The sequence below is a fragment of the Nocardia altamirensis NBRC 108246 genome (assembly GCF_001612685.1).
GTDB lineage: Bacteria > Actinomycetota > Actinomycetes > Mycobacteriales > Mycobacteriaceae > Nocardia > Nocardia altamirensis.
In genome coordinates this window covers 1-57671 of sequence record NZ_BDAY01000074.1, presented here as the reverse complement: position 1 = coordinate 57671, position 57671 = coordinate 1, and the positions used below count along the sequence as shown (strand labels likewise).

The following is a 57671-nucleotide window of genomic DNA, read 5'->3' as shown; positions in this document are numbered from 1 at the left end:
CGCTGCTCTACGGCAGCACCCTGGTGGTCGTCGACTACTACACCTCGCGCACCCCGCAGGAGTTCCTGGAACTGCTGCGTCGTGAGCGGGTGACGGTGCTGAACCAGACGCCGTCGGCGTTCTATCAGCTGGTCGACGCCGATCGGATGGCAACGCCCGAGGACCCGGCCGCCGCGCCGGAGGCACTGGCGCTGCGATACGTCATCTTCGGCGGTGAAGCACTCGAACTGCGACGCCTGGCCGATTGGGTGGATCGGCACGGTGATCAGTCGCCACGACTGGTCAACATGTACGGCATCACCGAGACGACGGTGCACGTCTCGCACCGGGTCATCGACGCGGAAACCATCGCTGCCACTTCGGCTTCGGTGATCGGCGCCGCCATCGCCGGGCTGCGCGTATACGTGCTCGACGAGCGGCTGCACCCCGCACCGGTCGGCGTGGCAGGCGAAATGTACGTCGCGGGAACGCAGTTGGCGCGCGGCTATCTCGGTCGCGCGGATCTGTCGGCGGCCAGGTTCGTGGCGAGCCCGTTCGGGGCGGGGGAGCGGCTGTACCGCTCCGGCGACGTGGCGCGCTGGAACCGCGCAGGCGAACTGGAATACCTCGGCCGCGCCGATGATCAGGTGAAGGTGCGCGGCTTCCGGATCGAGCTCGGCGAGATCGAGGCCGCGCTCACCGCCGAAGACGCCATCGCACAGGCAGTGGTGCTCGTCCGCTCCGACGACCATCTCGGCGATCAGATCGTCGGTTATCTGATCGCGGCCGAGGGCCACGTCATCGATGTCGAGGCCGTGCGCAACGAGCTGACTCAGGCGTTGCCGGTGTACATGGTGCCGTCGGCGCTGGTTGTCCTCGACGCCTTCCCGCTCACCACCAACGGCAAGCTCGACCGTAAGGCGCTGCCCGCGCCGGTGTTCGAGGCCAAGACGTTCCGGGCGGCGACCACCCCGATCGAGGAGATCGTGGCAGGCACGTTCGCCGATGTGCTCGGGGTCGGCCGGGTCGGCCTCGACGACGACTTCTTCGCGCTCGGCGGCAACTCACTGGTGGCAACGCAGGTCACCGCGCGGCTGAGCGCCGCGCTCGACCGGCAGTTGTCGGTGCGTGATCTGTTCGAGGCCGCCACGGTGTCCGCGCTGTCGGCCAGGCTTGAACAGGGCGGAGCAGGACGGGCCAGGCCGCGGCTAGTGGCCGGGGAACGGCCGGAACGGATTCCGCTCTCGCCTGCCCAGCAGCGCTACTGGTTCCTCAACCAGTTCGACACGACCTACTCCGCGGTGGACAACATCCCGCTTGCGGTGCGGTTGTCGGGCACGCTGGACGTGGCCGCGCTGGAACGGGCGATCGGCGATCTGCTCGCTCGGCACGAGTCGCTGCGCACCATCTACCCGCAGACGGTGGACGGCGCGCACCAGGTGATCCTGCCGTTCGGCGGGAGCGCGTGGCGGTTGACGCCGGTGGCGGTGACCGAGGCCGAATTGGTCGGCAAGGTCATCGAATTCGCGTTGACCACCTTCGACGTCACCACCGAGGTGCCGTTGGCGATGGCGCTGTTCCAGCTGGTCGGCACGACCGACCATGTGCTGGCGTTCACCGTGCACCACATCTCGGCCGACGGTTTCTCGCTCGGCCCGCTGGCGCGCGACGTGATGGCCGCCTATGTGGCGCGGGTGGCAGGCGAGGCGCCGCAGTGGGCGGCGCTGCCGGTGCAGTACGCCGACTACGCGCTGTGGCAGCGTGCGGTGCTCGGTAGCGAGGACGATCCGGGTTCGCTTGCGACGCAGCAGGTTTCCTATTGGAAGCGGGCGCTGGCCGGTCTGCCCGATCAGCTGGAGCTGCCGACGGACCGTTCCAGGCCGCAGTCGCAGTCGTTCCGGGGCAAGTCGGTCCGATTCGAGATCGAACCGGAGCGGCACGCGCGCCTGCACGAGCTGGCGCGGGCACACAACGCGTCGCTGTTCATGGTGGTGCATGCGGCGTTGGCGATCCTGCTCGCGCGGTTGTCGGGTACCGAGGACATCGCGGTCGGCACGCCGATCGCTGGGCGCGGTGAGCGGGAACTCGACGACATGATCGGCATGTTCGTCAACACGCTGGTGTTCCGCACGCAGGTCGAGGGCGGCGCTTCCTTCGCCGAGTTGCTTGCCGACGTGCGAGATCGGGACCTCGAGGCGTTCGCCAACGCCGACGTGCCGTTCGAGCGCCTGGTCGAGGTGCTCAACCCGGTGCGGTCCACCGCGCGCAATCCGCTGTTCCAGGTGGGTCTTTCGTTCCAGAACCTGTCCGAGACGGCCTTCGAGCTGCCCGGGCTTGCGGTGAGCACGGTCAGCTTCGACACGCAGTTGGCCAAGACCGATCTGCAGGTGACGATCAGCGATCACTACGAGGACGACGGCACGCCCGCCGAGGTGGTCGCCGAATTCGGTTACGCCGTAGACCTGTTCGACGAGGTCACGGTGCAAGGGTTCGCGGACCGCTTCCTGCGGGTGCTCGACGCGGTGGTGGCCGACGGCTCGGTGCGGGTCAGCGATATCGACCTGCTCGACGCCGCCGAGCGCGACCAGATCCTGCGGGGCTGGAACGACACCGCGCACGCGGTGGACGGTACGGCGACGCTGGTGTCGCTGCTGGACGCGACGGTCGCGGCGAACCCGGACGCGGTCGCAATCGTGGCCGACCTGACCGACGAGACGGAAACCGGTGCAGAACAACAGGTTCTGACCTACGCCGAGCTCGACGTCAGGGTCAACCGCCTGGCCCGCTACCTGATCACCCGCGGCATCGGCGCGGAAGATCGAGTGGCCCTTGCCATCGGCCGCTCGGTGGATCTGGTGGTCGCCATGTACGCGGTGTCGCGCATCGGCGCGGCCTACGTGCCGCTGGATCCGACGCAACCGGCCGATCGCCTGGACTACATCCTCGCGACCGCCGCACCGTCGGTGGTGCTGACCACGACGGCGGTGCGCGAGTCGCAGCCGGACAACGAGTGGGTTGCCCTCGACGAACTCGACCTGTCCCGGGTGCGCGGCCACGCGCTCGCGCCGGCCGAGCTGGTCCGCGAGTTCGGTGCCGCCAACACCGCGTACGTGATCTTCACGTCCGGTTCGACGGGCCGTCCGAAGGGCGTTGCGCTGCCGCACGGCGCGGTGGTGAACCAGTTGCTGTGGAAGACAGCGGAATTCGGTCTCGGACCCGAGGACGCGGTGCTGCTCAAGACAGCAGCCACCTTCGACCTCTCGGTGTGGGAATTCTGGACCGCGGCCGTCAGTGGCGGCCGACTGGTGATCGCCGCGCCGGAGGGGCATCGCGATCCGGCGTACTTGAACGAGCTGATGGGTGCCACGGACGTGACCACGTTGCACGTGGTTCCGTCCATGCTCGACGCGCTGCTCATCGAGTCCGACGGCGTCCTCGGTTCCTCGCTGCGGCGGGTGCTCGCCATCGGTGAGGCGCTGCCCGCCGCGGTGGCGCAGCGGTTCCGTCGCGGCAACACCGCCGAGCTCTACAACCTGTACGGCCCGACCGAAGCGGCGGTGTCGATCACCAATCACCGGGTCACCGATGCCGATCAGGCGGCGGTGTCGATCGGTGCGCCGGAATGGAATTCGCGGGTCTACGTCCTCGACGCCAGGCTGCGGCCGGTGCCGGTCGGCGTGTCCGGCGAGCTCTATCTGGCGGGCGCCCAGCTGGCGCGCGGCTACTTCGGCAGCGCCGAGCTGACCGCGGACCGGTTCGTCGCCGATCCGTTCGGCACGGGCGAGCGCATCTATCGCACCGGCGACCTGGTGGCGTGGACCGGATCCGGCGAGCTGGAGTACCACGGCCGCACCGACTTCCAGGTGAAGATCCGCGGTTTCCGGATCGAGCTCGGCGAGATCGAGGCCGCGTTGCTCGCCCTTCCGGCGATCGCGCAGGTGGCGGTCCTCGCCATGGCGGACGAGCGGGCAGGCGATCGGCTGGTGGCCTACCTGGTGTCCGCCGCGGGCGAACTCGAGGTGGCACAGGCGAAGTCGGCGCTGGCCGAGACGCTGCCGTCGTACATGATCCCCGCCGCGTTCGTGGTGCTCGATGAGCTGCCGCGCAACGCGAACGGCAAGCTCGACCGCAAGGCGTTGCCCGCGCCGGAATTCGAGACGGCCGCCTACCGGGCGCCGGCGACACTGATCGAGCAGATCGTCGCCGAGGTCGTCGCCGAGGTGCTCGGCATCGAGCGGGTCAGCGCGGACGACGACTTCTTCGCTCTCGGCGGTGACTCGATCCAGACGATTCAGCTGGTGTCGCGGGCCAAGGAACGCGGTGTGCGGTTCACGCCACGTGATGTGTTCGGGCGGCGAAGTGTTGCCGCGCTGGCCGAGGTCGCCACGGTGATCGAGGCCGCCGAGCAGCACTGGCTGCCGGAACTGCCCGGCGGCGGTGTCGGCGAGATCCCGTTGTCGCCGTCGATGGCGGCGACGCTGGCAGGCGGCACCTCGGTGCCGCGGTTCGCGAGCTCGATGGCGCTGCGGCTGCCCGACAGCATCGACCGGCCGACCCTGGTCGGCATGATCGGCGCTGTCGTCGATCACCACGATGCGCTGCGGGCCAGGTTGCGGCACACCGACGACGCGGGCCTGGTCTTCGAGACCCGAGGGCGCGGTGCGGTCGATGTCGATGCCATCGTGCATCGGGTCGAGGTGCCCGGCGGCATCGGCGCCGCCGGGTTGTCGCAGCTGGCGCGGGCCGAGTACGACGCGGCGCTGGATCGTCTCGATCCGGCGAACGGGGTACTGACCCAGTTCATCTGGTTCGCGGCCGACGGTGCACAGCCGGACGTGCTGCTGGTGGTCGGCCACCAGTTCGTGGTCGACGACGCGTCGTGGCACATCGTGCTTGAGGACCTGACGGCGGCCTGGTCGTTGCTCGCGGTCGGGCGCCCCGTGGTCCTGTCCGCCACCGGCACCTCGATGCGGCGCTGGGCGCACGCATTGGCCGAGTCCGCGCACGCGCAGGCTCGCGTCGCCGAACTGCCGTTCTGGCAGCGGGTTTCGGCTACGCCGGATCCGCTGCTCGGCGCACGGGCGTTCGATCCGGTGCGCGACACCGTCGACACCGTCGAGCGGCTGGAGGTGAGCGTGCCCGCCGGCGTGACCGAGGCAGTGCTCACCGCGATCCCGGAGTTGTACCGGGGCGAGGCCACCGACAGCCTGCTGTCGGCACTCGCACTCGCGGTGTCGCGCTGGCGCGGCGACGCCGAGGGCGGCGCGGCGCTGGTCCGGTTCGCGAACACCGGCCGGGCGGCGAACAGCGTTGCCGGCGCCGATCTTTCGCGCACCGTCGGCTGGTTCGCCGGTGAGTCCCCGGTGCGGTTGGACCTGTCCGGCGCCGACCTCACCGAGGCGTTCACAGGCGGAAACGTGCTCGGCGGCATCGTGAAATCCATGAAGGAGCAGTTGCTCGCGGTGCCGGGCGCAGGCCTCGGCTACGGCCAGCTGCGCTACCTGAACGCGGACACCGCAGGCGAGCTCGGCGGCGTCGGATCCGGGGTCGTGGGTCAGATCAGGTTCTGCTACGCGGGTCACCTGCCCACCGACGCCTCGCTGACCGGCGACTTCTCCGGTCAGCCCGACGAGATGGGCTGGCTGCCGGTGGCCGAACTCGGGCTGCCCGGCACCGACCGGGACCCGAGCCTGCCCGCGGCCGCGACGGTCGACATCAACGCGAGCGTCACCGACGGGGCGGAGGGGCCGCGACTGCGCACCTCGTTCGCCTACCCGGCAGGCCTGCTCACCCGCGCGCGGGTGCAGGAGCTCGCCGAGCTGTGGGTGGCCGCGCTCACCGCGCTGGCTTCGCATGCGAACCAGCCGGGCGCGGGCGGCCGCACGCCGTCGGATCTGCCGCTGGTCTCGGTCGGGCAGTCCGATATCGAGGTGTGGGAACGCGAGTACCCGGGGCTGGATGAGGTGTGGCCGCTGTCGCCGCTGCAGTCCGGCCTGCTGTTCGACGCGATGAACAACCGTTCGGAGATCGACGGCTACACCTTGCATGCGGTCGTCGACCTCGACGGCGTGGTCGACGCCGCGCGGTTGCGGGTGGCGGCCCAGGGCATCCTGGACCGTTACGCGAACCTGCGGGCCGCCTTCGTCGCCGATTCGACCGGCCAACCGGTCCAGGTGATCCAGGCGCGGGCCGAAGTGGCTTGGCGCGAAGTCGATTTGACGACCCTGCCTGCGGACGAGCGGCCCGCCGAGTTGCAGCGTCTGGTGACAGCGGAGCGCGAAACCCGCTTCGACATGTCCGCGGCGCCGCTGATCCGGTTCACCCTGTACCGCGTCGACGCGGTCGAGGGCGCTGGCGCCTGGCAGCTGGCGGTGACGACCCACCACATCCTGCTCGACGGTTGGTCGATGCCGCTGCTGATGCGGGATCTGCTCGTGCTGTACGCGGTGCACGGCAACGTCGGTGCGCTGCCAGCGGTGACGCCGTACCGCGACTTCCTTTCCTGGATCGCCGGACGGGACCAGCAGGCGTCGTTGCAGGTCTGGCAGCAGGCCCTCGCCGGCGTCGAGGAGCCGACCCAGCTGGCGCGGCAGCAGCGCACGGCCGAGGGCGACGAGGTGGGCAAGCTGCTCACCGAGTTGGACGCCGAGGCGACCAGCAGGATCACCAAGCGTGCCGCCGCACTCGGCGTCACGGTGAACACGCTGTTCCAGGCGGCGTGGGGCCTCGTGCTCGGCCGCATGACCGGTCGTTCGGACGTGGTCTTCGGCGCAACGGTGTCCGGTCGCCCTGCCGAACTGGCCGGCGTGGAGTCCATGGTCGGTCTGTTCATCAACACGCTGCCGGTGCGCGTCCGCGTCGACGACAGCGGGACGGTCGGTGAGTACCTGCGCGGTCTGCAGGGCGAGCAGGCCGATCTGATGGAGCATCACTACGTCGGCTTGACCGATATTCAGCAGATCGCCGGTGCCGGAGCACAATTCGACACCCTGCTGGTTTTTGAGTCGTACCCGGTGGACAAGGCGGCGATCGCCGCGGCCAACGCGATCGACGGCATGTCGATCACCGGCATCGGCGTCGCCGACACCGCGACCAACTACCCGCTGGCGCTGGTGGTGAGTGCGGAGTCGACGACGGAATTGGCCTGGACCTACTGGAACAGCTGGTTCACCGCCGACGAGGTGGCGACACTGGCCGCGCGCATGCACCGGGTGCTGGAGACGCTGCTCGGTGACCCGGCGGCATCCGTCGCAGGCATCGATATTCTCGATGCTGGGGAGCGCGCCGCGCTGCTCACCGAATCCGGCTCCGCTGCAACCGAATCCGCGTTGCCTACCGGCTATGCGGCGGCGTCGTCCGATGCGGGCCCGCGTACAGTTGCCGACGTGCTCGATTCGGTCGCCGGGGCGGACCCCTTCGCCGCGGCATTGCTCGTCGGCGACAGCGAGGTGCTGTACTCCGAGTTGGATTCGCAGTCCTCGCAATTGGCGCGGGTGCTGATCGGCCGTGACGTCGGCCCAGGCGACACCGTCGCCGTGGCGCTGCCGCACTCGGTCGAGCAGGTTGTCGCGCTGTGGGCGGTGCAAAAGGCCGGTGCCGCAACGCTGTTCGCCGACGGACTGGCCGCAGGAGACATCCTTGCGGTCGGCGCCGAGGTGACCATCACGGCGGAGCCGACGGACGGATCGGGGCGCGAGATCGCGCTCGCGGAACCCGCGCTGCAGAAGGAGGTGGCCGCCGCGGCGGCCCATCCGGTGTCCGATGCCGAGCGGGTCCGCCCGCTGGACCAGGACCACCCGGCCTTCGTGCTCGTGACTGCCGACTCGTCGACGGTCCTCACCCAGACCCAAGCGCTCGACCGCGCGCGGGCGCTGTGTGCGGAGAACGCGATCGACTACGAGGCGGTGACCTACACCACGGCAGCAGCAGGGGCAGCGGCGTTCGCCGAATTCCTGGCGGCCGCCACCGTCGGCGCGCTCTCGGTGCTGCCGACCGGCGACAAGGCGGCTGATCTCGCTGGTGGCGAGGTCACCCACTGGTTCGTCACGGCGGGCGACGAGCACGAGGAGGAGGACGTCGATGACGCGGTGCGCATCGTCACCACCTAGTACGGTCACCCTCAGCGGTGACGAAATCACACCGGCCGGTCGCGGAAGCTGTAGCGAAGTTCGACGCTGGAGCGATGGACACGGCGGGCCGGACAAACGTGGGCGGGCCCGGCCGCAGCCAACTAAGGGAGTCGACTGTTCGATGAAGCGTTCCGTACTAAACAGGGTCAACCTGCGCCGCACCATGGTGGCCGCGCTTGCCGCGATGGTGTCCGTGACGGCGTTCGCTGGCACCGGCGTGGCGGAGCCAGAGAAGACGCCTGCCGTCACCTCCGTCGTCAAAGAGGGGCGCACCTGGCACCTGAAGGTGTACTCGGTGGCGATGGGCAGTGAGATCACCGTCGACGTGCAGCGTCCGGTCGACGAGTCCAAGCCTGCGCCGAACCTTTATCTGCTGAGCGGGCTCGATGCCGGTTTGAGTTCGGCAAGCTGGAAAGACCAGACCAGCGTGCTGCAGTGGCTGACCGACAAGCAGGTCAATGTCATCCAGCCGATCGGCGGTAAAGGCAGCTACTACACCGACTGGATCAAGCCGGATCCGAAGCTCGGTGTGAACAAGTGGAAGACCTTCTTCACCGAGGAACTGCCGCCGCTGCTTGACAAGACGCTGCAGTCCACCGGCCTCAACTCGCTGGCCGGGGTTTCGACCTCAGGCACCTCCGTGTTGCAGCTGGCCGAGGCCAAGCCCGGTCTGTGGAAGGGTGTTGCCGCCTACAGCGGTTGCGCGCAGATCGCCGACCCGGTCGGCAGGCAGTACCTCAAGCTGGCCACCGAAACGTGGGCAGGCGGAAATGTGGACAACATGTACGGCCCCGCCGACAGCCCGATGTGGGCGGCCAACGACCCGGTGATCAACGCGGAGAAGTTGCGCGGCACCGAACTCTTCATCTCCAGCGGTAGCGGCCTCCCTGTGCCTGCGGATTTGCAGTGGTACCAGGAGGACTCGCCCGGTTTCGACGGCTTGACCAATCTCGGCGTCGGCTCGGTGATCGAAGCGGCCGTCAACGCGTGCACGCACAATTTGAAGAACAAGCTCGATTCGCTCAATATCCCGGCCGCGTACGACTTCTACCCGATCGGGACGCACCGCTGGTCGTACTGGGACGACACCTTCCGTGGCTCCTGGCCGATGCTCGCGAAGAGCATGGGATTGCCGGCGAAATGACCCATCCACCCTGCGGCTTGCCGTACAGGATGGACTGATGGACTCGGGCGCGATGACTGTGGGCAGGCAGTCATCGCGCCTGTGCCGCTTAGGCGGCTGAACGAAACGAAAACGGGCTGCCACCCGTGCTGTGGATCGACCTGCGCCGCCGCGGTCGGTGCGGGTGCGTGGTGGCCGCTTCGGAGGTCCGGATGGATGCCGTCCGGACAGTGAGGATGTCGAATGAACGTGCGTCGGGAAGGGCGCTCCGGTCGTCGTCGGGCGTCGTCGGTTCCGCTGTTCGTGGATTTGCTGACGTCAGCGGTGAAGACGGCCGCGGATCGGGTGGCGATTCGGTTCGAAGATCGTGAGCTCACCTACCGGGAGTTCGACGAGCGTTCGGCACAGTTGGCACGGGAATTGATCGGTCGCGGTCTCGGTCCTGGGGATATCGTCGCGATCGCGATTGCGCGCAGCCTCGAGTCGGTGCTCGCGGTGTGGGCAGTCGCCAGGACCGGTGCGGCATTCGTTCCCGTCGATCCGTTGTATCCGAAGGACCGGATCGAGTTCATGCTCGCCGATTCCGGCTCGGTGCTCGGGCTGACCGTGTCGTCGCACCGTGCGGGGTTGGGCGAGGGCATCGAGTGGCTGGAATTGGACGATCCGGCTGTGCTGGCACGCGTGGCTGCTCAGCCGACGCACCCGTTCTGGTACGGCGATCGCGTCCGGCCGTTGACCGTGCAGCATCCGGCCTATTTCGTCTACACCTCGGGTTCCACCGGTCGGCCGAAGGCCGTGGTGAACAACAGCGAAGGTTTCGCCAGGGTGGTGGCGAGTGCCGCGCAGTGGGGGATGACTGCGGATTCTCGCGTGGCGCACCTGAGTTCGCCGAGTTTCGACTTTTCGATCATGGAGTTTCTGCCCGCCTTCGTTGCCGGTTCGACGGTAGTGGTGGTGCCGCCGACCGACTTCGGTGGTGAGGCGCTTGCGGCGTTGCTGAAGAAGGAGCGCGTGACCCACCTGTTGATCACGCCGGGCGCACTGGAGTCGGTGCCGGTGGGTGAGTATCCCGATCTGGCGGTTGTGGTCTGCGGTGCCGACACCTTGAACCCCAGGCTGGTGGATCGGTGGACCGCTGACCATCGCGTGGTGTTCAACGCCTACGGCCCCACCGAGACGACGGTCTTCCTCGCGACCGGGCCGATGACACCGGGCGAACCGGTGACCTTGGGCCGGGTCACCGAGGGATCTACTCCGCTCATCCTGGATTCGCGGCTGCGGATGGTGCCGCGCGGGGTGGCCGGTGAGTTGTATTTGGGCGGAGTCGGTCTGGCGCAAGGGTATTTGGGGCGTCCGGCATTGAGCGCAGGGCGTTTCGTGGCCAACCCGTTCGCCGCCGAGCTCGGACTGTCCGGCGTACGGATGTATCGCACCGGCGACCTGGTGCGCTGGAACGACGACGGTGAGCTGGAATTCCTCGGTCGTTCGGATTTCCAGGTGAAGATCCGTGGTCTGCGGATCGAGCTGGGTGAGATCGACACCGCGCTGTCCGCGCATCCGGACGTCGACTTCGCGGTCACCCTCGGCCGGGAGCTGTCGTCGGGCGCGACCGCGTTGGTGTCGTATGTGACGGCGCGCCCAGGAACCACCCTCGCGCCTGCGGAGCTGGCGACGTTCGTCTCGACCTCGTTGCCCGCCTACATGGTTCCTGCCGCGATCACGGTGCTCGACGAGATTCCGCTGACCCCGGTCGGCAAGCTGGACCGGGCGGCACTGCCCGAACCCGTCTTCGCCACCAGGGAGTTCCGGGCACCGGTGACCCAGGCCGAAAAGATTGTGGCTGAGGTCTTCGCTGGCGTGCTGCGGCCGGATGAGGACGAGCCGGTCGGCGCCGACGACGACTTCTTCGAGCTCGGCGGCAACTCGTTGCTCGCCACCCAGGTGGCAGCCCGTCTGGGTGCCGCGCTCGGTACCCGGGTTCCGCTGCATCTGGTGTTCGAGTCGAGCAGCGTGACCGCGTTGGCTGAGCAGGTGGACCAGCTGGGCGGGTCGGCAGGCGAGGACGAGGTCTTGGCGTTGCAGCCGATGCCGCGCCCGGAACGTATTCCGTTGTCCTATGCCCAGCAACGCATGTGGTTCCTGAACCAGTTCAACCCCGACAGTGTGGTGGACAACATCCCGATGGCGGTGCGGTTGACCGGTGAGCTGGATCTGGACGCCTTGCGTGCCGCCGTGCGTGACCTGGTCGAGCGGCACGAGGTGCTGCGCACCCTCTATCCCGCGGCCGACGGCGAGGGCTACCAGGTGGTGCTCCCGCTCGACGATCCGCGGGCGATACCTGAGTTCGCCACTGTGGCAGCCGATCCCGAGCGGATCCGCGAGTTGGTCATCGAGACCGTTGCCGTTGGCTTCGATGTCACCGCGGCGCCACCAGTTCGGTTGCGGGCCTTGCAGATCAGCGAGACCGACCACGTGCTGGTGTGCGTGGTGCACCACATCGCCGGTGACGGTTGGTCGCTCGGGCCCTTGGCCCGCGATCTGATGACCGCCTACGCCGTGCGCGCCGCAGGCGAGACCCCCGTCCTTGCGCCGCTGCCGGTCCAATACGCCGATTTCAGCATCTGGCAGCGCAGCGTGCTCGGCTCGGAAGACGATCCGCAGAGCCGTATCTCGGCCCAGGCGCAGTACTGGCGCGCGGCCTTGGCCGGCCTGCCGGATGAATTGCCGCTGCCGTTCGACCGGCCGCGCCCGGCCACCCGATCGTTTTCCGGTGCCCGCGTGGCGTTCTCGATCGGGGCCGAGCTGCACCAGCGGTTGCAGCAGGTGGCCAAGGAGCAGCAGGGCTCGCTGTTCATGGTGCTGCACACCGGATTGGCAGTGACGCTGGCCGGGCTGTCCGGCACCGATGACATCGCAATCGGCACCCCGGTGGCCGGGCGCGGTGAAGCCGCGCTCGACGATCTGATCGGCATGTTCGTCAATACGCTGGTGCTGCGCACCCGGATCCGCGCCGAACACACCGTCGCCGAGTTGTTGACGGCGACTCGTGACACCGACCTGCAGGCGTTCGCGCACGCCGATATTCCCTTCGAGCGACTGGTCGACCTGCTCGCCCCCGAGCGCACTGCCAGCCGCAATCCGTTGTTCCAGGTGTCGCTGTCGTTGCAGAACCTGGCCGAGACAACCCTGGAACTGCCGGGGTTGCAGGTCTCCGGCGTCGGACTCGACAACCCGACCGTGAAATTCGACCTGACGCTGACCATCGGCGAAGCAGGCACCGACGGTGAGCCTGCTGGCTTGCTTGCCGAATTCGGTTATGCCACTGACCTGTTCGACGAGGCGACGGTGTCGGGCTTCGTCGAACGCTACCTGCGGGTGCTGGAGTCGATCGCGGCGGATCCGCAGCGGCGGGTCGGCGACATCGATCTGCTCGACGACGCCGAGCGCGCGGTGGTGCTGCGGGACTGGAACCAGACCGCGCACGCGGTGCCTGCGCTGGTTTCGGTGCTGGAGCGGTTCGAGGACCAGGTGCGGTCGCGGCCGGACGCTGTTGCGCTGGTGTTCGATCCCGACGACGGTGCCGCGCCGCAGCCCGTCACCTATGCGGAGTTCTCCGCCCGGGTGCACCGGTTGGCCCGCGAACTGATCGAGATCGGTGTCGGCCCAGAGGTTTTGGTTGCGGTCGGTATCCGCCGTTCGGTCGACATGCTGGTCGCGATCTATGCGGTCCTGACCGCCGGTGGCGCGTATGTGCCGGTGGATCCGGATCATCCGGCCGAGCGGACCGACTACGTGCTGGCCGGTGCCGCGCCTGCGTGTGTGCTGACCACCCGCCGTGACGAAATAGCCTCCGGCGGAGCAGGTGTGGGATCAGCCGGCGCATTGCCGGTGCTGTACATCGACGAGCTGGACCTGGCACGGCATTCCGGCGCGCCGGTCGCGGTCGATGAACGGCGTGGGGTGCTGCGCGCGGGCAATACCGCCTACGTGCTCTACACCTCCGGTTCCACCGGCAAGCCGAAGGGCGTGGCTGTCACGCATGCTGCGCTGGTCAACCAGTTGAGCTGGCTGACCGACATCGTCGGACTCGACGAGACCTCCGTCGTGCTGCACAAGACCCCGTTCACCTTCGACCCGTCGGTCCGGGAGATCTTCGCCCCCTTGATGGTCGGCGCCCGCACGATCGTCGCCGCCCACGACGGCCATCGCGACCCGCAGTATCTCTCCGAGCTCATCCAGCGCCACGAGGTCACCGACACCTCGTTCGTGCCTTCCCTGCTCTCGGTCTTCACCACCACCGCCTCATATGAGGAAAACCGTTCCCTGCGAACGGTTTTCGCCGGTGGTGAGGTGTTGCCGCCCGCGACGGTCGCCGCGTTCCGGCAGATCTCGGATGCGGCGCTGTACAACTCGTACGGCCCCACCGAATTCACCATCAACTCGAGCCTGGGACTGGTGGGCGACACCGAATCGGCGTCGGTGCCCATCGGCGGCCCGGTGTGGAACTCCCAAGCGTACGTGCTGGACTCGGCGTTGCGGCCGGTGCCGGTCGGCGTGCGCGGCGAGCTGTACATGGCAGGAGTGCAGCTGGCCCGTGGCTACCACAGCCGGGTCGATCTGACCGCCGACCGGTTCGTCGCGAATCCGTTCGGTGCAGCAGGCGAGCGGATGTACCGCACCGGTGACCTGGTGCGCTGGCACACCGCCGGGGTACTGGAGTACCTCGGCCGCACCGATTTCCAGGTCAAGTTCCGTGGTCAGCGCATCGAGCTCGGTGAGATCGAGACCGCGTTGCTCGGCTGCCCCGGCGTGCGACAGGCCGTGGTGCAGGTCGTGGCGACGGTGGCAGGCGATCAGCTGGTCGGTTACCTGGTCGGCACCGAGGACGTGGACGCCGTGCGGGCGACGCTGAGTCGTCAGCTGCCGTCGTACATGGTGCCGTCGGCCTTGCTGGTGTTGGCGGAATTCCCGCTCAACGCCTCCGGCAAGCTGGATCGAAAGGCCTTGCCCGCGCCGGTGTTCGAGGCGCGCGAATTCCGTGCGCCGGTGACGCTGGTGCAGGAGATCGTAGCTGGTGTGTTCGCGGATCTGCTCGGTGTCGAGCGGGTCGGGCTCGACGACGACTTCTTCGCCCTCGGCGGCAACTCGCTGCTGGCCACCCGGGTGGCGGCGCGCATCGGCGAGGCCATCGAGGGGCGCGTGGCGGTGCGGGTGCTGTTCGAAGCGTCCACCGTTGCCGCGCTCGCCGAACGCCTCGAGTCGGAAGCCGTCGCGACGGCGCGACCGAAGCTGGTCGCCCAGGAACGGCCGGACCAGATACCGCTGTCGCTGGCCCAGCAGATGATGTGGACGCTGAACCAGCTCGATCCCGCCTCGACCGCGTTCAATATCCCACTGGCGCTACGGCTTACCGGCACCTTGGAGGTGGCGGCGCTGCGCGCGGCCGTTGGTGACGTGCTGGAACGGCACGAGTCGCTGCGCACCAGGTACCCGACCGACGGTGCGACCGGACTGCCCTATCAGCAGATCCTTTCGGCAGGCGAGGCGCTGCCCGGCGGGCTCGATGTGCGGTCGACGGCCGACCCGCTGGCCGACGCCCTCGCGCTGATGTCCATCGGATTCGATGTGACACAGCAGGTTCCGATGCGCGCGGTGCTGTTCACGCTCGGCGCCGCCGAGCCGGGCGGTGACCAGGAGTATCTGTTCGCGATGGTGGTGCACCACATCGCGAGCGACGGGTCGTCGAAGGCTCCGCTGGCGCGCGACCTCATGACGGCGTACTTCGCGCGCAGCACCGGCAGTGCCCCCGCCTGGGCGCCACTGGAAATCCAGTACGCCGACTACGCGCTGTGGCAGCGTCAAGTGCTCGGCGAGGAAAAAGACGAAAACTCGGTGGCGGCAAGTCAATTGGCCTACTGGCGCGAGCACTTGGCCGGGTTGACCGCGATGCCGGGGCTGCCGCAGGACCGCCCGCATCCGCCGACGGCGTCTCATCGTGGCGCGGTGACCATGCTCACGGTGCCCGCAGAGGTGCACCGAGCGCTGGAACATCTTGCGCGGGAACGGAATGCGACGTTGTTCATGGTCGTGCACGCCACCCTCGCGGTGCTGCTCGCCCGGTTGTCCGGCCGCACCGACGTGGCGATCGGCACGCCGGTCGCCGGTCGCGGCGAACGCGTGCTCGACGACCTGGTCGGCATGTTCGTCAACACCCTGACGCTGCGCACCGAGGTCGACGGCGCGATCGGTTTCGACGCACTGGTCGATCGGGTGCGCGAGACCGACCTGACCGCCTTCGACAACGCCGACATCCCGTTCGAACGAATCGTGGACGAGATCGCACCCGATCGGGGGCGCAATCAGAATCCGCTGTTCCAGGTGTTGCTGGCGTTCGAGAACACCGAGTCCGCTCAGCTGGAGCTGCCCGGGCTGACCATCGCAGGCGTGCACGAGGGTGACGCGGCGGCCAAGGTCGACCTGACCATCGGCGTCGAGCCGATCGTGCACGCGGACCGCACGCTCGGTGAGCTGGTCATCGGCTTCAACTACGCGACCGACATCTTCGATGCGGAGACGGTGGCGGGTTTCGCGGACCGCTATCTGCGGGTGCTGCAGACGATCGCGGCGAACCCGCAGCGGCGGGTGTCCGACATCGAGCTGCTCGACGACGCCGAGCGGGCAATGGTGCTGCGGCAGTGGAACTCGACCGCGCACGCGGTGCCGGAGCTGGTGAGCGTGCTCGACCGGTTCGAGGACAACGTGCGGTCGCGGCCGGATGCGCTTGCGGTGGTGTCGGATCCGGGAGACGGTGCGGCGCAAGAGATCACGTACGCAGAATTCTCTGCGCGGGTGAATCGGTTGGCGCGCAAGCTGATCGAGGCCGGGGTCGGCCCCGAGGTTTTGGTGGCGGTCGGCATCCGTCGTTCGGTGGATACGGTCGCTGCGGTCTATGCGGTGCTGGCTGCCGGTGGTGCGTATGTGCCGATCGATCCGGATCATCCGGCCGAACGCATCGCCCATATTCTCGATACCGCGGCGCCGGCGTGTGTGTTGACCACGTCCTGCGATGTGCTGGCGTTGCCGGAGACGGTGCAGCGGCTGGAGATCGACACTGTGGACGTGTCCGGTTTCTCCGATGCTGTCGTGACGGATGCGGATCGGTTGGCGCCGTTGCGGTCGGACAACACGGCCTATGTCATCTACACCTCGGGTTCGACAGGTCGTCCGAAGGGCGTCGCGGTCAGCCATGCCGCGTTGGTCAACCAGATGAGTTGGATGATCGGCGAATTCGGTTTCGCCGAGACCGATGTGATGCTGCAGAAGACGGCGTTCACCTTCGACCCGTCGGTGTGGGAGATGTTCACACCGCTGATGACGGGTGCGCGCCTGATCATCGGCGGTCACGACAGCCACCGCGACCCGAGGCAGCAGGCGGAACTGATCGAGCGGCACGGCGTGACCGTGCTCGATGTGGTCCCTTCGCTGCTCTCGGTGCTCGCCACCACCTCATCGCCCGCCGAATGCCGTTCGCTGCGTGCGGTTTTCCCGGGTGGCGAGGTACTGCCGCCCGCGACGGTGACCGCGTTCCGTGAGGTGTCGGATGCGGCGGTGTACAACACGTACGGTCCTACCGAATTCACCATCATCGCTACCTCGTGGCCAGCGGACGAGACGGCGTCTAGTTCGGTGGTGCCGATCGGTGGTCCGGTGTGGAACTCGCAGGCGTACGTGCTGGATTCGGAGTTGCGGCCGGTGCCGGTCGGGGTGCGTGGCGAGTTGTATCTGGCCGGAACGCAGTTGGCACGTGGCTATCAGGGGCGGGTGGATCTGACCGCCGATCGCTTCGTCGCCGACCCGTTCGGTAGCGACGGTGCACGGATGTACCGCACCGGTGACCTGGTGCGCTGGAACGCTTCTGGCGCCCTGGAGTACATCGGTCGTAGCGACTTCCAAGTGAAGCTGCGTGGCCAGCGCATCGAGCTGGGCGAGATCGAGACCGTGCTGCTCGCACATCCGGCGGTCAGCCAGGCCGTCGTGCTGGTGGCCGACAGTGCGACCGGTCAACAGCTGGTGGCGTATGTGGTTGCCGTGCCGGATCTTTCAATCGAAGCGGCAGAGCTGACCAAGTTCGCCGCCGAGCGGTTGCCCGCCTACATGGTGCCCGCGGCGGCGGTGGTGCTGGCGGAGCTTCCGCTCAACAGCTCGGGCAAGCTGGATCGGAATGCCTTGCCCGCGCCGGTATTCAAGGTGCGCGAGTACCGCGCGCCGGAGACGCCGGTGCAGGAGACCGTGGCCGGCGTGTTCGCGGAACTGCTCGAGGTCGAGCGGATCGGCCTGGACGACTCGTTCTTCGAGCTCGGCGGCAACTCGCTGCTGGCTGCCCGCGCGGCGGCACGGTTGAGTGCCGAACTGCGGGAGAAGGTTCCGATGGTGTGGTTGTTCACCGCACCGACACCGGGTGAGCTGGCGGACGCACTGGAGAACCGCCGCTCGGGTCGGGTCGACCTGGACGCCGCCTTCGATGTCCTACTGCCGCTGCGTACTTCCGGTTCGGGTGCGCCACTGTTCTGTGTGCATCCCTTCGGCGGCATCGCCTGGTCGTTCGCCGGACTGGCCGCACACATCGACGATCGTCCGATTTACGGGCTGCAGTCGCCTGCACTGTCGGACCCGTCGTCCTTGCCGGAGACGATCGACGAGTGGGCGCAGCGCTACGTCAAGGAAATTCGATCGGTGCAGCCCACGGGTCCGTACCACCTGCTCGGCTGGTCGCTCGGCGGTGTGCTCGCCCATGCCATGGCGGTTCAGCTGCAGGAAGACGGCGAACAGGTCGCCCTGCTGGCGATGATGGACAGCCACCTGCAGGCGGAGCGAGTGACGATCGACGAGAACACCGCGGTCGGCGCCTTCCCGCTCCAGGAACTGCTCGGTGGCCTGCTCGGTGGCAACGCGGTCGAGCTGCAACTCGACGAGACGTCAGACGTGTCTGCCATCGCCGAACAGCTGGCCGGTTTGCCGGAGCCGTTCGCCTCGCTCGGCGTCGAGCGGATTACCCGGTTCGTGCAGGCGAACGTCGAGATGACGGCGTTGACGGTCGGGTATCAGGCCGCGAAGTTCCATGGTGATGTCGTGTACTTCACCGCGACCGAGACCGCTCCAGCCGGTCTGGCGGGGGCCGCTACCTGGGCGGGCGCGGTGGACGGCACGGTGCACGATTACCCGGTTCCGGTGACGCATTGGCGGATGAGCGACCAGGCCGCCCTGGCGCGGATCGGATCGGTGCTGACGGAGTCGCTGGCGTCGTCGCGGGCGTAACTTTTCGTGAACTTTGTCCGATGCTCTAGAAGGACATGGGATGACTTTCGCGGTGAGCGGTCCGCCTGCGGCCCTCTGACCAGGGAAGACTAGCGAAACTCTGGTTCGGTGGGCCGCAATCGGCCACATTTCCGGCGTTTAGGTGGTCTGGGGAAAGCCAGGCTATACAACCTGAGCGTGGCTCGTCCCGTCCGTCCGCTGTGGTCGGCATGGGGTGGTGGGTCCGTTGTTCGTGACGTGTGGTTCGACAAGTGAGGGTTTGGCATGAACGCGCGCCGAGAGGTGCGCTCTGGTCGTCGTCGTAGGGCGGTTGTTCCGTTGTTCGGCGATGTGTTGACTGGGGCGGGGGAGTCGGCTGCCGAGCGGGTGGCGGTGCGGTGTGCGGATCGTGAGCTCACCTACCGGCAGCTCGATGAGCGTTCGGCGCAGTGGGCGCGTGCGTTGATCGCTCGTGGTCTCGGCCCCGGTGACGTGGTGGCGATCGCGATTGCCCGCAGCATCGAGTCGGTGCTTGCGGTGTGGGCGGTCGCTCGGACCGGTGCGGCCTTCGTGCCCGTTGACCCGATGTATCCGCGCGACCGGATCGAGTTCATGCTTGCCGATTCCGGGTCGGTGCTCGGGCTCACCACCTCGGCGCACAGGTCTGGGCTCTGCGACGATGTCGAGTGGCTGGAATTGGATGATCCGGCTGTGCTGCAACAGGTTTCGGCGCAGCCGACGCACGAGTTCTGGTACGGCGACCGTGTTCGGCCGTTGACCGCGCAGCACCCGGCCTACCTCATCTACACCTCCGGTTCCACCGGACGACCGAAAGCGGTGGTGGTCACCAGCGACGGCATCGCGCGGGTGGCCAGTGCGCAGTACGGCATTACGGCAACGTCGCGCGTGACGCACCTGAGCTCGCCCAGCTTCGACTTTTCGATCCTGGAGTTCGTCCACACCTTCGCGGCGGGCGCCACGCTGGTTGTCGTGTCGCCGACGGTCTTCGGCGGCGATGATCTGGCGGCGCTGCTGAAGCAGGAGCGGATCACCCACCTGACGATCACCCCCGGTGCACTGGAATCGGTACCGCTGGAGGCGTTTCCGGAGCTCCGGGCGGTGATCTGCGGGGGTGACACCTTGAACCCCGCGCTGGTGGAGCGGTGGACCACGGCCGACCGTGTGGTGTTCAACGCCTATGGTCCCACCGAGACGACGGTGATCGTCACCACCGGGCCGATGACGGCGGGTGCGTCCGTCACCCTTGGTCGGGATACCGATGGCTCCCGTCTGCTCATTCTGGATTCGCGGATGCGGATGGTGCCGCGTGGGGTGGCCGGTGAGCTCTATATCGCGGGATCTGGCTTGGCGCAAGGGTATTCGGGGCGTTCCGGGTTGACCGCGGAACGGTTCGTTGCCAATCCGTTCGCGGCCGAACTCGGTTTGTCCGGGGCGCGCATGTATCGCACCGGTGATCTGGTGCGCCGCAACGACGGCGGCCAGTTGGAGCATTTGGGTCGGGTCGATTTTCAGGTGAAGATCCGTGGGTTGCGGATCGAACTGGGTGAGATCGACAGCGCTTTGTCCGCGCATGCTGATGTGGCGTTCGCGGTCACCGTTGGTCGTGCGTTGCCTTCGGGCGCCATCGCGTTGGTGTCGTACGTGCTCGCGTGTCCCGGCGTCACTCTCGAGCCGTCCGAACTTGCGCAGTTCCTGTCGAAGTCGGTGCCTGCGTACATGATTCCGGCGTCGATCATGGTGCTCGATGAGCTGCCGCTCACCCCGGTCGGCAAGGTGGATCGGGCTCGATTACCCGAGCCGGTGTTCACGGCACGGGAGTTCCGAGCGCCTGCCACGCGGACCGAGGAGATCGTGGCCGAGGTCTTCGCGGCAGTGCTGCGGCCGGACGAGGGCCAGCCGGTCGGTGCGAACGACGACTTCTTCGCGCTCGGCGGCAACTCGTTGCTGGCAACCCAGGTTGCGGCACGGTTGGGTGCCGCGCTCGGTACTCGGATTCCGCTGCACCTGGTGTTCGAGTCGGACAGCGTGGCCGGGTTGGCTGAACAGGTGGAGCGGCACGCCTGGTTGGCCGGAGGTGACGGGGTGTTGCCGTTGCGGCCGATGCCGCGGCCGGAGCGGATTCCGTTGTCGTATGCCCAGCAACGGATGTGGTTCCTCAATCAGTTCGATCCCGAGAGCGTCGTGGACAACATCCCGATGGCCGTGCGGTTGTCCGGTGCGCTGGATCTGGATGCGTTGCGTGCTGCGGTGGGCGATGTGGTGGAGCGGCACGAGGTATTGCGCACCATCTATCCGTCCCGCGACGGCGAGGGCTATCAGGTGGTACTCGCCGCCGCCGATCCGCGGGCAACACCAGAGCTTGCGGTAGTGGCTGCTGTCGACGATCCGAGGGCGGGATCGGAGTCCGTGGTCACCTCCGTGGATCTGGAGCCGGTTCGCGGGTTGATCGTGGAGACTTTTGCCACGGCGTTCGATGTGACCGTGGCGCCGCCGCTGCGGCTGCGCGTGTTGCGGGTGAGCGAGACCGAGCATGTGCTGGTGTGCGTGGTGCATCACATCGCAGGTGACGGTTGGTCTTTGGGCCCGTTGGCACGCGATCTGATGCTCGCCTACGCCGTGCGCGCCGCAGGCGAGGTACCGGCGTGGTCGCCGTTGCCGGTCCAGTACGCGGATTTCAGTATTTGGCAGCGCAGTGTGCTCGGCTCGGAAGATGATGCACGGAGCGTGCTTTCGGCTCAGGCGCAGTATTGGCGTTCGTCATTGGCCGGTGTGCCGGACGAGTTGCCGCTGCCGTTCGATCGGCCGCGCCAGGCGACCCGGTCGTTCTCCGGTGCGCACGTGCGGTTCTCGATCGGAGCGGAGCTGCACGGGCGGCTGCAAGTCGTGGCCCGCGAACATCACGGCTCGCTGTTCATGGTGTTGCACGCTGGGCTTGCGGTGTTGTTGGCGGGCGTGTCGGGTACCGATGACATCGCGATCGGCACTCCGGTGGCCGGGCGCGGTGAGGCCGCGCTCGACGATCTGATCGGCATGTTCGTCAACACGTTGGTGCTGCGTACGCGGGTTCGTGGTGAGCTGACAGTTGCGGACTTGTTGGCTGCGACCCGTGACACTGATCTGCATGCCTTCGCGCATGCCGATATTCCGTTCGAGCGGCTGGTCGATCTGCTCGCGCCGGATCGTTCGCTGAACCGGAACCCGTTGTTCCAGGTGATGTTGTCGTTCCAGAACCTGCCCGAGAGCACGTTCGAGCTGCCGGGGCTGCGGGCCTCGGGTGTCGAATTCGAGAAGGTCACCGAGAAATTCGACCTGTCGCTGACCCTCGGTGAGTCGGGTGGTGGCGGTCTGTCGGCTGAGTTCTCTTATGCCACTGATCTGTTCGACGGCGCGACGGTGGCCGGGCTCGCTGAGCGGTACGTGCGGGTGTTGGAGTCGTTGGTGGGCGATCCGCGGCGACGGGTGCGTGACATCGATCTGCTCGATGACCGTGAGCGAGCGATGATGGTGCGGGACTGGAACCGGACCGCGCATGCGCTGCGGAAGATGGTCACGGTGCTTGACCGGTTCGAGGCGCATGTGGGGTCGCGGCCGGATGCTGTTGCGTTGGTGGCGGATCCGGGAGAGGGTGCGGCGCTGGAGCGGGTGGCCACGCTTGCCCACCCGTCGCCCGACCACCACCCCTCATCGAGTCACTGCGTGACGCTGTCCTATGGGGAGTTCGCCGCGCGGGTGAACCGGCTGGCGCGCGAGCTGATCGAGATCGGCGTCGGCCCAGAGGTTTTGGTTGCGGTCGGTATTCGTCGCTCGGTGGACATGCTGGTCGCGGTGTATGCGGTGCTGACCGCCGGTGGTGCCTATGTGCCGGTTGATCCGGATCATCCCGGCGAGCGGATCGCCCATATTCTCGAGACCGCGTCGCCGGTGTGTGTATTGACCACGTCACGTGATGAGTTGGCGTTGCCGGGGACGGTGCGTCGGCTGGAGATCGACACGCTGGGCATGTCCGGCTGTTCCGATGCCACGGTGACGGATGCGGATCGGTTGGCGCCGTTGCGTTCTTCGAACACGGCGTATGTGATGTTCACGTCGGGCTCGACGGGCCGCCCCAAGGGCGTCGCGGTCAGCCATGCCGCCTTGGTCAACCAGCTGGGTTGGCTGATCAGTGCACTCGGGTTGGACAGTACCGACGTCGTGTTGCACAAGACGCCGTTCACGTTCGATCCCTCGGTTCGAGAGCTGTTCTTCCCGTTGATGATCGGAGCGCGCACGATTATCGCCGCGCACGATGGGCACCGTGATCCGCGGTATCTGGCTGAGGTGATCGAGCGGTACGGGGTAACGGTGACCTCGTTCGTGCCGTCGTTGCTCTCGGTGTTCGCCGCGTCGGCATCGCCCGATGAATGCCGTTCGCTGCGCCTGGTTTTCGTTGGCGGTGAGGTGTTGCCACCTTCCTTGGTTGCTGCCTTCGGTCAGGTGTCCGATGCCGTGGTGTGCAACTCGTACGGCCCTACTGAATTCACCATTACCGCGAGCTTGTGGCGGGTGGATGAGGTGGTGTTCGGTTCGGTGCCGATCGGCACCCCGGTGTGGAATTGCCGGGCCTATGTGTTGGATGCGTCGCTGCGACCGGTGCCGGTTGGCGTGCGTGGTGAGTTGTACTTGACCGGTGCACAGTTGGCGCGCGGTTACCAAGGGCGAGTGGATCTGACCGCTGATCGGTTTGTCGCTGATCCGTTCGGCGCGGCTGGTGAGCGGATGTATCGGACCGGTGACTTGGTGCGCTGGAATGCCTCTGGTGTTCTGGAGTACGTCGGTCGCAGCGATTTCCAGGTGAAGTTGCGTGGTCAACGCATCGAGCTCGGTGAGATCGAGGCTGCACTACTCGCGCATCCGGCGGTCAGTCAAGCGGTCGTGTTGGTGGTCGATGGCGCTACCGGTCCGCAACTGGTGGCGTATGTGGTTGCGGTGCCGGATCTTTCGGTCGACGCCGTGGCGCTGACAAAGTTCACGGCCGAGCGGCTGCCTGCCTATATGGTGCCGTCGGCATGGGTGATGTTGGCGGAGTTGCCGCTCAACGCCTCGGGCAAGCTGGATCGGAAGGCGTTGCCGGATCCGGTGTTCCAGGTGCGTGAGTACCGTGCGCCGGAGACTACCGTGCAGGAGGCCGTGGCCGGTGTGTTCGCGGACCTGCTCGGCGTGGAGCGGGTTGGGTTGGATGATGATTTCTTCGAACTCGGCGGCAACTCGTTGGTCGCGACGCGGGTGACCGCGCGGATCGGCGCCGCGTTGGGTGTGCGTGTTGCCGTGCGTGCGGTGTTCGAGGCGTCGACGGTTGCCGCGTTGGCCCGGTGGGTCGAGCAGTATGCGCGGTCGGGGCGGGTGGCGTTGGTGGCTGGTCCGCGGCCGGAGCGTGTCCCGTTGTCGTTGGCTCAGCAGCGGATGTGGTTTCTGAATCGGTTCGATCCGGCTTCTGCGGCTTACAACATCCCGGTGGCGCTGCGGCTGACCGGTGAGCTCGATGTTGCCGCTTTGCGGTCGGCGGTGGTCGATGTGGTTGCCCGCCATGAGGTTCTGCGTACGATCTATCCGCAGACCGATTCGGATCCGGTGCAGGTGATTCTGCCGGTGTCGGAAGCGGCGCTGGACTTTGTCTCGGAATCGGTTACCGTCGACGAGCTTCCGGCGCGGATCGCCGAAATGGTCTCGGCTGGCTTCGATGTGACCACCGAGGTGCCACTGCGTGCAGCCCTCTTCGACGTTGTCGGTGCCGACACGGCGACCGTGACTTCCGAAGGCGCTGAGTACGTCCTTGTGGTGGTCGCGCATCATATTGCCGCCGATGGTTGGTCGGGTGGCCCGCTGACTCGTGATGTGATGACCGCCTACGTTGCCCGCTCCGCGGGCGGGGCTCCGGTGTGGGCGCCGTTGCCGGTGCAGTACGCCGACTTCAGCCTGTGGCAGCGAAAAGCGCTCGGGTCCGAGGACGATCCGGACAGTGTGCTCTCGGAGCAGGCGCGGTTCTGGCGGGCGGCATTGGCCGGTGCGCCAGATGAATTGACGCTGCCGGTGGATCGGCCGCGGCCTGCGGTGCCGTCCTCGGCAGGCGGGCAGGTGCGGTTCGAGGTCGAGCCCGAGGTGTATCAGGGCTTGCAGGCTATCGCGCGTGCGGAGAACGCGACGTTGTTCATGGTGGTCCATGCCGCGCTTGCGGTGTTCCTGGCGCGCATGTCCGGCACCGACGACATCTCCATCGGCACTCCGGTGGCCGGACGCGGCGAGGCCGAACTCGATGATGTGATCGGCATGTTCGTCAATACGCTGGTGCTGCGCACGCGGATTCGTGGTGAACTGACCATCGCCGAGTTGCTCGCCGCTACCCGTGACAGCGATCTGCAGGCGTTCGCGCACAGTGATATTCCGTTCGAGCGTCTGGTCGATCTACTCGCTCCGGAGCGCTCGCTGAACCGCAACCCGTTGTTCCAGGTGATGTTGACGGTGCGGAACCTGCCCGAGGGTGCGTTCGAGCTGCCGGGGCTGCGGATCTCCGGAGTCGAATTCGCGAAGGTGACCGAGAAGTTCGACCTGTCGCTGACCATCGGCGAGGCTGTCGGTGTTGGCGGCGAACTGGGTGCGGTCGGTCTCTCAGTCGAATTCTCTTATGCCACTGATCTGTTCGACGCCGCGACAGTTGCCGGTTTCGCTGACCGCTATCTGCGGGTATTGCAGGCCATCGCGAAGGATCCGCAGCGACGGGTGCGTGATATCGATCTGCTCGACGATGCCGAGCGGGCGGTGGTGTTGCGCGAATGGAATCAGACCGCGCACGTGGTGCCCGACGCGGTGAGTGTGCTGGATTGGTTCGAGGCCAACGTGCGGGCGCGCCCGGACGCCGTTGCGGTCGTCTTCGATCCGGGTGCCGAGGCGTTGGCCCGGCAGGCCCACCCGTCGCCCGACCGCCACACCTCATCAAGTCACTGCGTGACGCTGTCGTATGCGGAGTTTTCCGCCAGGGTGAACCGGTTGGCTCGGGAGCTGATCGAGATCGGTGTCGGTCCAGAGGTTTTGGTTGCGGTCGGTATTCGCCGTTCGGTGGATATGCTGGTCGCGGTCTACGCGGTGCTCACCGCTGGTGGTGGTTATTTGCCGGTGGATCCGGAGCATCCCGCCGAGCGGATCGAGCATGTGCTGGCCGGTGCGAAGCCAGTGTGTGTGCTGACCACCCGCCGTGACGAGATCGCGTCGGGTGGCGTCGGTGTGGGAGCTGCCGGTGTCTTGCCCGTGCTCTACGTCGACGAAGTGGACCTGGCGCGACATTCCGGTGCGCCGGTGGCGGCAGGCGAGCGGCGCGGGGTGTTGCGTGCGGGCAATACCGCCTATGTGCTGTACACCTCGGGTTCGACCGGTCGTCCGAAGGGCGTGGCTGTCAGCCATGCAGGGCTGGTCAACCAGATGGGTTGGATGGTCGATGCGCTCGGGTTGGACGAGACCGATGTGATGTTGCAGCGGACGCCGTTCACCTTCGATCCGTCTGTGTGGGAGATGTTCGGCCCCTTGATGATCGGCGGAAGTACCGTCATGATCACGCACGACGGCTATCGCGATCCGGCGTATCAAGCCGAGGTCATCGAACGGCACGGGGTGACCGTGCTCGAAGTGGTCCCTTCCTTGCTCGCGGTCTTCGCCGCCGCGGCGTCATCTGCCGAATACCGTTCGCTACGTGTAGTTTTCGCCGGTGGTGAGGTGTTGTCGCCTGCGACCGTTGCTGCTTTCCGTCAGGTGTCGGACGCGGCGGTGTACAACGGCTACGGCCCCACCGAGTTCACCATTACTGCCACCGCGTGGCGAGTTGGCGAGGCGCTGCCCGTGTCGTTGCCGATCGGTGCTCCCGTATGGAATTCGCGGGCGTATGTGTTGGATTCGGCGTTGCGGCCGGTACCGGTCGGGGTGCAGGGCGAGTTGTACCTCGCGGGGACACAGCTGGCGCGTGGTTATCAGGGCCGGGTGGATTTGACCGCTGATCGGTTTGTCGCTGATCCGTTCGGTGCGGCCGGTGAGCGGATGTATCGCACCGGTGACCTGGTGCGTTGGGTGCCTGCATCGCGAAGCGATTCGATGAGGGGTGGCGGTCGGGCGACGGGTGGGCACACCGCTGGGGGACTGGAGTACCTCGGTCGCACCGACTTCCAGGTGAAGTTCCGTGGTCAGCGGATCGAGTTGGGTGAGATCGAGGCCGTGCTGCTTGCGTGCTCGACCGCGCGCCAGGCGGTGGTGCAGGTCGTGACGACGGCGGCGGGCGATCAGCTGGTCGGTTACCTGGTTGGGGCCGACGAGGTTGATGTCGAGGCGGTGCGGGCGGCGCTAGGCCGTCGGTTGCCGCCCTACATGGTGCCGTCGGCATTGGTGATGTTGGCGGAGTTGCCGCTCAACGCCTCGGGCAAGCTGGATCGGAAGGCGTTGCCGGATCCGGTGTTCCAGGTGCGTGAGTACCGTGCGCCGGAGACTACCGTGCAGCAGGCGGTGGCCGGTGTGTTCGCGGACCTGCTCGGTGTCGAGCGGGTCGGGCTCGACGACGACTTCTTTGCCCTCGGAGGCAACTCGCTCGTCGCTACCCAGTTGACTGCACGATTGGGTGCTGCGTTGGGTGTGCGTGTTGCGGTGCGTGCGGTGTTCGAGGCCTCGACGGTTGCCGCATTGGCTGGGTGGGTCGAACAGCATGCGCGGGCCGGGCGGGTGGCGTTGGTGGCTGGTCCACGGCCGGAGCGTGTCCCGTTGTCGTTGGCTCAGCAGCGGATGTGGTTCCTCAATCGGTTCGATCCCGCTTCGGCGGCCTACAACATCCCGGCCGCGCTGCGGCTGACCGGTGAGCTCGACGTTGCCGCTTTGCGGTCGGCGGTGGTCGATGTGGTTGCCCGCCATGAGGTTCTGCGTACGATCTATCCGCAGACCGATTCGGATCCGGTGCAGGTGATTCTGCCGGTGTCGGAGGCGGCGCTGGACTTTGTCTCGGAATCTGTTGTCGTCGAAGCACTTCCGGCGCGAGTCGCCGAAATGGTATCGGCTGGCTTCGACGTGACCACCGAAGTACCGCTACGTGCAGCGCTCTTCGAAGTCGCCGCCGCTGACGTGACTTCCGAAGTCGCCGAGTATGTCCTGGTAGTGGTCGCGCACCACATTGCCGCCGACGGGTGGTCGATCGGTCCGTTGACTCGCGACGTGATGGCGGCGTACACGTCACGATTGGCGGGCGAGGCACCGGCATGGCCGCCGTTGCCGGTGCAGTACGCCGACTTCAGCCTGTGGCAGCGAAAGGTACTCGGGTCCGAGGACGATCCGGACAGCGTGCTCTCGGAGCAGATGCGGTTCTGGCGGGCGGCATTGGCCGGTGCGCCAGACGAATTGAGGCTACCGGCAGATCGACCGCGGCCCCTGGTGCAGTCCTCGGCCGGTGGGCACGTGGTCTTCCAGGTCGAGCCCGAGGTGCACGAGGGCTTGCTGGCCATCGCGCGTGCGGAGAACGCGACGTTGTTCATGGTGGTCCATGCCGCGCTTGCGGTGTTCCTGGCGCGCATGTCCGGCACCGACGACATCTCGATCGGTACCGCGATATCGGGTCGCGGCGAGGCCGAACTCGATGATGTGATCGGCATGTTCGTCAACACGCTGGTGCTGCGGACCCAGGTGCCGGGTGAGCTCGGTTTCACCGAATTGGTGGCGCGCACCAAGGAAGTGGATCTTGCCGCCTTCGCGCACGCCGACATGCCGTTCGAACGCCTGGTGGAGCTGTTGAATCCGGCGCGGTCGATGGCGCGCCATCCGCTGTTCCAGGTGATGTTGTCGTTCCAGAATCTGCCGGATGCCGATTTCGAGTTGCCCGGGTTGCGGATCGGCGCGGTCGATTACGAGGCGGGCACCGAGCAGTTCGATCTGTCACTGACCATCCGTGCGGCCGGCGACGGCGCTGCCGGCATGGTCGGCGTCTTGTCGTTCTCGCGTGATCTGTTCGACGAAGCCACTGTGCAAGGTTTCGCCGAGCGATTCACGCGGTTGTTGTCGGCGATGGTCGACCAACCGGAGTCGGCGGTCGGCGACCTGCCGCTGTTGGCCGAGGACGAGCGCAGGCAGCTCACGCAGATGACTGGTGGTGCGCCCGCGGATGTCGTGTTGCTGCCGGATCTGCTGCTGCGCGGCATGGCGTTCGGCGCGGATCGGGTCGCGGTGCGTGATCGTGGCCGGTCGGTCACCTATCGGGAACTCGATGAGTATTCGTCGCGGTTGGCGCGAGTATTGATCGGGCAGGGGATCGGCCCGGAATCATATGTGGCACTTGCGTTACCGCGGTCCTATGAGATGATCGCGGCGATCTGGGCGGTGGCCAAGGCGGGTGCGGCCTATGTGCCGATCGATCCGAATTATCCGGTGGATCGGTTGCGGCACATAGTGGTTGATTCAGGTGCGGTCATCGGTGTGACCACGGCGGAGTTGGTCGATGAGTTACCTGGCGACGTGGCGTGGTTGGTGCTCGACGATGCGCTGACGCAGCAGCGGTGTGCTGCGGCGTCCGCGGCTCCGGTCGGTGCTGCCGATCGGATCAGGCGGTTGTCCCCGGCGCATCCTGCGTATCTGATCTATACCTCTGGTTCGACGGGGCTGCCCAAGGGGGTCGTCACCACCCATGCCGGTTTGGCTCCGCTGACCGACTACTCGACCGGGATAAACCGGATCGAGCCACAGCATCGGGTGCTGCATGTCTGTTCGCCGAGCTTCGATCAATCGGTGGAGGAGTTGTTGTGCGCCTTCGCCAATGGGGCCACATCGGTAGTGGTGCCGTCGTCGCTGCTCGGTGGGCCCGAACTGGCCGCGCTGATGCACACCGAGCAGGTGACGCACACGATCATCACGCCCGCATTGGTGAGCACCATCGACCCGGCGGGCCTCGAGCGGTTGGAAGTCGTGATGACCGGCGGTGACGCCGCGACCGCGGAACTGGTGTCGGTCTGGCAGCCGGGCAGGCGCTACGTGAACAGCTACGGCCCGACGGAGCTGACGATCGGTGCCACCTACACGGAACTTGTTGCGGGTCAACCGGTGACGATCGGCCCACCGCTGCCTGGTGTGACGGCGTTCGTGTTGGATTCCCGGCTCAATCCGGTGCCTGCCGGAGTGGCAGGTGAGTTGTATCTGGCCGGGGCGGCGATGGCGCGTGGCTATCACGATCGTGCCGGTCTGACATCCGCGCGGTTTGTCGCCAACCCGTGGGGTGAGCCTGGTTCGCGGTGGTATCGGACCGGGGACCTGGTCCGCTGGGTGCCTGCGCATGGGCCGGAATCCGTCGCCGGGTTCACGCTGGATTACCTGGGCCGCATCGACTTTCAGGTGAAGCTGCGTGGTCTGCGTATCGAGCTGGGGGAGATCGAGTCCGCGCTCGTCTCCGTCGAATCGGTGGCGCAAGCGGTTGTGGTGGTTCGGGCCGATGAGCGGTTGGGTGATCAGCTGGTTGCTTATCTGGTGGCCGTGCCTGGCTCCGAGATCGTCATCGATGAGCTGCGAGCGGCGCTGGCGCGGCGGTTGCCTGCGCACATGCTGCCGTCGGCGTGGGTGCTGCTGGATGCGCTTCCGGTCACGGTCAACGGCAAACTGGACCGGACGGCGTTGCCTGCTCCGCGTATCGTCCTGCGCGAGTACCGTGCCCCCGGCACCCCGGAGGAGCAGGCCATCGCCAAGGTTTTCGCCGACGTACTCGGTGCCGAGCAGGTCGGATTGGACGACGACTTCTTTGCCTTGGGCGGTAATTCGTTGTCGGGTATCCGGGCGTGCGCGGGTTTGACCGCCGCGCTCGGCACGCCGGTATCGGTGCGAATGCTGTTCGGGCACTCCAGCGTTGCCGCGCTGGCCACGGCGTTGCGCGACGGGTTCGACGGTGCCGACGAGGCCGACCCGGCCGCCGATGCGGTGCTGGATCCCGCTATCAGCGTTGATCATTGCGCCGCACCGCATCAGGGCGAGCCGGAAGCGATACTGCTCACCGGCGCCACCGGCTTTCTCGGAATCTTCTTGCTGCGAGAGTTGCTGGAACGGTCGACGGCCACCGTCTACTGCTTGGTTCGCGCGGCCGACGATGGTGCCGCGGCGGCGCGTATCGACGCTGTCGCGCAACAGTATCGGGTCGATGTCGCTGCCGATCGGCACCGGATCGTTGCTGTCAGAGGTGATTTGGCCCGCCCGCTACTCGGGGTCGAACCGGCCCGGTTCGCCGAGTTGGCCGAGCGGATCGACGTGATCTATCACAACGGTGCTCAGGTCAACCATCTCGAACCGTATTCCCGGATGCGAGCGGCGAATGTCGCTGGCACGACCGAGATGCTGAGGTTGGCGAGCACCACGCGGGTCAAACCTGTGCACTATGTGTCCACAGCGTCCGTGGTTGACAGGATGCCGGGCGACGACCGCGTTCCGGCCGGACTGGGAGGTTACACACTCAGCAAATGGGTCGCCGAACAGTTGGTGCTGACCAGTATCGACCGTGGCCTGCCCGCAACCATCTATCGGCCAGGCCAGCTCACCGGCGATTCCCGCACTGGCGCCGGCCCGATCGACGACGCGGTGACGACGATGATCCGGGCGATGGTGGTGCTCGGCGTGTGGCCGGAATTCGGTGCCGTCGACCTGCCGATGGCGCCGGTCGACTACGCCGCCGCCGAGCTCGTTCGGTTCTCGCGGGATCCGCACGCGCTGAGCAACATTCACTATCTGACCGGTTCGAGCGAGGGGATCTGGCAGGCGATCGCGGCGCAGGCCAGGCGGCGCGGTTTCCCGGTCACCGTGGTCGAGCCGGGGCAATTCGCCGAGGCGGTTGCCGATGCCGCCGAGACGGCGTTTGCGGTCGGTGACGATGCCCTGCTCCGGGCGGCAGCACTCATCGGCAATTACGCGGCACCCGGTGGCGAACCCGATACCGCCGCTGAGCAGGGCAGCGAGCCTGCTTTCACCCTCGCGCCGGTCGATGAGGCAATCCTGAGCCGCTACTTCGATTACTTCATCGAGATCGGGTTCCTCCCTGCGCCGATGGGAGCGCCGCACGATGAGCTCGACTCCGGCTCCGAGGCGGCCGCCCGGGATGCACAGCATGATGGTGGGATGGATGAACGAGTGAGCGCATGCGCGGACTGCTGATACTGATCATCGTGCTGGTGATCGCCCTGCTCGCCGGTGACCGAATCGCTGTCGCCATGGCGCAGAACGAGATCGCCCGCAAAATCGCCGCCGAATACCACCTCCAGAACGAGCCACGCGTCGACATCGGCGGCTTTCCCTTCCTGACCCAAGCCGTCGACGGCACCTATCGCGACGTCCGCGTCCACGCTGACACATGGACCGGCCAGGGCCTCACCGTCGCCGACCTCAACGTCACCATGACCGACGTCTCCGCCCCGCTCACCGACATCCTCAACAACCGCACCTCGAACCTCGTCGCCGCGACCGCCACCGCCACCGCGGTCGTCCCCTACGACACCGTCCGCGGTTTCGCCCCCACCGAAGTCGACTCGATCTCCTACGCCCCCGACGGCCTCCGCATCACCGGCACCTTCTCGGTAGAAGGCATCCCCATCCCCGCCACAGTCATAGTCACCGTCGCCCCCACTGACAACGGCATCGAAGTGACCCCGATCTCCGCCCAACCCTCAACAGGCGGCCCCACCATCCCCCTCGCCCTCCTCCGCCGCACCCTGACCTTCACCATCCCTCTCCAACGCCTCCCCCTAGGCGCCCGCCTGACCGCCATCCAACCAACCCCCGCCGGCCTCCAAGTCACCGCCCAAGCCCACAACACCCACCTAACCGACCTCCCTTGACCCCGATGCGGCGAATGCCTTCCTATTCACCGCAGATTCTGCGGTGAATAAGGCGTATGATCACCGCATGTCAGACGGAAATCGGACATACATCTGGGAGGACCGAGACTGGCCAGACCTGCGATACGACGCTGAACGGCTGGCCGGTCCACTGGTCGAGGTCGCGCAGAGTCAAGGACACCTGCTCGGCAGGCTCGCCGACACCGACGAGGCGGTCCGCGATCAGGCCGGTCTCGCAGCGCTCACCTCGGACGTGGTCAAGACCAGTGAGATCGAGGGTGAGCTGCTCGATGTCGGGTCGGTTCGTTCTTCGATTGCCCGCCACCTAGGCGTCGACATCGGTGCACTCGTTCCCGCCGACCGGAACGTGGACGGGGTGGTGCAAATGGTGCTCGACGCGACCGTCCACCACGACACGCCGATGACCGCCGATCGGCTCTTCGGCTGGCATGCCGGACTCTTTCCCACGGGACATTCCGGCATCTCACGTGTGCGCGTCGGCGGATGGCGCACCGATGAAACCGGTCCGATGGAGGTGGTCTCCGGAGGCTACGGTCGCCAGCGCGTGCATTTCGAAGCCCCGCCCGCCACCCGGCTCGACACCGAAATGGCGCGGTTTCTGGACTGGTTCAATCGCGACGCGACCGAACCGCCGATCGTGAAAGCCGGTCTGGCACATCTGTGGTTCGTGACCGTGCATCCCTTCGACGACGGCAACGGACGCATCGCACGCGCGCTCGGCGACCTGTGGTTGGCGCGCGCCGACCACAGTTCGCTTCGCTTCTACAGCCTTTCGGCGCAGATCCAACGAGATCGCAATGCCTACTACACGATTCTGGAGCGCACCCAGAAGGGCACGCTCGATGTGACCGACTGGCTGCTGTGGTTTCTCGCCGCGTTGCAGCGCGCGATCACCCACGCCGACGGCACAGTCGACGCCGTCCTGGCGAAGGCCCGGTTTTGGCGGCGTTGGGTGCAGACGCCCATGAACGCCCGCCAGATCGCCATGCTCAACCGCCTCCTCGACGGATTCCACGGCAATCTCACCACCCGGAAGTGGGCGATCATCACAAAGTCCTCGCAAGACTCCGCGCTGCGCGACATCAACGAGCTCGTTGAACTCGGTGTCCTGCAACGTTCGAACTCCGGCGGCCGAAGCACCTCCTACGAGCTCATTCAGCCCTGACCGGGAGCGGCGGCCGAGAACCGGGGGATTCACCGACCGGGTCAGCGTCAGCCGAGTCGGTTTGTCAACGTGGGGTCGGCCCACTGGTCGTAAACCGACTCGGTCCCTGTTTATTGGTATGCTGACCCCCGCGATTGGTGTGACGTCGTCACCCCGGCGGGGTGATTTGTCCGCGGCGGTCGCGTCGCCGTCGGTGATGCCCGGCTTGTCGCGTTCGCGGCAACGGCGCTGACCAGTGCTTATGGCTTCGCCGGTCGCGGGAGCGCGGACTGCGCGGGCGCATCCGTGCCTCACCCTGTGCGGCGATGCAATCACCCTGGCCGCTAAGACATCCTACCTATCTGTACCTGGACGCTGTGATCGAAAGGGGGGCCGTGTCCGCTCGCGCGAGGCAGGCGACCGTGGTCCTCATCACGGGGTTGCGGTGATCGACGTGTTGATCGTGGGGGCGAGCTGGGCCTCGACGCCGCATCGCAGGCGGTCTCGCCGCGCAGGCGTGCCGAGGCAGGTTCCCCTTCGGATTGCGGCTGTGGGATTCCCGAAGTGTTCACCAAGCCATACATCGACGAATACGTCGGTGCGGAGGGGGCCGCCTCGCTGGCGACCGTGCTGAACCGCGAGCTGAACTTATGTTGACACATATGTCGACGTGCGCCGCGCGTCCGAATACTGGCAACAACCGTTGACTGCGCTCACTGAGCGCTGCAGATGTGAGGGTAAGGGTGGATCGGGTGGATTTCGAGGGTAACGGCAAGCGGGAGAGCGCGGTCGATGCGCCGCGTTCGGCGGAAGCTCTCTTCCCGCTGTCGCCGGCGCAGCTCGGCATCTGGTACGCCCAGCACCTGGACCCGCGGACGCCGATCAACATCGCCCAGTACGTCGAACTGCGCGGCGATCTGGATCGCAAGGCGCTGCGCCAGGCGTGCATCGATGCGTCGCACGAGCTGGGCTCGGGCTTCCTGGCCATCACCGAGCGGGACGGTGAGCCGATGCAGTACATCGACCAGACCATCCCCGACAGTGACGACGTGTTCTACCTCGATCTGCGCGACGAGGCCGACCCCGAGGCGGCGGCCCAGGCGTGGATGCGGGCCGAGTACGGCCGCCCGCTCGACCTGTTGACCGACCGTTTGATCAGGATCGCCACCCTGCAGCTGGCACCGGACCGCTGGTTCTGGTACCTGCGCGCGCACCACATCGTCCTCGACGGATTCAGTGCGGGCACCTTCGTCAAACGCATCAGCGAGCTGTACACCGCAGCGATCACCGGTACCGAGGCGCCAGCGTTCCAGCCTGCGGGCCTGCCCGAACTGGTGCAGGCCGAAATCGACTACCGCGAGAGCCGGCGGTTCCAGACCGACGAGCAATATTGGATGGCGCAGATCGCCGGACTCGAAGGGTCGGGCAACAGCCTGTCCACCCGGTCCGTGTCGGCCGGGCTGCTCCTGCAGACATGCAACGCGGCGCTGTCGCCGGACCAGGACGAACTGCTGGAAACGGCAGGTGCCAGGCATGATTCGACGCCGGCGGCGCTGCTGATCGCGGCAACCGCGGCCTACCTGGCGCAGTGGACCGGCAACGAGGATGTGACCCTCAGCCTGCCAGTGACGGCCCGCACCACGGTGGGGATGCGCCGAGCAGGCGGTGTGGCCTCCAACATCGTGCCGCTGCGGCTGACAGTGCGTCCCGAGACGAGCGTCGCCGAGTTGCTGAAGCAGGTCACCGTCGCGGTGTCCGGCGCGCTGCGCCATCAGCGGTACCGGCACGAGGATATTCGCCGGGTCGCGGCAGGCGAATCCGGAACGGCCCACATCGACGCGGGATTCTTCGGACCGCTGGTCAACATCATGCTGTTCCACGACGAGGTCGTGCTCGGACCGGCTACCGGCCACATGCATGTGCTGGCGACGGGCGCGGTCGCCGATCTGGCGATCAACTTCTACCGCTCGCAGGGCGGTGCGCGTACCCACATCGATCTGCAGACCAACCCGGACAACTACACCGACGACGAGACCCGCCGCCACCACGCGCGCTTCCTGGAATTCTTCGACCGGTTCCTGGCCGCCGACGGTGCGCAACCCGCGTGGGCGCTGCCGATCACCACCGGGGACGAGTTCGACCGAACTCTGGTGCGGTGGAACGACACTGCGCACGAGGTGCCCGACGTCACGCTGACCGCACTGCTCGACGGCCAGGTCGACGCTGCCGCGAACCGGATCGCCGTCGACTTCGAGGGCGACACCCTCACCTACGCCGAACTCGGCGCCAGCGCCAATCGTCTTGCCCGCCACTTGATCGCCGCCGGCGTCGGACCGGAATCGCTTGTCGGACTGGCTATCCCGCGATCGCTCGAGCTCGTCGTCGCTATGCAGGCGATCTTGCGCGCCGGTGGCGCTTACGTGCCGATCGACCCGGACCATCCTGCCGAGCGCAACGCGTACGTGCTGGAAACCGGCACACCGGTGCTGGTGCTCAGCCTGGCCGAGTACCAACTGGAGTTGCCGGAGGCGATGCGGCGCGACGACCTCGATGGCATTGATCTGTCGTCGTACTCCGATGCGCCGGTGACCGATGCGGATCGGCGTGCGCCGCTGCGGCCGTCGAACACCGCCTACGTCATCTTCACCTCCGGTTCCACCGGTCGGCCGAAGGGTGTGGCGGTCACCCACCACGCCGTCGTCAACCAGCAACTGTGGATGCTGAACGAGTACCGGTTCACCGCTGACGACGTCTACCTGCAGAAGTCGGCGGCCACCTTCGACCTGTCGGTGTGGGGCTACTACCTGCCGCTGCTCGTTGGCGGCAAACTGGTGCTGGCCAGTCAGGACGGGCATCGTGACCCGCTGTATGTCGCGGAGGTGATGCAGCGCAACTCGGTCACCGTCACCGACTTCGTGCCGTCGATGCTCACCGTGTTCGCCGCGCAGGCGACGACCGAGCAGTGTGCCACGCTGCGTGCGGTTTTCGTGATCGGTGAGGCCTTGCCGCCGCAGACCGTCGCCGCCTTCCGGACCCGCACCGGCGCCGAGCTGCACAACTTGTACGGCCCAACCGAGGCCGCGGTGTCGGTGACCTACTGGGAGGTCACCGACACCGACATCGACACGGCCAGTATGCCGATCGGCGTGCCGGAATGGAATGTCGAAGTCTACGTGCTGGATTCGCGGCTGCGTCCGGTCGCGATCGGCGCCGAGGGCGAGTTGTATCTGGGCGGACGGCAATTGGCCCGCAGCTACTACGCTCGCCCCGATCTGACCTCGGATCGGTTCGTCGCCAACCCATTTCGGCCGGGGCAGCGCATGTATCGCACCGGTGACCTCGTTCGCTGGGTCGAGCGCCCCTCCGGTGCCGCACCGCACCCGAGTGCCGGATCGCAGCCGGTCGGCACCGAGCCGGTCGGCGTGCTGGAATACGTGGGCCGCACCGACTTCCAGGTCAAGTTCCGCGGCCAGCGCATCGAACTCGGTGAGATCGAATCCGTGCTCCTCGCCCACCCGGCGATCGGTCAAGCCGTGGTGCTCGTCGCCGACACCGCCACCGGGCAGCAACTGGTCGCCTACGTCGTGCCCGCGCCGGGATCCGTGGTCGATCCGGTGGAGACGACCCGATACGCCGGTACGCAGCTGTCGGCCTACATGGTGCCTGCCTCGATCATGGTGCTGGATACCTTCCCGCTCAACGCATCCGGAAAACTGGATCGCCAGGCGCTGCCGCAACCGGTGTTCACGGCCAGGACCGCCGACTATCGGCCACCCCGCGACAACTCCGAGGAGATCGTCGCAGGCGTGTTCGCCGAGGTGCTGTCCCAGGATCTGGTCGGTATCGACGACAACTTCTTCGAGCTCGGTGGCAACTCCCTGGTCGCCACGCAGGTGATGGCGCGGGTGTCCGCAGCGTTCGGCGTCCGGCTCGGCGTGCGCGTGCTGTTCGAGGCGCCGACCGTGGCGGGTATCGCCGCGCGGCTCGCGACGGCCGCGCCGGCCGCAGCGACGCCGCTGGTGGCTCGGGAACTGCCGGAACAGGTTCCGCTGTCACCGGCACAACAGCGCATGTGGTTCCTCAACCAGTTCGATCCGACCACGCCTGCCTACAACGTCCCCTTCGCGGTCCGGGTGCGCGGCGAGGCCGATATCGATGCGTTCGGTGTGGCCCTCGCCGACGTGCTCGAGCGGCAGGAATCGCTGCGTACGATCTTCCCCCAGTCCGGCGGGGGCGGCTATCAGCATGTGCTGCCGATGTCGGAGATCGATCTCGGCATCGAGGTCCGCCGTACCGACGAAGCCGAGCTGCCCGGCCAGTTGCTGGATTTCGCGCGCAACGGCTTCGACGTGACTCGCGAGGTACCGATCCGGGTCCGGCTCTGGGAGATCACCGGTGGCCAGGAGCTTGTGGTCGCGGTTGTGCTGCACCATATCGCCGTCGACGGATTCTCCTTCGGGCCGCTGGCCAGGGACATGGCGCAGGCATACCTGGTCAGGGCCGTTGGGCAGGAACCGAGTTGGACACCGCTACCGGTGCAGTACCGGGACTACACGCTGTGGCAGCGTGAGCTGCTCGGGTCCGAGCAGGATCCCGAGTCGACCGCTGCCCGTGAGATCGCGTACTGGCGTTCGGCGCTGGCGGAGCTGCCCGACCAGCTCGAGCTGCCCACCGACCGGCCGCGGCCGCCGGTGCAGAGCTTCCAGGGCGGGCGGGTCTTCGGCGAGATTCCGGCAGACCTGCATGCCAGCCTGCTCGGTGTGTGCCGGGCCCAGGGTGCGTCGGTGTTCATGGTGCTGCACAGTGCGCTCGCGGTGTTGCTGGCCCGGTTGTCGGGTACCACCGATATCGCGGTGGGCGCCACCGTAGCGGGTCGCGGCGAGGCGGCGCTGGACGATCTGATCGGCATGTTCGTCAACACGCTTGTGCTCCGGACGCAGGTCGACGGGACCGAGTCGTTCGCTGAATTCCTTTCCAGCACAAGGGAATCCGACCTGTCGTCGTTCGCGCATGCGCAGGTGCCGTTCGAGCGGCTCGTCGAGGTGCTCAACCCGCGCCGGTCGCAGTCCAGGCATCCGCTGTTCCAGGTGATGCTGTCGGTGCAGGACTTCGACCGGGTGACCGTCGAGTTGGACGGTCTGACGGTCCGCGCCGAGGAATTGCCTGTCGATGTCGCGCAATTCGATCTGCAGTTCGCGGTATCGGAGAATCCCGCTGTCGACTCGGCCGCAGGCGGAATGTCGCTCACGCTGACCTACGCCACCGATCTGTTCGACGAAACGACCGCGACACAGATCATGCGGCGCTGGCTGCGGGTCTTGGAGACGGTCGCCGCCGATGCCGCTATCCCGGTGGACGATATCGGCATCCTCGACGCCGACGATTACGCCGACCTGATCACGCGCGTCGGGCTGTTCGCTGCGCCTGCGCGGACGTTGCCGGAGTTGTTGGCGGAGGTCGCTTCTGGCGCTCCGCTCGCGCCTGCGGTGGTGTTCGAGGGGAGAAGTCTGTCTTACGGCGAGGTGGATTCTCGCTCTAATCGTTTGGCGCGGTTGCTGATCGAACGCGGTGTCGGTGCTGAGGACATTGTCGCGTTGACGGTGCCGCGGTCGGAGTTGTCGTATTTGGCGACGTGGGGTGTGTCGAAGTCGGGTGCGGCGTTCTTGCCGATTGCCGCGGATCTGCCTAGCGATCGCATCGAGTACATGCTGTCCGATTCGGGTGCGCGGGTCGGTGTGACGGTGTCGGCGGTACGCGGTCAGTTGCCGGATTCGGTGGATTGGCTGGTGCTCGACGAGCTGGATCTGGGCTCGTATTCCGATGCGGTAGTGACGGATTCGGATCGTGTGCGGCCGTTGTCGGCGGAGCATCCGGTGTATGTGATCTACACGTCCGGCACCACAGGGCAGCCGAAGGGTGTGGTACTGACCCACGCTGGTCTGGCGAATTTTCGGGTTGAGCAGAATGAGCGGTACGGGCTCGACAGTTCTACTCGGGCACTGCATTTCGCCTCGCCCAGTTTCGATGCGTCGATATTGGAGTTCCTGCTCGCGGTCGGCGGGGGCGGCGCGCTGGTTGTGGTGCCGCCGGGGGTTTATGGCGGTGCGGAGCTTGCTGATCTGATTCGTGCCGAGCGGGTGACACATGCGATGTTGACGCCGTCGGTGTTGGCGTCGATGGATCCGGCGGCGTTGGCGGGCTTGCGGGTGGTCATCGCTGGCGGCGAGGCGGTTTCGGCTGATCTGCTTGCGAAGTTCTCGGCGGGTGGGCGTCGATTCTTCAATGCGTATGGTCCGACCGAGGCGACTATTGCCAGCAACATAAGCCGTGCTTTGCGGCCGGGTGATCGGGTGACCATCGGTGGTCCGATCCGGGGTATGCAAGCGCTGGTGTTGGATTCGCGGTTGCGTCCGGTGCCGGTGGGTGTCGCTGGTGAGTTGTATGTGTCGGGTATTCAGCTGGCGCGTGGTTATCATGCGCGGGCTGGTTTGACCGCTGAGCGGTTCGTGGCCAACCCGTTTGCGGTCGACGAGCGGATGTATCGCACCGGCGACGTGGTGCGCTGGGCTGCTGATGGTGCGGTCGAGTATGTCGGTCGTTCCGATTTCCAGGTGAAGGTGCGCGGTTTCCGCATCGAACTCGGCGAGATCGATGCGGCGCTGACTGCGGATGAGAGTGTGGATTTCGCTGTCACAGTGGGACATACGGGGCCTGCCGGTGGGACGGTCTTGGTGTCGTATGTGGTGGGGGTGCCGGGGTGGTCCGTTGACGTTGCCGAATTGACCGCAGCGTTGGCTCGGCGTTTGCCGAGTTATATGGTGCCGTCGTCGGTGGTGGTGATTGATCAGGTGCCGTTGACGGCGACGGGGAAGTTGGATCGTCGGGCGTTGCCTGCGCCGGTGTTCGAGGTGCGGCAGTTCCGTGCGCCCTCGACGCCGATCGAAGAGATCGTCGCGCAGGTCTTCGGCGAGGTTCTCGGCGTCGAACGTGTTGGCGCGGATGATGATTTCTTCACTCTCGGTGGCAACTCGCTGATTGCTACCCAGGTGGCGTCGCGGTTGGGTACTGCGTTGGATACGCGGGTGCCGGTGCGGATGGTGTTCGATGCGTCGACGGTGGTGGCGTTGGCGACGCGGATCGAGTCGCATGCGGGGGATGGGGCGCGGCCGGAATTGGTGGCGCGTGCGCGGCCGGAGCGGGTGCCGTTGTCGTTGGCGCAGCAGCGGATGTGGTTCCTCAACCGGTTCTCCGCCGGTAGTGCCGACGCCGAGTCCGCGGTCAACAACATCCCGGTCGCTATCCGGCTCTCGGGTGAGCTGGATGTGGCGGCGTTGCAGATTGCTGTCATCGATGTGATCGACCGCCACGAATCGCTGCGCACGGTATTCCCGGACACCACAAGCGGACCGGTGCAGGTGATTCTGGATGCGGCACAGATCGTTCCGGACCTGACACCCGTCCCGGTCACCGAAACCACCTTGCTCGAGCATTTGATCGAGCTGGCGTCCCTGGCCTTCGACGTCACCGTCGAGGTGCCCTTGCACGCGCGACTGTTCGAGATCAACGAATCCGAATACGTGCTCGGCATGGTGGTGCACCACATCAGTGCCGACGGCTGGTCCATGACGCCACTGGCCCGCGACATCATGGTCGCGTACGCCGCGCGCGCACACTGGGAATACCCGGCGTGGACCGAACTGCCGGTGCAGTACGCGGATTACGCGTTGTGGCAGCGTGAGGTGCTGGGTTCGGAGGACGATCCGGAGTCGTTGATCTCGAGCCAGATCCGGTACTGGACCGGACAATTGGCCGAGCTGCCCGACGAGCTGGCGTTGCCGTCGGACCGGCGGCGTCCCGCGGTGGCCAGCTACCGCGGTGGTAGCTATCCGTTCGTGATCTCGGCCGAGACCCAGCGCGGCCTGGTCGAGATCGGTCGCAAGCACAATGCGTCGTTGTTCATGGTCATGCACAGCGCGCTGGCGATATTGCTCGCGCGGTTGTCCGGCGCCGACGACATCGCGATCGGCACGCCTGCCGCCGGGCGTGGTGAGGCGGCGCTCGACGATCTGGTCGGCATGTTCGTCAACACTTTGGTGCTGCGCACGAACGTCAGTGGTGCGCGCACCATCGCCGAACTGCTTGCCGGAGTTCGGGATACCGACTTGCATGCGTTCGCGCACGCCGATGTGCCGTTCGAGCGTTTGGTCGAGGTGCTCAACCCGGCGCGCTCGCAGGCCCGGCACCCGTTGTTCCAGGTGATGTTGGCGTTCCAGAATTTGCCGGACAGCACCTTCGAACTGCCCGGGTTGACGGTCCGGGGTCTGGATTACGAGCCAGGTCTGGCGAAGTTCGATCTGCAATTGACGATGCAGGAAGTGTCGGATGCTGCGGGTGCGCCCGCGGGAATGTCGGCGGCGTTCTCCTATTCGGAGGATCTGTTCGACCGGTCCACGATTGCTGGTTTCGCACGACGCTTCGATCGAGTGCTGGCGGCCGTGGCCGCCGATGCCGATATCGCGATCGGCGATATTGATCTGCTCGAGGACGACGAGCGGACGCTGGTGCTGCGCCGGTGGAATGCCACCGGGTACAAGCTCGCGCCCGCGACCCTGCCCGCGCTGCTTGATGCGCAGATTCCGTTGTCGCCGAACAATGTCGCGCTCGATTTCGAGGGCGCGGAACTCACGTATGCGGAGTTCGGTGCGCGAGTCAACCAGCTGGCGCGGTTCTTGATCGCGGACGGTGTCGGTCCGGAATCGCTTGTCGCGCTGGGTATGCGGCGGTCGCTGGAGTTGGTGATCGGCATGCACGCGGTGCTGAAGGCCGGTGGCGCGTATGTGCCGCTCGATCCGGATCATCCGGCCGAGCGCACCGCCTACATCCTGGAGTCCGCGGCGCCGGTGTGCGTGCTGACCACGTCCGGTGATGCGCTGGCGTTGCCGGAGACGGTGCGCCGGGTGGCGATCGACACCGTGGACGTGTCCGACTTCTCCGATGCTCCGGTGACCGACGCGGATCGGTTGTCGCTGCTGCGGCCGGAGAACACGGCGTACGTCATCTACACCTCCGGCTCGACGGGCAGGCCCAAGGGCGTCGCGGTGACCCACCACGCGATCGTGAATCAGCAGCTGTGGATGCTCGACGAGTACTGGTTGGCCTCGGATGACGTGTATCTGCAGAAGACCGCGACGACCTTCGACGTGTCGCTGTGGGGCTACTTCCTGCCGCTGATGGTCGGCGCGAAACTGGTCATCGCCGCGCCCGACGGGCATCGGGATCCGTTGTATGTGGCGGAGATGATCGAGCGCCACGGCGTGACCGTCACCGACTTCGTGCCGTCGATGCTGACGGTGTTCGCCGCGCACGTGACCGCGGCGCAATGTGCCTCGCTGCGTGCGGTATTCGTGATCGGCGAGGCGTTGCCTCCGGAGACCGCCGCCGGATTCCGCGCCATCAGCTCGGCGGGTCTGCACAACCTGTACGGTCCGACCGAGGCTGCGGTGTCGGTGTCCTCGTGGGAGGTGACCGCCGCCGACACGGTGACGGTGCCGATCGGCGTGCCGGAGTGGAACGTCGAAATGTACGTGCTGGACGCGCGGCTGCGGCCGGTGCCGGTGGGTGTGCACGGCGAGCTGTATCTGGCCGGGCGGCAGTTGGCCCGCGAGTACCGCGGTCGGCCGGATCTGACGTCCGACCGGTTTGTCGCCAATCCGTTCGGTGCTGAGGGCGAGCGGATGTATCGGACCGGTGATCTGGTGCGTTGGCACGCTTCCGGGGTGCTGGAGTACATCGGACGTACCGATTTCCAGGTGAAGTTCCGTGGTCAGCGGATCGAGCTCGGTGAGATCGAGACCGTGCTGCTCGCGCATCCTGCGGTGTCGCAGGCGGCGGTGCTGGTGGTCGATACCGCGACCGGTCAGCAGCTGGTGGCGTATGTGGTTGCCGCGCCTGGGTTGTCGGTTGATTCGGTGGAGCTGGTGCGGTTCGGCGGCGAGCGGTTGCCGGCGTACATGGTGCCCGCGGCGATGGTGGTGTTGGCGGAGTTCCCGCTCAACACGTCCGGCAAGTTGGATCGAAAGGCGTTGCCTGCGCCGGTGTTCGAGGTGCGCGCGTTCCGCGCGCCGACGACGCCGACCGAGGAAGTGGTGGCAGGCGTCTTCGCCGACGTGCTCGGTGTGGACCGGGTCGGCCTGGACGACGATTTCTTCGCCCTCGGCGGCAACTCGTTGATCGCGACGCGAGTGACCGCACGGTTGGGTGCGGCGTTGGACGTGGATGTGTCGGTGCGGGCGCTGTTCGATGCCTCGACGGTGGAGACGTTGGCCGCGCGGCTGGCATCGCACATCGGTCATGGCGCGCGTGCCCGGTTGGTGGCGCGGCCGCGGGCGGCAGGCGAGCAGATACCGCTGTCGTTCGCGCAACGACGCATGTGGATCCTCAACCGCCTGGACACCGACTCGGCGATCTACAACTTGCCGGTCGGTATCCGGTTGACCGGTGACCTGGACGTCGCCGCGCTGCAGGCCGCCATCGGTGACGTGATCGAGCGACACGAGTCGCTGCGTACCGTCTTCCCCGATACCGACGCCGAGCCCGCGCAGGTTGTGCTCGACGCGACCGGGGTCGTGCCGGATCTGGACGTGCTGCAGGTCACCGAAGCCACCCTGATGGGGCAGCTGATCACGTTGGCGGCCACCGGCTTCGATGTCGCCACCGAGGCGCCGGTGCATGCACGGCTGTTCCAGCTCAGCCCGTCGGAGCACGTGCTTGCCCTGGTGGTGCACCATATCGCCGCTGACGGTTGGTCTTTGGCGCCGCTGGCCCGCGACGTCATGCTCGCCTACACCGCGCGCACCAAGGGCGCGGCGCCGGGCTGGGCGCCGCTGCCGGTGCAGTACGCCGATTACGCGGTGTGGCAGCGCGAGGTGTTGGGCTCGGAGGACGATCCGGAGTCGTTGATCGCTCAGCAGATTCGCTATTGGGCCAACGAATTGGCGGATGTGCCCGATGAATTGGTGTTGCCGGTGGATCGGGTGCGGCCGCCGGTGGCGAGTTCCCGCGGCGGTCGATTGACGGCGGAAATCTCTGCTGACATTCAGCAACGTCTGGTCGTGTTGAGCCGTCAGCACAATGCGTCGGTGTTCATGGTGCTGCATGGCGCGTTGGCCGTGTTGTTGGCGCAATTGTCCGGCTCCGATGATGTGGCGATCGGTACCCCGGTGGCGGGTCGTGGCATGCAGGCGCTCGATGATCTGGTCGGCATGTTCGCCAACACGTTGGTGCTGCGGTCGCGGATCGCGGGCGACGAGTCGTTCGCCGAGTTCCTCGGTCGGGTGCGGGGGACGGATCTCGCGGCGTTCGGACACGCGGATGTGCCGTTCGAGCGGCTGGTGGAGGTGTTGAATCCGGCTCGTTCGCAGGCGCGGCATCCGTTGTTCCAGGTGGTGCTCGCAGTGCAGAACATGGAAATGCCCACCCTGGAGCTGGACGGTCTTGCGGTACGCGCCGAGGAGCTCGACGTCGCGCTGGCGAAGTTCGATCTGCAGTTCACCCTGCTCGAAGCCGCCAGCGGCGGTTGGACTTTGGACCTGACCTACGCCACGGATCTGTTCGACGAGTCGACCGTTGCCGGTATTGCCGAGCGGTGGGTGCGCGTCCTCGAGACCGTCGCCGACGACGCGTCGGTGGCGGTGGGCGCCATCGATATTCTGAGCGGGGATGAACGCGCGGAATTGATTGCGCGTAGTGGACCCGCTGCGGAGCCTGCGCGGACGTTGCCGGAGTTGTTGGCGGAGGTCGCTTCCGGTGATCCGCTCGCGCCTGCGGTGGTGTTCGAGGGGACAAGTCTGTCCTATGGCGAGGTGGATTCTCGCTCGAATCGTTTGGCGCGGTTGCTGATCGAGCGCGGTGTCGGTGCTGAGGACATTGTTGCGTTGACGGTGCCGCGGTCGGAGTTGTCGTACCTGGCAACGTGGGCGATCTCGAAGTCGGGCGCGGCGTTCTTGCCGATTGCCGCGGATCTGCCTAGTGATCGCATCGAATACATGCTTGCCGATTCGGGTGCTCGGGTCGGTGTGACAGTGTCTGCGGTGCGGGCCGAGTTGCCGGATTCGGTGGACTGGCTGGTGCTCGACGAGCTGGATCTGGACGGGTATTCCGATGCGGCGGTGACGGATTCGGCGCGCCTGCGCGCGTTGCTGCCACAGCATCCGGCCTACGTGATCTACACCTCGGGTACGACAGGTCGGCCGAAGGGCGTGGTGCTCACGCATGCCGGTCTGGCGAATTTCCGGGCTGAGCAGAATGAGCGGTATGGGCTCGATAGTGCTACTCGAGCACTGCATTTCGCTTCGCCGAGCTTCGATGCCTCGATTCTGGAGTTCCTGCTCGCGGTCGGTGGTGGCGGCGCGCTGGTCGTTGTGCCGCCGGGGATGTACGGCGGTGCTGAGCTGGCCGATTTGATCCGCGGCGAGCGGGTCACGCACGTGATGTTGACGCCGTCGGTGCTTGCGTCGATGGACCCGGCGGCGTTGGCCGGTTTGCAGGTCGTGATCGCCGGTGGTGAAGCGGTTTCGGCTGATTTGATCGCGAAGTTCGCTGCCGTCGGTGATCCGGCGAGCGCGGGTCGTCGACAGTTCTTCAATGCGTACGGTCCGACCGAGTCGACCATCGCCAGCAATATCAGTGATGCGTTGTCGCCGGGTGATCGGGTGACCGTGGGTGGTCCGGTTCGCGGTATGCAGGCATTGGTGCTGGATGCGCGGTTGCAGCCGGTGCCGGTGGGCGTTGCGGGTGAGCTGTATGTGTCGGGCATTCAGTTGGCGCGCGGTTACCTCGACCGTGCCGGTTTGACCGCTGATCGGTTCGTGGCGAATCCGTTCGCCGATGGCGTGCGGATGTATCGCACTGGTGACGTGGTGCGCTGGACCGCTTCTGGTGCGGTCGAATATGTGGGCCGTTCGGACTTCCAGGTGAAGGTGCGTGGTTTCCGCATCGAACTCGGTGAGATCGACGCGGCGCTGACCACGCATCCGAGCGTGGACTTCGCGGTGACCGTTGGTCACGCCGGCAGCACCGGTGTGACGATGCTGGTGTCGTATGTGGTTCTCGTGCCAGGACATTCGGTTGATATCGCGGAATTGTCCGGGGACCTGGGCCGACGTCTGCCCAACTACATGGTGCCGTCCTCGATCATCGTGATCGATCAGGTTCCGTTGACACCGACGGGCAAGTTGGATCGTCGTGCGTTGCCTGCGCCGGTGTTCGAGGTGCGGCAGTTCCGTGCACCCTCGACACCGATCGAAGAGATCGTCGCTCAGGTCTTCAGCGAGGTACTCGGCGTCGAACGTGTTGGCGTGGATGATGATTTCTTCACCCTCGGCGGCAACTCGCTGATCGCCACTCAGGTGGCGTCGCGGTTGGGTAGCGCGCTGGACACCTCGGTGCCGGTGCGACTGCTGTTCGAGGCGTCGACGGTGGCCGGACTCGCGGCTCGGGTCGAATCCCATGTCGGCGACGGAGCGCGCCGCGAGCTGGTGGCGCAGGAGCGTCCCGCGCGGGTGCCGTTGTCGTTGGCGCAGCAGCGGATGTGGTTCCTCAACCGGTTCTCCGCCGGTAGTGCCGACGCCGAATCCGCGGTCAACAACATTCCGGTCGCTATCCGGCTCTCGGGTGAGCTGGATGTGGCCGCGTTGCAGATCGCGGTCCGCGATGTCATCGACCGGCACGAATCACTGCGCACCCTTTACCCCGAGCTGGACGGGCAGCCGTATCAGGAGATCGCGCCCATCGGCCACGGCACCCGCGAGCTGACGGCGACTGTTGTCTCCGAAAGCGAACTGCCGCAACACCTTATCGAGCTGGTGCTGTCCGCCTTCGACGTCACCACCGAGGTGCCGTTGCGGGTCGAGCTGTTCGAGCTCAGCCCCACCGAGCATGTGCTCGCGCTGGTTGCGCATCACATCAGTGCCGACGGTTTCTCGATGGGACCGCTGACCAGGGACGTGATGGTCGCCTACACCGCCCGCGTCGCGGGCGGCGAACCCGGCTGGCAGCCGTTGGCCGTGCAGTACGCCGACTACGCGCTCTGGCAGCGCGCGGTGTTGGGTGCGGAAGACGACCCGGAGTCGCTGATCTCGAGCCAGATCCGGTACTGGGCCGGGCAATTGGCGGAGCTGCCCGAAGAGCTGGCATTGCCGTCGGACCGGCGGCGTCCGGCGGTGGCCAGCTACCGCGGCGGCACCTACCCGTTCACGATCTCGGCCGACACCCAGCGTCGCCTTGTCGAGGTCGGTCGTGCGCACAACGCGTCGTTGTTCATGGTCGTGCACAGCGCGCTCGCGGTGTTGCTCGGGCGGTTGTCGGGTACCGACGACGTCGCGATCGGCACGCCGGTGGCGGGGCGTGGTGCGGCCGCGCTCGATGATCTGGTTGGCATGTTCGTCAACACTTTGGTGCTGCGCACCCAGGTCCGTGGCGAGCACACCATCGCGGATCTGCTTGCCGGAGTTCGTGATACCGATCTGCAGGCGTTCGCGCACGCCGATGTGCCGTTCGAACGCCTCGTCGAGGTGCTCAACCCGGCGCGCTCGCAGGCGCGGCACCCGCTGTTCCAGGTGATGCTGTCGTTCCAGAACCTGCAGCAGACCAGCCTGGAGCTGCCAGGGCTCACAGCGCGTGGCGTGGAATACGACGCCGGTCTGGCGAAGTTCGATCTGCAGCTGATGGTGCAGGAAACGATGGACGCCGCGGGTGAACCCGCGGGGATGTCGGCTGCGTTCTCCTATTCGGAGGATCTGTTCGACCGGTCCACTATCGCCGATTTCGCCAGGCGCTTCGATCGGGTGCTGGCGGTCATGGCCGCCGATGCCGATATCGCGATCGGCGATATCGATCTGCTCGAGGACGACGAGCGGACGCTGGTGCTGCGCCGGTGGAACGCCACTGAGTACATGATTGATCCGGCGACGTTGGTGTCGCTGTTCGAGGCGCAGGTGGAGCGGACGCCGGATGCGGTCGCGGTCACCTTCGAGGGGGCGAGTCTGTCCTATGCGGAGTTCGCGGTGCAGGCGCGGCGGCTTGCGCGGTGGTTGATCGCCGAAGGTGTTGGTCCGGAATCGCTTGTGGCGCTTGGTATGCGGCGTTCGACTGAGTTGGTTGTGGCGATGTATGCGGTGGTGGTTTCCGGTGGTGCGTATGTGCCGGTCGATCCGGATCATCCGGTCGAGCGCATCGCTCACGTTCTCGATACTGCGGCACCGGTGTGTGTGTTGACCACCTCCGGTGACGGGTTGGTGTTGCCGGAGTCGGTGCGTCGGGTGGAGATCGACACCCTGGACGTCTCCGCGTTCTCCGATGCCCCGGTGACGGATGAGGACCGGCTCGCGCCACTGCATCCCGATAACACGGCGTATGTCATTTTCACCTCCGGCTCGACCGGGCGCCCCAAGGGTGTTGCGGTGTCGCATTCGGCGATCGTTAACCGGTTGGTGTGGATGCATGCCCAGTACGGTTTGACGGCGGGTGATGTGGTGTTGCAGAAGACGCCTGCTACCTTCGATGTGTCGGTGTGGGAGTTCTTCTGGCCGTTGCAGGTTGGTGCGCGGCTGGTGGTCGCTAATCCGGATGGGCATCGTGATCCGGCTTATCTGGCGCAGTTGATCATGGACGAGGGCGTCACGACGGCGCATTTCGTGCCGTCGATGCTCGCGGTGTTCGTTGCTGATCTGCGGGTCGGTGAATGTGTCAGTCTGCGTAATGTTTTCGCCTCCGGTGAGGCGTTGCCCGCGCCGACCGCGCAGCGGTTGCGTGAGTTGACCGGTGCGTTGTTGCACAACCTGTACGGGCCGACCGAGGCTGCGGTGGATGTGACTTTCCACGAGGTCGTCGATGCGGACACGGTGGTGGTGCCGATCGGTCGTCCGGTGTTCAACACTCAGGTGTATGTGCTCGACGCGCGGCTGCACCCGGTCGCGCCAGGCGTGCCCGGCGAGTTGTACCTGGCCGGTGCGCAGTTGGCGCGCGGCTACGTGCGGCAGCCGGAGCTGACTTCGGATCGGTTCGTGGCCAACCCGTTCGCCGACGGTGAGCGGATGTATCGGACCGGTGACCTGGTCCGCTGGCTTGCTCCGGTCGGCGAGGATTCGGGCGCCACTGGTGAGCTGGAGTATTTGGGCCGCACCGACTTCCAGGTGAAGTTGCGTGGTCTGCGCATCGAACTCGGTGACATCGAATCCGCGCTCATTGCCCAGGAGTCGGTCGCCCAAGCGGTGGTGGTGGTGCGTGAGGACGAGCGCACCGGCGCGCAGCTGGTCGCCTACCTGGTCGCCGCCGATGCGGAGATCGACACCGACGCACTGCGCGTGACGCTGGCGGCGCTGCTGCCCGGGTACATGGTCCCGTCGGCCTTCGTGACCTTGGCTGCGTTCCCGCTCAACGCCTCCGGCAAGCTGGATCGGAAAGCGTTGCCGCAGCCGGTGTTCGAGGTGCGCGGGTTCCGCGCGCCGGTGACGCCGACCGAAGAAGTAGTGGCAGGCATCTTCGCCGACGTGCTCGGTGTCGAACAGGTCGGTCTGGACGACGACTTCTTCGGGCTGGGTGGTAACTCCCTGGTCGCCACGCAGGTGGTGGCTCGGCTCGGCTCGGCGCTGTCCACCCAGATCGGGGTGCGTGTCCTCTTCGACGCCTCGACGGTGGAGGCGTTGGCCGCGCGGCTGGAGTCGCATGCCGGTCAGGGTGCGCGTGCGCGGTTGGTGGCGCGGGTGCGGTCGGCGGATGAGTTGGTGCCGTTGTCGTTCGCGCAGCAGCGTATGTGGTTCCTCAACCAGTTCGACAAGTCGTCCTCTGCTTACAACTTGCCGCTGGCTATCCGGTTGACCGGCGAACTCGACACTGCCGCACTGGAATTGGCGATGGTGGATGTGGTGCGCAGGCACGAGTCGCTGCGTACCCGCTACCCGGAGCACGGCGGCACCCCGATGCAGGTCGTCGTCCCGGCCGAGCAGCTCGCTGTCGAGCTGGGCGTCTATCCGATCTCGGAGGGCGAGCTGCTGGCCGCGGCGACCGACTTCGTCGACGCCGGTTTCGATGTGGCCGAACGAGTGCCGGTTCGGGCCAGGCTGTTCCAGCTGCAAGCAGAAGATGCCCGCCCGTCGCCCGACCGCCACCCCTCATCGAATCGCTCCGCGACGCAGCATGTGCTGGTCGTCGTCGTGCATCACATTGCCGCGGACGGTTTCTCGATGCGTCCGTTGGCCCGGGATGTGATGACCGCCTACGTCGCGCGTACCCAGGGTGCGGCGCCGGAGTGGGCGCCGCTGCCGGTGCAGTACGCCGATTACGCGCTGTGGCAGCGCGAAACGCTTGGTGCCGAGGATGATCCGGAGTCGTTGCTGGCCAAGCAGGTTGGCTACTGGCAGCGGCAGCTGGCGGGCAGCCCCGAGGAACTCACGTTGCCGACCGACCGGCCGCGGCCTGCGATCGCGTCGTACCGTGGCGCGACGGTGACGACCACGTTGCCGGTGGATCTGATCGCCGCGCTCGAAGGCGTTGCTCGTGCACAGGGCGTGTCGTTGTTCATGGTGACGCACGCTGCTTTGGCGGTGCTGCTCGGCCGTCTGGCGGGCACCGACGATGTCGCGGTCGGTACACCGGTCGCGGGGCGTGGTGAGGCCGCGCTCGATGAGCTGGTCGGCATGTTCGTCAACACTTTGGTGCTGCGTACCGAACTGAGTCTCGCTGAGTCGTTCAGTGCGCTGCTCGCGCGTGCACGGCACGATGATCTCGAGGCGTTCGGTCATGCTGATGTGCCGTTCGAGCGGCTGGTGGAGTTGCTGGCGCCGGAGCGCTCGCAGGCGCGCAATCCTCTGTTCCAGGTGATGCTGGCGTTCCAGAACCTGGACCGCGCCACCCTGGAGCTGCCGGGTCTTGCTGTCTCGGAGCTGGAGGTCGAGATCTCGACCTCGCGCTTCGATCTGCAGTTCACGCTGTCGGAAATCCCGGCCGAGGATCCGGGCGCCGCTTTCCGGTCCGCGGGCATGGCGGTGACTTTGACTTATGCCACCGGTCTGTTCGACGAGTCCACCGCCGAAGCGATGCTGCGGCAGTGGACTCGGGTGCTGACGGCTGTCGCCGCCGACGTGGACATCGCGGTCGGTGATATTCCGCTGCTCGATGCCGCAGAAACGGCGCGCGAACTGTTGGGCTGGAACGAGTCCTGGCGTGAGCTCGGCCCGGGTGCCACCGTTGTGGAGTTGTTCGCCGATCAGGTGGCGCGCACTCCGGACGCGGTCGCCGTGGTGGATCCGGAGGCAGGCCCGACGCTGGCCTACCCGTCGCCCGACCACCACCCCTCATCGAGTCACTCCGTGACGCTCACGTATCGGGACTTCGCGGCGAAGGTGCACCGTTTGGCGCACCGTCTGGTCGAGGCGGGTGTCGGCCCGGAAGTCCTTGTCGCAGTAGGCATTCCCAGGTCGCTGGACCTGTTGGTCGCGATCTACGCGATCCTCGAGGCAGGCGGCGGCTATGTGCCGCTGGATCTGGAACAGCCCGCCGAACGGATCGAATACGTGCTGGCGACAGCGGATCCGGCCTGTGTGCTGACCACCTCGGCGGCGGGCGCCGCTCTGCCGCCGCGCGAGTCCATGCTCGTCCTGGACACGCTCGATGTGTCGGCGTACCCGGCGACGCCGTTGACCGATGCGGATCGGCGTGCGCCGTTGCGTCCTTCGCACCCGGCGTATGCGATTTTCACCTCGGGCTCGACCGGTAGGCCGAAGGGTGTGCTGGTGCCGCATTCGGCGGTGGTGAACCAGATCCGCTGGATCACCGGCGAATACGGCATCGACGCCGCCGACATCGTGCTGTTCAAGACCCCGGTCACCTTCGACGTGTCGGTGTGGGAGTTGTTCGGCCCGTTGACCGTCGGCGGCCGCGTCGTGGTGGCCGCGCCGGACGGGCATCGTGATCCGCAGTATCTGACCACGGTGATCGCTGAGGAACAGGTCACCATGACCTCGTTCGTGCCGTCGATGCTCGCGGTGTTCGCGGGTGCGGTCGAGGGTGCGGCGTTGTCATCGCTGCGCGCCGTGCTGGTCGCCGGTGAGGCGTTCACCTCCGACACGGCCGCCGCGTTCGGCCGGGTGAGCTCGGCCGTGCTGTACAACCTGTACGGGCCAACGGAATTCACCGTGCACGCCACGCACGCGCCCACGGCAGGTGTGGTCGGTGCGGTTCCGATCGGCAAGCCGGTCTGGAACGCGCAAGCGTATGTACTGGATGCACGGTTGCACCCGGTGCCGATCGGTGTCGCTGGTGAGTTGTATCTGGCCGGTGACCAGCTCGCACGCGGTTATCTCGGGCGTGCTGATCTGACCGCGGACCGGTTCGTGGCTGCCCCGTTCGGTGATGAGGGTGCGCGCATGTACCGCACCGGCGACTTGGTGCGCCGCGGTCTCGATGGTGCGATCACTTATCTGGGTCGTACCGACTTCCAGGTGAAGCTGCGTGGTATGCGCATCGAGCTCGGTGAGATCGAATCCGCGCTAACCGCACACGAATCGGTGAAGCAAGCTGTTGTCGTCGTGGTCGCGCACGCGGGTACCGACCAGCTCGTCGGCTATGTCGTCCCGGCCGCCGAGCAGGTGGTGGATGTGGCGACGCTGCGTGCGTATCTGGCGGGTCGTCTGCAGTCGCACATGGTGCCTTCGGTGCTGATGGTGTTGGATGCGTTGCCGTTGAACGCCAACGGCAAGCTGGATCGTCGTGCGTTGCCGGAGCCGGTGTTCACCACCGAGACGGCCTATCGCGCGCCGCGTAATCCGATCGAGCATCTCATCGCCGAACTGTTCGCCGAGGTTCTCGGGGCGGAGCGGGTCGGTGTCGATGATTCGTTCTTCGCCCTCGGCGGTGATTCGATCGTCTCGATTCAGCTGGTGTCGCGGGCGAAAGCGCGTGGTGTGCTGTTCTCGGCGCGTGACGTGTTCGAACAGCGCACCGTCGCTGGCTTGGCTGTTGTCGCGGAAACCGCGGCGGCACATTCGGATTCGGTGCCGGTGCTGGAGGAACTGTCCGGTGGTGGCGTCGGTGTCCGGCCGCTGACTCCGGTGGAGCGCTTCATGGTGGCGCGCCCGGGTTCCTACCGCCGGTTCCATCAGGCAGTGTCGCTGGGACTGCCTGCCGGTATCGATCGGGCGGGGATCGCAGCGACGGTCGCGGCCGTCATCGATCGGCACGACATGCTGCGCGCGCGGCTGTCCGCACCGACCGCCCCGCTCGGCGGGCATGCGGATGGTGGCTGGCGTGTGGAGACCGCGGCGCCGGGCACGGTCGAGGTGGACGCGCTGATCGATCACCTCGAATTCGATGCCGCCGCGTCCGAGGCTGAACTGGTCGAGATCGCTTCGGCGGCATTGGATGCCGCGCTGGATCGGTTGGATCCGGAAGCGGGCGTGGTGATCCGGTTCGTGTGGCTGAACCCGGTCACCGCGGCGGACAGTGAAGCCGGTGCCACGGATAGGGCCGGGTACTTGATCGTGGTCGCGCATCACCTGGTGGTGGATGGCGTGTCCTGGCGTGTGCTGGTGCCGGACTTCGTCGCTGCGTGGGGCCAGCTGACTGCCGGGCAGCACCCGCAGCTGGAAGTGCCGGTGACGAGCATGCGCACCTGGGCGCACGCACTCGAGCAGGCGGCTCTCGATCGTGCAGGGGACCTGGAGTTCTGGCGTGGCGTGGTCGACGGGCCCGACCCGTTGCTGTCTGCGCGGGCATTCGACCCGACCATCGACGTCGCGGCGACGGTCGAGACCGTGCGGGTCGAGGTGTCGGCGGAGGTCACTCAGTCCCTGTTGACCACGGTTCCCGCGCTGTTCCACGGCGGCGTGAACGATGGCCTGCTGACCGCTTTGGCGGTGGCGGTCGCGTCCTGGCGTGCTCAGCTCGGTATCCGCGAGGATTCCGCGCTGGCTCACCCGTCGCCCGACCACCACCCCTCGACGAGTCGCTCCGCGACGCTGATCCGGTTGGAGGGTCACGGCCGTGAAGAAGCGGTGGTGCCCGGTGCCGATCTGTCGCGCACGGTCGGCTGGTTCACCGCGATCTTCCCGGTGCGGTTCGATCTGGCGGGCATCGACCTCGGTGCCGCGCTGGCGGGCGGCACTGAAATGGGCCGTGCTATCAAGGCGGTCAAGGAACAACTGCTTGCCGTGCCCGACCGGGGTGTCGGCTACGGGCTGCTGCGGTATCTGAACGCGGAGACCGCCGGGTCGTTGCCTGACCAGATGCCAGGGCAGATCAGCTTCAACTACCTGGGTCAATTCGCCGAGAGCGCGGTGCCGGAGGCGCTGCGTGGATTCGGTTGGCTCCCCGCGCCGGAACTCGCGGACCTGGCGGGCGTCAGCGATGCGGATCTGCCCGCGATGGCACCGCTGGACATCAACGCGGGTGTGGCCGACGGCCGACTGAGCGCCAGGATCGCCTATCCCACAACACTTCTCGATGCCGAACGAGTGCGCGAATTCGCCGCGCTCTGGGTACGGGCGCTGGAAGCGGTTGCGCGGCATGCGGATACGGTGGAAGCGGGTGGTTACACACCGTCCGACTTCCCGCTCGTGCGCAGCACGCAGGCCGATATCGACACCTGGGAGCGACGCTTCCCCGCGCTCACTGATGCATGGTCGTTGTCGCCGTTGCAGGCGGGTCTGCTTTTCCATGCGCAGTTGGCGGCGTCCTCGGTGGATGTGTACACCTCGCAGGCAGTGCTCACCTTGACCGGGCGGGTGTCGCCGGTCCGGTTGCGTTCTGCGGCGCAGGCGTTGGTCGATCGGTACGACAACCTGCGTACCGCGTTCGTGACCGATGCGCACGGTAACCCTGTGCAGCTGGTGCTCGAGGGTGTCGAGGTGGCGTGGGTCGAGCTCGATCGCAGGTCGACCGGTGAAGCGGATGATCTGGTCGAGGCTGATCGTTTGCGGCGGTTCGATCTGACCGCGCCGCCGTTGATCCGGTTCACGCTGATCCAGGTCGGCGAGCACGAGTGGTCGTTGGTGGTGTCGAATCATCACATCGTGCTCGATGGCTGGTCGATGCCGTTGCTTATGCGGGATCTGCTGGTGCTGTACGCGACCAATGCCGATCCGGCGGGGTTGGCGCCGGTGCGGTCCTTCCGGTATTTCCTGGACTGGGTGGCGCAGCAGGATCGTGCCGCCTCGCTAGAGGCGTGGACCCTTGCACTGCAAGGTGTTTCGGAGCCGACGCTGCTGGCTAGGCCTCAGACCGGGCGTGAGATCACCACGCTGTCCGACGAGTACCGGTTCGAGCTCGACGAGGCCGTAACCGGCGGCGTCACCGCGCTCGCCGCCGAGCTGGGTGTCACCGTGAATACGGTGCTGCAGGCGGCGTGGGGTCTGGTGCTGGGCCGGTCGACCGGCCAGCAGGACGTTGTGTTCGGTACCACCGTTTCCGGCCGTCCGGCCGAGTTGAACGGTGTGGAGAACATGGTCGGTTTGTTCATCAACACTGTGCCGGTGCGGGTGGCCTTCGATCCCGCGGAGCCCGCGCGTGCGTTGCTTACCCGCTTGCAGGGTGAACAGGCCGATCTGCTCGACCATCATCACATCGGGTTGACCGAGATCCAGACCGCGACCGGTGTCGGTGGTCTGTTCGACACGTTGATGGTGTTCGAGTCGTATCCGGTTGACGCCGAAGGGATCCGGGCGCAGGCGGCCGATATCGACGGGATGGCGGTCGCGGGCTTGGAGGTCGCCGATGCCACGCACTATCCGCTGACGTTGATCGCTTCGCTGGACTCGCGTTTGCGTATTCGGGCCAGCTACCTGACTGACTTGTTCGGTGCGGACTCGGGGACGGCCGGAGGCGGAGCCGACGCGGTGGGTGAGCACAGCGTGGCCCGTATCGCCGATCGGCTGGTCCGGGTGCTGACCGCGTTGGTCGCCGCGCCGACCGCGCCCGTCGGAGACATCGACGTGCTCGGTGCGACTGAGCGTTCGAATGTGTTGCAGCACTGGGTGTCGTCCGGTAGTGAAGGCGGCACGGGTCTGTTCGCTGAGCCGAACACCACGCTGTCGTCGCTGGTCGATGCGGCGGTGGTGGCGCACGGCGACCGGGTCGCGGTGCGGTTCGGCGACGACGGCTTGACCTATGCGCAGCTCGATCAGCGGGCGAATCAGTTGGCGCGCAAGCTGATCGCCAAGGGCGCGGGGCCGGGACAGCTGGTCGCGGTGCTGCTGCCGCGCTCGCTGGATCTGGTGGTGGCACTGCTTGCGGTGGTCAAGTCCGGCGCGGGATATGTGCCGATCGACCCGTCGTACCCGGCGGATCGCATCACCTACGTGCTCTCGGACGCCGCCCCGTCGAGCGTGATCGTCGACGGCAGCGCCGATACCGAGTTGCTCGACGGTTTGACGGTCGTGTCGATGGACGGCTTCGGTGTGGAGACCGGTGATCTGGTCGACGCGGGCGAGGGCTCGATCACCGATGCCGATCGGCTCGCGCCGCTGCGTGCCGGGAATACCGCTTACGTGATCTACACCTCGGGGTCGACCGGCCGTCCGAAGGGTGTTGTTGTGTCGCACCGGAATGTGGTGCGGTTGTTCGCGAACACCGATCGCGAGTTCGGTTTCGGACCCGACGATGTATGGACGCTGTTCCACTCCAGCGCCTTCGACTTCTCTGTCTGGGAGCTTTGGGGCGCCCTGCTCTACGGCGGCACTTCGGTGGTGGTGGACTATTTCGTGTCGCGTTCGCCCGAGCAGTTCCTCGAGCTGCTGCACCGCGAGCGGGTGACGGTGCTCAACCAGACCCCGTCGGCGTTCTACCAACTGATCGAGGCCGACCGGAGTGCCGGTGTCGCAACACCTTTGGCGTTGCGGTACGTGGTGTTCGGTGGTGAGGCACTGGATTTGCGTCGCCTCGGCGACTGGATGGCACGCCACGGCGACGGTTCGCCCGGCGCGACCGGGCCGCGACTGGTGAACATGTACGGCATCACCGAGACCACCGTGCACGTGACGCATCGCGTACTTGACGTCGAAACGGTTGCCGCGGCGACTGGTTCGGTGATCGGTCGGGCTATCGCGGGCTTGTCGGTGTAT

7 protein-coding genes (1 of these 7 running past the window's edge) are annotated in these 57671 nt (G+C 66.6%); all 7 read left to right on the top strand.

Features of this window, described 5'->3' with window-relative positions; all coding sequences use genetic code 11:
• Positions 1-8087: part of a non-ribosomal peptide synthetase coding region (locus NA11_RS32905; RefSeq protein WP_141717963.1), annotated on the top strand (this coding region is incomplete at its 5' end). Its footprint begins 5720 nt before the window's first position; the window shows 8087 of its 13807 annotated nt.
• A 142-nt stretch (positions 8088-8229) separates the two neighbouring features.
• A complete protein-coding gene (locus NA11_RS32900) occupies positions 8230-9252 on the top strand; it encodes an alpha/beta hydrolase (protein WP_245746357.1) in 1023 nt (340 codons plus the stop codon).
• Between the two features lie 222 nt (positions 9253-9474).
• A complete protein-coding gene (locus tag NA11_RS32895; RefSeq protein ID WP_084655262.1) occupies positions 9475-18546 on the top strand; it encodes a non-ribosomal peptide synthetase in 9072 nt (3023 codons plus the stop codon).
• Positions 18547-18810: 264 nt separating this feature from the next.
• Positions 18811-31716 carry a non-ribosomal peptide synthetase gene (locus NA11_RS32890; RefSeq protein ID WP_084655261.1) on the top strand — a complete coding sequence of 4302 codons (12906 nt, stop codon included), beginning with the start codon at positions 18811-18813 and terminating at the stop codon, positions 31714-31716.
• Positions 31701-32396 carry an LmeA family phospholipid-binding protein gene (locus NA11_RS32885; RefSeq protein WP_069165950.1) on the top strand — a complete coding sequence of 232 codons (696 nt, stop codon included), beginning with the start codon at positions 31701-31703 and terminating at the stop codon, positions 32394-32396. Before NA11_RS32890 ends, NA11_RS32885 begins: the two co-directional genes overlap by 16 nt.
• A gap of 67 nt (positions 32397-32463) precedes the next feature.
• A complete protein-coding gene (locus tag NA11_RS32880) occupies positions 32464-33582 on the top strand; it encodes a Fic family protein (protein WP_069165949.1) in 1119 nt (372 codons plus the stop codon).
• A 731-nt stretch (positions 33583-34313) separates the two neighbouring features.
• Positions 34314-57671 (top strand): non-ribosomal peptide synthase/polyketide synthase (locus NA11_RS32875; RefSeq protein WP_141717962.1); only part of this gene is annotated, 23358 nt, incomplete at its 3' end.

Coding starts and splice junctions, on each gene's coding strand:
- NA11_RS32880 (WP_069165949.1), top strand. CDS start 32,464: ATGTCAGACGGAAATCGGACATACATCTGGGAGGACCGAGACTGGCCA.
- NA11_RS32890 (WP_084655261.1), top strand. CDS start 18,811: ATGAACGCGCGCCGAGAGGTGCGCTCTGGTCGTCGTCGTAGGGCGGTT.
- NA11_RS32895 (WP_084655262.1), top strand. CDS start 9,475: ATGAACGTGCGTCGGGAAGGGCGCTCCGGTCGTCGTCGGGCGTCGTCG.
- NA11_RS32885 (WP_069165950.1), top strand. CDS start 31,701: ATGCGCGGACTGCTGATACTGATCATCGTGCTGGTGATCGCCCTGCTC.
- NA11_RS32900 (WP_245746357.1), top strand. CDS start 8,230: ATGAAGCGTTCCGTACTAAACAGGGTCAACCTGCGCCGCACCATGGTG.